Source organism: Nitrosomonas sp. sh817 (assembly GCF_030908545.1).
Lineage (GTDB): Bacteria > Pseudomonadota > Gammaproteobacteria > Burkholderiales > Nitrosomonadaceae > Nitrosomonas.
In genome coordinates this window covers 1,499,457-1,557,127 of the sequence record NZ_CP133083.1, presented here as the reverse complement: position 1 = coordinate 1,557,127, position 57,671 = coordinate 1,499,457, and the positions used below count along the sequence as shown (strand labels likewise).

Here is a 57,671-nt window from a genome sequence, read left to right as displayed (position 1 = left end):
CGCGAATAGCGGATGCAGTGGGCGTGAGCAAGTCGACGATTTCGCGGGAATTCAGGCGGAACAAGGGTCGGCGTGACTGGTATCCCAAGCAGGCGCAGGAATTACGGAACGAGCGCCGAAAACAATGCGCCAACGCCCAGCGTTTATCAATGTCGGACTGGACGGAAGTTGAGCGATTGGTTCGGCTGGACATGAGTCCGGAGCAAGCGGCCCGTCGACTTGCTTTGGAAAGTGTGTTGCAGATCAGTCACGAGACGATCTACTTGCACATATATGCAGACAAGCGTCGAGGTGGCGACCTGTGGCGGCATTTGCGTTGCCAGAAGCCCCGCAGGAAGCGTTATGCGAGCGGTCAAGAGCGCCGGGGCACGATCAAGAACCGGATCGGCATTGATGAGCGTCCGGGGATCGTGGATCAGAAGAACCGCATAGGCGACTGGGAGGGCGACACCGTAATCGGCAAGAACCATCAAGGCACATTGGTTACGCTGGCCGAGAGGAAGTCGCGCTACATTCTGGCAGCCCAAGTGCCCGGCAAACATGCATCGGGCGTAACGGCGGCGGTAACGCGATTGCTGCGCCCCCATAAACGCAAGTGCCACACCATGACATTCGACAACGGGAAAGAATTTGCGGAGCATGAAACCATTGCTGCGAAACTCAATGTGGATATCTACTTCGCTCATCCTTATCATTCATGGGAGCGCGGCTTGAACGAGAACAGCAATGGGCTGCTGCGGCAGTATTTCCCCAAGGGAATGGAATTGATTAAGGTGACCCAGGAACAAGTACAATGGGCGGTGGATAGACTCAACCATCGACCGCGCAAGGTGCTTGGATTCAGAACCCCGTTTGAGGTGTTCTTCGGAAAGACGGTGCGCTATACCAAGCCACCGCTAGGTGTTGCACTTCGAAGTTGAATCCGCGCCTCATAAATTTCCTATTCGTTATGAATTCCGATTTTCACAACTAGTAACCTTTATGATATACCGGTTTATATTTTGTTTTGAGTGCCGCTATAATCCCGAAACTTTGATATTCGGGATTACTATGTCTGATTTCTCAAAACTCATGAACCTTTATTGGTTCATTCGATTTCACCGACGAAATAAATCTACAAAGCGTCGATACTACCGATATGTTGCAGCGGAAAAAAAACGCCTGCTTGAAGCAGGCGTCGATCCAGAAGAATTGCGTTTGTTATGTCGGTCTTTGTCTACCAGGTGGAATATACACGCAGAAAAACGCTTGAAAACTTATCGAGCAAAAATGATAAATAACTTCGAAAAGCCTGATAATTCTTCGCCGACCAATTGCGTATAATTTGTACGAAGTCAATCTAAAAAAAGCGGAAAATTCTGCATAAATTAATCAATTTTTCCCTACTCAAAACCGGACGCTGACAAGCGCGGAAACAATTTCACCCCCCAAAACGTACAAAAAAGATTTTTATTCCCTGCAAAACTGCTTTTTTGTTCTCTAGTTGTCCCAACGTTGTCCCAACGATCCCGCCCTCGATGCTGCCTTACGGTAGCCTCCCGGCTATGCGTTCGGTTTAGCAAAGGGGCGGGGTTGAGACCGTCAGCGGCTCCGCGAAGCGGCCGCGCAGGGAACATACCCGCTTACGCCGACTTGAGAATTCCTACGTTTGACCTTAGGTCAAGCCTCGGAACCTTCTTTCAAGATCGGCTGCTAGTCTTTGTTTTACTTCATTTCTGAACCTTCGTTGAGCGTACACAACGGGGTTAAAGCAAGGTTCCAGCCGGTGGCGTTCTTCCTCGTTCCTCGTCATCACGCCCCGGCTGTTCAATCGCGTACAACCTTCAGTTGTCGCGGTTGAAGCTTCCTGACGGCATAGCCCCGAAGATCAGGCCCACGCTTGCCCGGTTTGATGTTCAAAGGGCAGGTAATGCGCCAGATATTCGAATCGTCCTTAAAGCCAGCTATACGCCCTTGAGCAAGTAAAGTTCTTACCCGGCGCTCAGAGACTTCAAGAAAATCCGCGACATCGGAAATACTAAAAAATTGTGTCAAAAATCCCTCCTTTTTAGCCCTTAAAAACACCCCGCAAACCCATTGACTTGTTGCGGAATAGTATTTTTACCATGAAAATGACCTAAGTCATTGATGAAGCATAAAACAGGGTAGTATTAAAAATTCCCAAAATGGGAATGAACGGACTAGTGTTACTAGCCGATTGATGAATTTTTTTTCCTCCCATTTTTTGGCCGGACAAAGGGCAGCAAATTCGATCTTTCTGGAGGTAATCCGGATTTGCGTTTTTCCTCCCGTTCGAGCCGCCATTGATTAGCCATTGCAAAAGTAAGTGAAAGGTAATTTAAATCGGGTGCAGTGAATTTTTTCCCCTCGGGTGACCATAAGGCATCACCCGAGAACCTCCAGCCCCGCCAAGCGTCGCTAGGAAGCTCGTAACCTGTTAGAATGTGCAGAAGCTTAAAAGCCGCATAGGGCACTTGAATCCGGCCAGATTCCCAATTGTGCAGTGTGCGGTAAGTCACTCGAAGCATTTCAGCCGCTTCCTTCTTACTAAGCCCTGACAAAATGCGGGTTTCACGTAGTTTTTCATGACTGACAGGTCTGTAAGGTTTGCGTCGATTCCTGCATTTTTTCACCTAATCAACAATTTACAGGGTGGATAAACGACCCATTGCCATAGATGCCGGTCAAAGCGAGCGCCGGTAATCTTCCCGGTTCTACAGTAGTGAATGAATTGGCCAACACTTAAGCCATGACTAGCAGCAAAGCTACGAGCAAGAACAGGGCGGCCGGATTGGGTCTCATGCGTTTTTTTCATTTCGCCGGTTCCTTTGCTCGTCGCAGTGTTCAAGATAATTTTCTAAAGACCCATATTTGAATTTCAATTCAAGCAGAGCCAGCTTGACCGGAAGCCAAAGAAAAACATTTATCCAGAAACTATTGAATCCGAGAAATCGAAGCAGATTCATGTAGTGCAAAGAATGCACATTTACAAAATAACAAAACATTTTTAACTCCCAAAAAGAGCAAAACTGTTCCGCCTTTAATCACAAAACTATTCCGCAAAAAGTATAAAGCAATTGCGTATAATTTGTATTATGTAAAATTAATAATATACTGCTTAAAGCATTGCAAAAAATTCATAACCTATTTTGACGGCGGACAATGACTTTGAAACATTGGGACAAACAATCTGAAACATTTATCTATTTCAGAAATTCTTAATGAGCTTACAAGATTTTGGTGAAATCAATTTAACGAAAGGATTTTATAAGGCATTCTTTAATCATTAATTTCTCTTAAAAAGACAAGTTTTGGAATCCTATTGCGGCCACTGTCATAGCCAAATATTACCGTCACATCAGCCATAACTTTTTTCCTACCCATAAGAATCTCAGGTTCAATACCTGGATCAAGCTGCAAACGAACCCTCGCCGGTGGGTTTGAGTTACGGACTGAAAGTCCGGATACGCGTCGACTAAACGACGCGTCTTATTCCGGCTCCATTTTAAAATTGTCGTTTGGATTTGGCTCAAAATGATGCTCCAAGTATTGTTTGATCATCTCTTCTGTCATCTGACCTACTGTCACGCAGAAATACCCTCGCGCCCAAAAATGCCTTCCCCAGTACCGCTTCTTCAAGTGAGGAAATTCTTCAAACAGATAGCTCGATGTTCGTCCTTTTAGCCGCCTCATGATCTCACTCGGAGCCATCTCCGGCGGACAACTCACCAGAATATGCACATGATCCTTACTTACTACACCCTGTACAATTCCGATTTCAAATGCTTCACACGTCTGACGAACCAACTCTCGTACTCGTTCTGCTACTTCTCCCTTCAGAATCTTATATCTATACTTCGTTACCCATACAAAATGATATTCAATCTGATAAACCGTATGACTTCCATATCTATAATCCATGCCACACCTCCTGTGTGGCATATTCTCGCAGCTAAAGCTGACCGGCTGAAGCCGGTGGTTTTAACCTTATGATGGACAATAAATGCTGATTATTCGTTAGATTATCCATACCAACGCGCTCTCGAATATTATTGACTCGGCACAATAATACTTGAAATTTATGAATCGCCCCCCATCTTGTTGAAATGGAAAAAGACGACGCAAGATATTCGACGCTGGAGCAACTGCATGAACGGCGCAAGCAAGTGGTGCGGTTGCATCGCAAGGGCTACGGCATGATGCAAATTGTTGAGCTCAGTGGGCTTTCGTATCCGACAGTTCGGTTTGCGATAGATCGGTATGAAGAAGGCGGATTTTCCGCCCTGAAGCCAGGGATGCGAGGCAAGCGTACTGGTCAAGGGCGGTCACTGACAGAGGAGCAGGAACAAGCCATCCGCAAGATCATTTGTGACAAGCGTCCGGAGCAACTGAAGATGGAATTTGCGCTGTGGAATCGGGCGGCGGTCATGCAACTGATAGAGCGGGAGTACAGCATCAAGCTGTCGGTGCGCGGCGTAGGCAACTATCTGTCACGTTGGGGTTTCACTCCCCAGAAGCCGATCAAGAAGGCCTATGAGCAGCGGCCTGAAGCCGTACAAGCCTGGCGTTAAATTTTCGCGTTATTTGGTACTATGTAATGCATCGTTATGTTATTGGATGAATAATGATGCATGGTATTGATTTGTTGAATATAGCAGAAACCCGAGAATATCCACTCTGTATATGTTGGGCAAGCCCCGGCAATCCTTCTAAACCTCATGCGTTTCATCATTACTCTGACTGGAATCAATTCATTTCTGGATTTCCGCTGAATAAAAAAATCCCGCAAGCAATAAGCGCTAAATATGAAAGAGCACAAGCTTTATACTTAATGGCTTGGTTCGCTATGACGTAATCAAAGCCGGTGAATTAGCGGCTTTCGCGGCGCTGGAATTAGCACTTAGAGATCGGTATTGGTGCGAGTTTAAAGAGAAGAAGGTAGAGCTTAAAGAAAATGCTCCTAACTATATGAAAGGAAATAGAGCTAATGCATTCTTATTACCCGGCCTACGATTTATGGTTGAATATGACGGTCTTCGCGATGAAGTGCTTCCAATTTATAACAAATCGAAAGGTGTGGTAATTGCTAATCTCTTTTCGGATGACAAAGAACAAAACGGTACAAAACGAAGTGATACTCTTGTGAGCTTTAGAAATTCACTAGCCCATGGTGATCCTTTCGATGGTTTGCCAACTGGCAGCTTGTTAGAAATAATACGTGATTTGATTGAATATATGTATCGGGATCACTAACGCATTCACGTCTGCATCATTTTTTTGCGTTTCAAATCATTTGTCCCGATGTTTCAAAGTAATTGTCCGCCGTCAACAGTTTATTTGCTCAACACACAACAGCCGGGGTAATTCAACGCCGCATGAAAAATAAGTTAGAATATGAACCTTTAGAAACTTACCGGGAGTAATTGAATGTCGATGGCTGACCGTGACGGAGTAATCTGGTATGACGGGAAAATGGTTCCCTGGCGGGATGCCAATACGCATGTCTTAACACATACCCTACACTATGGGTTGGGAGTATTTGAAGGATTGCGAGCCTATGAAACCGCGCAAGGTCCGGCGATTTTCCGTTTGCAAGAACATACCGATCGTTTGTTCAATTCAGCGCATATATTCATGATGAAAATGCCCTACGACAAAGCCACGCTGATGCAAGCGCAGTGCGATGTGGTCAAGCAAAACAAGTTGACGTCCGGGTATATCCGCCCAATCGCATTCTATGGCGCCGAAGCAATGGGACTTTCGGCGAGAACATTATCGGTTCACGTAGCGATCGCAGCCTGGCCTTGGGGAACATACCTGGGAGCCGAAGCGCTGGAGAACGGCATCCGTGTTAAAACTTCCTCGTTCACTCGCCATCATGTCAACATTAATATGTGCCGTGCCAAATCGGTGACAACGTATGCCAATTCAATTTTAGCGAATCAAGAGGTCGCGCTTAACGGTTATGACGAAGCGCTGTTATTGGATGCCGAAGGCTACGTGGCCGAAGGATCCGGTGAAAATATCTTCATCGTGAAACAAGGCAAACTGTATACGCCTGATCTAACCTCCTGTTTGGAAGGCATTACCCGGGCATCGATTATGGAACTTGCGACTGAATTGGGAATAACGGTCATCGAGAAGCGCATCACCCGCGACGAAATCTATTGCGCCGAAGAAGCATTTTTTACGGGCACAGCCGCCGAAGTGACACCGATTCGTGAGCTGGACAATCGCATTATTGGCGCGGGTAAGCGCGGACCGGTTACCGCGAAAATACAGACTTTATTTTTCAATTGCGTCAAGGGCAAAGCCAAGGATCATGAAAACTGGCTCACTTTGGTCTAATCATTAAATACGGGAGTAACGAAGATGAATCAACAAACAAAACATAAAACACCGGTCGTTGAAGTAACGGCAGAAGACTTGCCGCTGCACTGTCCCACTCCGGCAATGATGCTATGGAATTCGCATCCGCGGGTTTTTTTACCGATTGAGGCAACCGGTGAAGCATTGTGTCCATATTGCGGTACACAATATATCCTCAAGGGCGGAGCCACCGCTGCGCATCACTAAGACGATCAACACTTTTTGCAAGATTGCGCCTTACAGAAGGTTTTAGATCAACCACAATTGAAGTTTTATTAATTAATCATTCAACCGGATTGCTAACATGATGCCAGTCATTCCCCATGAAATTTTCAAAGCCTATGATATCCGCGGCATCGTTGGTAAGACGGTTACTGTCGAGAATGTCGAAAAGATCGGTCATGCCATCGGTTCCGAAGCGCGCGCCAGAAATCTGACAACCATCGCGATTGGCCGTGATGGACGCTTATCCGGTCCGGAATTATCGCAAGCGTTGGCGCGGGGTATCCAAAAAAGCGGAATCAATGTCATCGATGTCGGCATGGTTGCCACTCCGATGCTGTATTTTGCCGCCCATGAATTATGCCAATATTCCGGCGTGATGGTGACCGGCAGCCATAACCCCCCTGAATACAACGGCTTTAAGATTGTCTTGGGCGGCCAGACCCTGGCCGCTGAAACCATTCAGGGATTGCGAATCCGTATCGAAACGAATGATCTGACGCATGGTTCGGGGGTTTATTCCGGACACAACATCGTTGATGCTTACCTAAAACGTATCACCGGCGACGTGCGATTGGCTCGCCCTTTAAAAATCGTGGTTGATTGCGGTAATGGTGTTGCGGGTGCTTTTGCGCCGGCGCTGTATCGAAGTCTCGGTTGTGAAGTAACTGAATTGTTTTGCGATGTCGACGGTTCTTTTCCCAATCACCATCCGGACCCGTCCGTGCCGGATAATTTGAACGACGTCATCCAAGCATTAAAAACCACGGATGCAGAAATCGGCTTGGCTTTCGACGGCGACGGCGACCGGCTTGGCATCGTCACGAAAACAGGGCATATTATTAATGCAGACCGCCAGTTGATGCTGTTTGCCGCCGATGTGCTATCGCGCAATCCTGGCGCAAAAATTATTTTTGATGTGAAATGCACCCGGAACTTAGCGCCATGGATCACGCAGCATGGCGGCACACCGGTGATGTGGAAAACCGGTCATTCTTTCATCAAATCCAAACTGATCGAAGAAAAGGCGCTATTAGCCGGGGAAATGAGCGGCCATTTGTTCTTCAAAGAACGATGGTATGGCTTTGACGATGGTTTGTATGCCGGAGCGCGGCTGCTCGAACTGCTAAGCCGTGAAACCGATATCAATGCGGCGCTGAATAATTTGCCTGATAGTCTCAATACGCCCGAACTGCAAGTCCGTACCGCCGAAGGAGAAAATCATGCGCTGATCGCGCAGTTACAGAAAAATGCCGTTTTTGACAATCCGCAACAAATCATCACGACCGATGGTTTGCGCGTGGAGTACCGGGATGGTTTCGGCTTAGCGCGCGCTTCCAATACTACGCCGGTGATGGTGTTGCGATTTGAAGCGGATAATCCGGCTGCGCTGCAGCGCATTCAAGAGGATTTTCGCCGCAATATCCTGCAAGCAAAGCCTGATGCGCAATTACCTTTCTAGTTTAAACCGGCAAATCGATACCAATAAAAAAACTCTTAGAAATAAATAAGAGTGAACCGCTGGTTTTCTAACCGGGCGGATTAATCAAGCGCGGCGGCGATAAGCTATGAGCCCTCACACAAATCTTGACTGTGAATGAGCGCTTGATCTGCTGATGCTGAGTTAAATTAAATGAGAATTCTTTGCCTGATCATTGCACTGTCGCTGTTGTTGCCAGGCAAAGTTATTGCCCATGAACTTCCAGACTTGGGCGACGTATCGCAAGTGACCATCACACCATATCAAGAGCGGCAGCTTGGTTTGAAAATCATGCGTCAGATCCGCGCAGATCCAAGCTACATGGATGATTCGGAAATTGCCAGCTATCTCAGCAATCTCGGTCATAAACTGATCAGCAATTCCAATGAAGCCAGTGTCGATCAGCTATTCGAGTTCTTCGCCATTCAGGATCCGGCGATTAACGCGTTTGCACTACCCGGCGGGTTCATGGGCTTTAACAGTGGTCTGATTATCGCGGCTCAAAGCGAATCCGAGTTGGCAGCCGTAATGTCTCACGAAATTGCGCATGTCACACAAAAACACCTCGCGCGCATGATCGCCGCGCAAAAATACGACTGGATTAAATCCATTGCGGCATTAGCGGTTGCGATTATCGCAGCGCGCTCCAATCCTCAAGCGAGCCAGGCGGTCTTGGTAGCTTCCCAGGCCAGCATGATTCAATCCAAACTGGACTTCACCCGCAATCACGAAAAAGAAGCCGATCGCATTGGCTTGAATATTTTGCTCGATGCTGGATTTGATGCGCAAGGAATGACGACATTCTTTGAACGTCTGCAAAAATCCGGGCGCTTTCACGAAACCGGCGCGCCGTCGTACCTGCGAACCCACCCGATCACATACGAACGGATTGCGGATATTCAGAACCGGATCCGCGACATGCCTTATCGCCAGGTTTCCGATAGCATCGATTTCCTGTTGGTCCGATCCAAGTTACGAGCCCTGCAGGGAAAACCGCATGATGCGGTTGCGCAATTCAAGATGCGCTTGGAAGAGCGACGCTATAGCAATGAAATTGCAGAACGTTACGGCTATATCCAAGCATTGATGCGTAATAAAAAATTTAAGCAAGCCAACGCTGAACTAACACACTTGTATCAGCTCTTGCAGCAAGACTCAACAACGCCGGAACTGCGCGGCCACCAATTAGGCGCGACCATCCGGATTGAATCCAAGAATGTCATTGCCGGCGCCATGATCGAAACACTCGCAGCCAGCGTAAAACTTGCCAATAAAGAAATGGACGCGGCGTTCAAGATTTATCAAAGCGCTTTAAAAATATACCCGCAACATCGCGCTTTGACTCATGGTTATGCGCAAGCCCTAATTCAGAAAAAACAAGTTAACACTGCGCTGGAATTTCTGACCCGGCAATTAAACTTGATCCAGAATGATCCAAAGCTATATGAGTTGCAAGCCCAGTGCTACTCTTTGCTGGGCGATAAAATGCTGGAGCATCGCGCGCAGGCCGAAGTGTATTTTCTGAAAGGCCATTACAAAGCAGCGGCTGATCAATTGAAAACCGCACTGCAAAACGACAATGGTGATTTTTATCAACTCTCAAGCCTGGAGGCGCGATTAAAGCAAATCCAGATTCTGATTGATGAAGAAGAAAAAGAAAAATAAATACGCGACCGCTTGCATCGCGGAATACTCCAACTCGCGGAAAGTTTTTTTGCAATAACAAATTAAACTTCAATATTCATATTTGACTTTAAATTGAGATAGCTTTATATAGCTATGACGGCTAGCTAAAACTGGCTGCGCACCGTAGCAATGCGAGTTTACCCTACAACCAAAAGGAGAATAACAGCATGTCAGCAACCTCAATCCCACGCATCCGTTTTTTTCGAACCAGCCGGAAAATCCTTACGGCTTTTCCTCTATCTTTGTTCTTTTTATCGATCTTAATCACAGGTTGCAGCATCGGTGACAAGATTGAAAAAATCACGGATACCGTCAGCGATGTTACCGGAGATACATTAGCCACTCTTGATGACGCCATCGATGCATTAGACCGGAATTCCGCCTCTTGGCAATCGGTTTTACAGGATACCACTTCGAAGTTAACCGGTGACGCACAGTCTACCGTTCGCAATGAAGTTTCGGATTTATTGAATCGCAGTGTCGCCGCAACCGGTGGTGAATTGCGTTGCAATATGGATTTTGTCGGGGCTCGTGTGCGCCAGGCTTTGGCTAGAATTCGCGCGCGCTTGATGCATCAGCCCGTGCCCGCTGTTGAGCCAGCTCTGTGTCAAGTATCGCCCGCCGCTGTCGACATGGCGCTGGATCCGAGCCGACGGACAAAATTGGAATTTTTTGGTTACGATTTCGATACCACGCCGATCAAAGTCACGTTGCACGAAGGCGCGCGCACGCGAGACGTATCATCCGAACTCGATCGTTTAACGCACTATCATATGACCCTCAACCTGGGCGGTAACGGTGTTCCTTTGTCAAAAACCAGCGACCGGCTTACTCTGGAATGGCAAAACCGCCAGATTTCCAGCATTGCCGTTATCCAGCCAGCCACACCGGTGTGTAAAGAAGAGGATCACACCGTGCTGCCTCAAGCTAAGCTAACCTACACGCCGCCGCATACCCGGGGCGATCGGGAATATAGCGGTCATGGGCCGGAAGTATGGGCCAATGCAAAATGGATTAATGAAGGTACGCATATCAATTTCCGGTTATGGATGAAAGCACAGGAAACACGCAAAGATTGGACGACTGCTGAAGGCGAACGCGTTATCCAGTATTACACTGCCCCGCCTGGCAAGCGCATCGATCGCATCATTAGCGGCACAGAAAGCACTGCGCACTATATTGATACCGATCATAACGAGGACCGCCAAGGCGGCGGCCCCAACGGCCCGGTGAAAGAGTTTGTATTTCGCGGTGACCGGAACGGCGACGATGCAGGCAGCTATACCGGTGTCGATGTCACTTTTAATCCCTTGATTGTCCGGTTGGTGGAAGTAACTAACTGCGCACCGGCATCAGCGATTAAATCAATTGAAAGAAAAGACTTGATTTCACCGGCTACGGTTAAACGCCTGCAGCCGATGATGAAAAAACTGCAACCTTAGTCCCGCCAAGCAATCACCAGTTTCTTGCTGGTGATTGCTTTTCCCAAGCCTTCAATAAAACCGGGCGTTCAGGTTTTCTCGAGCCTGATAGCATCATCTGAAAACCAATCCCATACTAGAGCGTCATACCGGGTATCGGCGGGCATATTTCGGTACTGCTCTCACTCAATAAAGTTTAAAATACGCTTCGCCTACAATTTTTCCTGGCTTACGTGAATGTAACCGGTACAAGCGCCAACTCACCATAAAAAGATATTTCCAGATGCTTACTCAGAATGGCAAACAGACAGCTCTGATATTCGTACTGATGATTGCCATTATTGCTTATTGGTACGGTACTGATCAGAAAGAATCCGATACTAACCCTTATAAAACCAGAAGTGCCGAACGCGGTGATATTATTCAAACGATCTCCGCCAATGGCACGTTAACGCCGCTCATTTTAGTCAATGTCGGCACCCAGATATCAGGAACCGTGGCCAGATTATATGCCGACTATAATGACCGTATCGAAACCGGTCAGGTGTTAGCCGAACTCGATCCGGCGCTGTTACGCGCGCAATTACAACAATCCCGGGCTAACCACCTGAACGCGCAAACAGCCTTAAAAATTGCGGAAAACAAATTGAAACGCCATCGTTTGTTACAGCAACAAGGATTCATCTCACCGGAAGCGCTGGAAATCGTTGAGCAAGAAACCGCAGCGGCACGAGCGCAAACGGCAGTCACGAAGGCGCAAGTGGATCGCGACCAAACCAATCTTGACTACAGCATCATCCGCTCTCCAATTTCCGGGGTTGTCATTGCACGTGATGTCGATATCGGGCAAACCGTCGCGGCCAATTTTCAGACACCGACTTTGTTCAAAATCGCCAAAGATTTGCGGCAGATGCAAATCAACATCAGCGTTGCAGAAGCGGATATCGGCTTATTGCATATCGGACAGTCGATCAATTTTTCTGTCGATGCTTTCCAGAATCTCCAATTTACCGGTACTGTTAAGCAGGTCCGGTTGAATCCGACCATCCAGGAAAATGTTGTGACCTATAATGTGGTAGCGATCGTTGATAATGAAGATGAAAAGTTATTACCCGGCATGACCGCCAACATTTACTTTGTCGTGGCGCAAAAAAATGACGTGCTCCGCGTACCCAATGCTGCATTGCGATTTCAACCGAAAGTCAGCCAGTTGAGTGATTCCGGCAAAGCCTCGCTCAAAACCGCGTCCTCCACACTTTATATCCTTAAGGAAAACAAGCCTTCACTGGTAAATGTTGTGACCGGGATTTCCGATGGAAATCATACGGAAATCATCAGTGGTGAAATTAATCCCGGTGATCCCATCATTATCAGCGAAGCGGTTGACAAGAAGGAATCCGAGAGTAAGTTCCGGTTAAGGTTTTTCTAACGATGTTGGCTCAAAACAATAACGCTGACACAGCCATCATACGAATTGAGAATTTGTGCAAAAGCTATAGCTTACAAGGCGCCGACGGCAAAACCATTATTAGTCAGGTTCTGTTTGACATCAACATCACCGTGAATCAAGGCGAGTTTGTTGCCATTATGGGACATTCGGGGTCTGGAAAATCCACATTAATGAATATCCTGGGCTGTCTGGATATTCCAACCAGCGGATCTTACTGGTTGTCCGGCAAAAATATCTCGACATTGTCTGAAAATGAGCTGGCACGCATCCGCAATCAAAGTATTGGTTTCGTATTTCAGGGATTTAATCTTCTAAAACGCATGACAGCTTTGGATAATGTTGCCGTTCCATTGCTGTATGCCGGAATCAGCCGGTCTAAAAGCCGCCAGCAAGCACTTACGCTGTTACGTAGCACCGGTCTGGAAAAATTTGCCATGCATCAACCGAATCAATTATCAGGCGGGCAACAACAACGCGTCGCGATCAGCCGCGCTTTAGTCAATCACCCCCCGCTCATTCTCGCCGATGAACCAACCGGCAATCTGGATACGCAAACCAGCAAGGAGATTATGCAATTGTTTGAGCAGCTCAATCGCGATCAAGGTATAACCATCGTATTGGTAACGCATGAAGATGACATCGCATCATATGCCAGACGTTTAATCCGTCTAAAAGACGGGTGTGTCATTTATGACGACAAAAACACCATCATCAGCGATCGCTAAGTCTGGTTCTGTTTGATTCCATTGGGTTTGGTCATAACATGTCATTGTTACAAATGGAACGGATTCAATGAACTTAATCACAATACTTGGCGAAGCATTCCGCGCCTTGCGGCAAAATCGTTTGCGAACCGGGCTCACGATGCTGGGCATGATTATCGGTGTTGCTGCGGTGGTGCTGATGTTGTCTATCGGACAAGGGGCGCGCGCGAAAATCAATGAAACCATTGCGGCAATGGGCAGCAACTTATTCCTCGTGGTGCCGGGGGCCACGTCATCCGGCGGCTTCAGTTTCGGTAGCGGCAGCGTAAGAACACTGACCATCAATGATGCTTATGCCATCGCGGATTTGGCATCGATTGCGGCAACCTCGCCGGTTACAACCGGAACAGTTCAGCTCAATTATGCTTCCAAAAACTGGAGCACCATCATCACTGGAACCACGCCGGATTATTTCGTGGTCGGAAACTGGAAAATGGAATCCGGTACCGCATTTACCGAATCCGATTTACGCTCTGCCGCACGTGTTGCGGTGTTGGGTTCGATCACCTCGAAGAATCTATTCGGCGATGAAGATCCGGTCGGCAAAACGATCCGGATCACCAACCGGCCCTTTCAAGTTGTCGGTGTGCTGATGGCCAAAGGGCAAAGCCTGACCGGGCGCGATCAAGATGATAACGTCTTTATCCCGATTACCACCAGCGAAAGACAAATCACTGGCAATCAGTTTCCAGGTTCTATCCGTTATATGCTGGTGCAAGGAAAATCCGCCGAGGATATGGATATCGCGGAAATAGAAATCACCCAGTTACTGCGCCAGCGTCACCGGATTCAAGCGGGTAAGGAAAACGATTTTACCGTACGCAACTTGACGGCGATTGCCGATGTTGCGACGGACGCCGCAAAAATTATGTCCATTGTGCTGGGAGCCATTGCTTCGGTCTCTTTAATGGTCGGCGGTATCGGCATCATGAACATCATGCTGGTATCGGTCACTGAACGTACCCGGGAAATCGGCATCCGAATGGCTTTGGGCGCCAATCAACGCGCTATCCTGGCACAGTTTTTACTGGAAGCGATCATGATTTGCGTCCTGGGAGGTAGCATCGGATTGTTGCTAGGAATCGCTGGGGCATGGGTTGTCAGCCGGTTCGCGGATATGTTGATTGTGATCACTCTCGGGATGATCGGCTTGGCTTTCTTATTTTCTTCCGCGGTCGGGATTTTTTTTGGATTCTATCCGGCGAGGAAAGCATCTTCGTTAAAACCGGTGGATGCGCTCCGCTATGAATAATCCATTCTTAACCACTTGTGCAGAAACAAACAGAGGAATTGACGATGACAACTAAAGAGCGCCCTACTTCCGATTTTCTGGCCATTGTTGTCGTTGAAAATAAAAAAGAAGCCATGACCGTCGGAGAGATCAAGAATGCGCTGCATGAACGAGGTTTTGGCATTCTGATGGCGATCGGAGCGTTACCGCTTTGCATACCGATCCCGGTCCCGCCAGGCTACACGACCCTTTTTTCAATTCCATTATTCATTTTCTCGGTACAAATGATTTTAGGTATGCGGGCTCCATGGCTTCCGGCTTGGATGGAGAAAAAAGTTATTAAGAGAGAGAGTCTGGAAAAAATCGTTACCAAAGCAAGCCCTTGGTTGAAAAAAATTGAGCACAGAATGCAGCCTCGGATGACCTACATCAGTGTCCATACGTGGGAACGGATCATCGGAATTTTTGCTTTTGTTTTTACCGTATCCATCGCGCTTCCTATCCCCTTGACAAATTTTCCGCCCGGCTGGGGAATTTTGGTGATGTCTTTGGGGCTTCTTAATCGAGACGGCGTAACGATTTTGATCGGAATGATTATTGGAACTATCGGGATTGGTATTACGATGATTGTTCTCATGATGCTTTGGATGGGAATGTCCATGCCCTCTTTTTATTAATTTGGAGGAAACACGGCAAATAATTACCCCAGCAACCGGAAAGTATCCGAAAACAGCCGGTTAACGATGAAAATTAACCGGGTGATTTATCCATCACTAACCCATCTCCATCCCGCTCCAAATAAGTTCTAACCACAGCCATTTCGGTATTGAACCGCGGCATCAATTCCGCGAGTGCTTTTGCGTCATTATTTTTGCCGGCCTGTTCAATTTCAGCGCATACATTACCCAGTGCTAACGCACCGACCGAACGCGATGAGGATTTGAGTTTATGCGCCAACGATCCGACTGTTGCGAATTGCCCCGCTTGGTAGGCGGCAAGCATTTCTACTGCAATTTTCCCGGCGTCGCTACGAAACTCCAAAAGTAATTCCTTAATCGCCGCCGGATCATCGCCGATCAGTTTTCTTAATACGCCGGAATCCACCACAGCCGTGGTTACTTTAACATCATCGGTGGATTCAGTCAGTCCGCCGCTTATCAACATTTTTGACTCGGGGTTGGAAAGCGGCAAATGTTTTTCCAATAATTCACGCAATTCATCTAGCTGCACCGGCTTACTCAAATAATCATCCATGCCAACACTCAAACAATGTTCCTTCTCCCCTTTCAATGCATTGGCGGTTAATGCAACAATCGGCAAATGTTTTTGACCGGTTTCCGCTGCTCGAATCGTTTTCGTCAAATCGATTCCGTCCATTTCCGGCATATGCAGATCGGTCAGCAGCAATCCGTAATTACATTGTTGCAAGCGCTTCAGCGCTTCCACACCATCGTTTGCAATATCAGCCGCATACCCGAGCAGATTGAGTTGTTGCCGGATAACCTTTTGATTGATTTCATTGTCTTCCGCAACCAATATTAATTTGCCTTGCCGCAGCGCTTCTTCACGTGACATCGCAATTGGCCTATGCTTGAAGGAATCAATGATTGGTGTTTTTTCCTCGCGCGCATCAATCCTGCCAGCAGCAATGGCCATTGCTCTCAGCAACGATTGGCGGTACATCACATCGCCGTCCAACGTAATAATATCGATATCTTCAATCCGCGCTTGCCTGCGGCGGCCGCGTTTGATTACCACGAACCGGGGTTCAATAAACGCTGCCGATTTATCCGCAGTACCTCGCGCCTCTGTTTTAATCCGCTCCGAGCATTCATTGAATGCGGCTCGAAGTTCGCCAATCGATGGTCCCTGCTGCCCTGCATCGATCACAACCAGCCAAAGCCCTGGCGTTAAATGTTGTATTAACTGATGCAATTGCGAAAAGTCAGTCAATTGCACAACTTCCGCGCCCGCGCTTTGCAAATAAACTGCTAAATCATTACTTAATCCTTCGTTATCTCCCAGAATCAGGCAATTCAAACCCGCGAGATCTTCAATGGTCGGTATGGCGCTCGTTTTATCCGGCAAAGGAATAAAAGGCATCTGAATGATAAAAGCGGAACCATGCTGCGGTTCACTTTGCACGGAAATCTCGGCATCCATCAATTCGGCAAGATGATGGGAAATCGCCAAACCGAGACCGGTTCCGCCAAATCGCCGTGTTGTCGATGGATCTCCCTGGGAAAAAGATTTAAACAACTTTTCCTGGGTCACTTTATCCATACCGATCCCGTTATCGGATATTTGAAACGTCACCACAATTTTCTCTGAATCGGATTCGGTCAATAGAACCCGCACTGAAACTTTGCCTTGTTTCTCCTGCTTGCTGGAAAATTTTATTGCATTATTGATAATATTAACCAGTACCTGACGTAACCTCAGGGGATCACCCAGCACATTTTCCGGAATCGCGGGGTCAATGAACAAGGTTAATTCGACTTTCTTATTAAGCGCCAAATGCGCTAGCATGCCGCAAGCATTCTCAACAATACTGGCGATCGACATCGGAATTTTCTCGATTTCCAGTTTGCCGGCTTCAATTTTGGAAAAATCCAGAATATCTTCAATGATAGCCAGTAAAGCGTAAGCGGAATCCCTGATCAAATTGGCCATTTCCATTTGATAACCGCTGAGACTGGTTTGCCGCAGCACGTCAATCATGCCGATTACGCCGTTCATGGGCGTTCTTATTTCATGGCTCATGGCGGCCAAAAATGCCGACTTGGCTTTATTGGCTTGATCGGCATCAATCTGAGCCTGCCTCAAGTCTTGCATGATGCGGACATGCTCGCGAATGTCCCGCATCACACCAGTAAAATGCCTTTTTCCGGAAACGAAGTATTCACTAACCGCCAGATAAAGTTCCAGCCGCTCCCCGTCTTTATTGACGCCTACTACCTCTCGCCCCAATCCGATACCATGAGAACCTGAAAGATACGGACGGCCGACATACTCCTGGCCATGTCCGGTTTTGCAATAATTTTCCATGTAGCTTTCGTGCTGACTCCGTTCAGGCTCAGGCATAATGATCGCAATATTTTGCCCGATCATTTCGTCGTGACTGTAACCGAACAATTTTTCCATCACCGGGTTTGCTGAAAGAATCGTGCCTCGTTCGTCAGTGGTCACTACACAGTCGACCATATGCTCAACCACAGAGCGCATTTCCTCTTCCTTGATCGCCAATGCCGTATTGACGCGCTGCAAATCAGCAGTCCGGGTGGTTACGCGTTGTTCCAATTCCTGATTCAGTTGCAGCAAATTATCTTCCGCTTTGTCACGCTCCAGATTACTGGCGTTTAAACGTTCCACCATGACATTGAAGGTTTCGCCCAATTGCCGCATCTCATCCCAGCCTTCAACAGTCACCCGTTGATGAAAATTGCCTGCTGAAATGTCCAAAGCACTTTGATTCAAATGCTTGAGGGGGTTTACAACCCGGCGGTTAAACAACACCGCTCCAAACAGTGCCGCTAACAATGTAATGGCTAACAGCATCAACCCCATGAAATGAACCGAATAAACGGAAGCAAATGCTTCATCGACATCGATATGAACAACAATTCCCCATTTCATTCTCGGCAAGTAGCGCCATGCCGCAACAACTTCTTTGCCGCGATAATCCACAGTAATTGCACCGCCGGAATCACCGTCCAATGCATGTTGTATGGCTGCTGATGACGGTAAATCATTGAGTGGAACGGTGCGTTTCAATGCTGCAGTTGCATCATATTTCAGCGGAGCCATTATGAGCGCTGTATGTTTGTCTTCCCTACGGGCAACAAGCGTTTCGCCGCTGCTGCTCAACCCCACGTTATTTGCAATGACCGCAAATACCCGCTCGCTGTAGATTTGTAATGCCAGCACGCCCTTTAATTCCCCGGACACAATGATCGGCGTTCCTACAAAAGCGGCTATCGCTCCTCGTGACGGTTCATAGTATTCAAAATCGGAAATGCTGCTGTTTAAATTTTCCAGCGCTTGACGCGCCACTGTTGCGAGACCGGTATTACGATAAGGGCCTGTAAATAAATTCGTTGCAAAATCAGATTCATGCGCATCTGAATAAACAATATCGCCTTTTAATGAAATTAAAAATAAGTCGTAATATTTGGCTTCTTGAACAAAGCGGCGGAAGTTTTGACGATAGCTAGCATCTAATTGCAGGTATTCATCCGAATCGACTCCGCTTTCATGGAATATTCTTGAAAACTTAATCATCGCTTCATAGGTGGTACTCGCATCCCGAAGTAAGCTGGCATCAAGCAATCGCTCTTGCAAGTAACTGTCAATCTGCTCGACCTTTTTATCGGCAATGGCCGAAACATTGCCGATAGCAGTTTTCTTGATTTCAGCCTCGAATGTGTGTAATAAACTGTTGCCGATCAGTAAGATGGGCAATAGAGAAACTAATGTAAACCAGACAGCAAAACGCTGAGTGAGCGAAGTGAATTTCATCGGTTTCTCCTTTCATCAAACCAATTGTTATTTGAAAACGCATTCAGCCTATGATTCAATTATGCAATTGATCAATTCGATATTCAAAAGAATCATTGCTATCGAAAAGCAAACCCATTGCATCAGACAAATACCGCACGATATACCTACCTATTGCAGATTTAGATTTCAATCCTTATGCCGTAACATCTGCTGCACTGATAGATACATTCGAATATAGCATTCCACCCAGCAAATCTATGCTGACAAACCGTGATTATCAAAATACCGTCAAACTGTTGTAAGTAAGACGAAAGGGAAGAATTAGATTTGCAAAAAGTGTTGGTATCAAATAGTTTATAAGAACATATCGTGCAAAAGCGGTATGCTCTGCCAGGAATCACTGATATCCGATGACGGGAAGATCCGAGATCAAGTCAATGAGGTACTCATTCATAGAAGCCAAATCCAACTACATGCAACGGTATTTTAAGCGCAACCCGGTTCGCGTTGCGCGGCTCTTTTTGTGCCTGCTATTTTCATGGATTGTGCTGTTTTCCAGCCCGATGGCGCTTGCTTCGGTGATCGGCCGTGTCGTGAAGCCTTATGGCAACTACACCTTCACTGCTGACGACAACATGTTGCGCATCCGCGACAAAGCCGACCCCCTGCCATTGCTTGGCACAACGAATCTTTTCGATATTTCCCACCGCCTCACCGGCGGTGTAATGCTGGAAAAGCAAATCAGCCGGCAGCGCTTGAGCGCCAATGCGAATTTTACCCATACGCGCTATGAACGATTCAGTCAAATCAACAATGATCTGAAAAGCTTCAACGGCAATTGGAACTGGTTTCTCGGCAACCGGCTGGAAGGCAATATGGGGGCCAGTTATGTGCAATCGTTAGCGCCGTTCTTGTTTCAACCGGGGTTAAAAAATATCCGTACCGAGCAAACCGCGTTTTTCAATGGCGCGTGGCGCTTTCATCCGAGCTGGCGCCTGACCGGCGATTATTTGCGCTATGAGCTGGATACGGGCGGTTCTAACGGCATATTCCGTTTTCTTAACCGGATTGAGGATCGATTCGAAGGCGGGATTGATTACATCACCGCGCACCAGAATACTTTCGGTGTCGACTTTCGTTATATCATCGGCGATTTTCCGGTATTGGTAAGAGCGCCGGATGGTTCCGCCAGAGACAACAGCTACGATCAAAAAGAGGTGATGAGCCGGGCGGTCTGGGCGGTCACGGGAAAGTCCAATTTTAACTGGCGCGGCGGGTGGGTCGAACGAACCAACGCCAGCTTCCCGGAGCGCGATTTCAGCGGGTTTAACGCCCGCTTGGCTTATCAATGGCAGCCGACCGAAAAAATTGGCCTGACTATCAACGGCTGGCGCGAAACTTCAGCGATGCAAGTGCTAACCGCCAGTTTTGGCCTTAATACCGGCGTCAGTGTTTCACCTTCCTGGAATATCTCGCGAAAAGTAAGGCTGGAGGGGGATTTTTCCTATGAAACGCGGAAATTCAATAGCTTCGTGCTGCTTACCGATAGCTTATTGCCCGTAGGTACCGACAATACCATCCGCAATGCAACCATGCGGCTCATCTACGTGCCTTATCGCGGATTGCAACTCACCGCTACGGCTTATCATAATGATCTGAAGACAGACAATGCTTTGGGCGGATTTAACGCCAATGGCGCCACCCTCGGCCTGCAATACACTTACGGAAGACCATGACAGTCAACGATTTACCCATCGTCGCTTTTTTCAAGCATTTGCTCGACCCTTTTATCATTTGGAGCATGCTGATACTGACCACCTGGATATATCACGAAGACTTCACCAGCTACTATCTGGTGCTGGTCATCATCACCTTTTTTGTTTCCACCTACATTTACGAGCGTATTCTGATTTATCGCAATTGGCGCAAGGGACGGCTGCTGGCATATGTACGCGATACCATCATGGGTTGGCTGTTGATTGTCGCCATTCTGATATTTCTCGGTTATGCCACCAAATTTCACAACCAGTTCTCCAATCAGGTGTTATTGACTTGGTTCATTGTCACGCCGTTGATGTTGATCGCAAGTCATATCACCGTGCGCAGCATCGTCACCAATCTCTATGACAAAGGCGAATTACGCTCGGCCGTCGTCATCGGCGCCAACGAAACCAGTCTGCAATTCATCAAGCACATCGCCGATCTGCCCTTCTTGCTGATCAGCTATCAAGGTTTCTTTGATGAACGCAGCAGCTCGCGGATCGCCGGTATTGCAGGATCCCATACCGATGAGCAAGCCGGTTTGCAATTGACTGCAGCGGTTACCCGCTCCGGCAGTTTTGGTTCGCGGTTAGGCGGTTTGACCGATGTCGTGCCGTACGTCCAGAAACATAATATCGAAATGGTTTTTATCAGCCTGCCGATGGCATCGCAACCGCGCATTCAAAAACTGATGGATGAACTGCCGGATACCACCACGTCGATCTATTTCCTGCCGGATATTTATATTTTCGATTTGATGCAGGCGCGCTTCGAATACGTCGGCGATCTTCCGGTGGTCGCCATGAACGAATCACCGTTCACCGGTATCGACGGCGTGGTCAAAAATACCAGCGATTTTGTGCTGGCGCTGCTGATTATCTTGCTGATATCCCCGATCATGCTGTGCATTGCGTTAGCGGTAAAGTTAACTTCTCCCGGTCCGGTTATCTTCAAGCAACGGCGTTATGGTTTAAACGGCGAAGAGATTATCGTCTATAAATTCCGCTCCATGACCGTCACCGAAGACGGCGCCAATATCCAGCAAGCCAAACAAAACGACCAGCGGCTCACCAGAATCGGTGGCTTCCTGCGGCGTACTTCATTGGACGAATTGCCGCAATTCTTCAATGTGCTCGAAGGCAAAATGAGCATCGTCGGCCCCCGCCCCCATGCCGTCGCGCATAACGAGCTCTATCGCAAACTCATCAAAGGCTACATGCTACGCCACAAAGCCAAACCCGGTATCACCGGATGGGCGCAAGTCAACGGCTGGCGCGGCGAAACCGAAACCCTCGAAAAAATGAAAGCACGCATCGAACACGACCTCTACTACCTCAAAAACTGGTCCATCTGGCTCGACCTCTGGATCATCTTCAAAACCGTCCTCGTCGTCTTCAAAAAAGATAATGCTTATTAAGGAAACGCTGATTAATTCGGCGAACGAGATGAAGCACGAGGCGCACGGAACACAGCAACCGAGACATATCAACAAGATAGGCAAGGGAGCGAGTACCGCGCAACGAAGTGATTTGCTCGTGTAGTCAATTAATCAGCGTTTCCTTAAATTCTAGGCAGTTTATCCACTGCAATCCCCTTTTACTTAATCTGCGGATCCAATTTGCGCCGCAACCAGCGGCTGATATCGGTAATTTGTTCGGTACATACCGAGTGGGCCATCGGATATTCATACCATTGCAGTGGGTATTTTGCGGATAACAATTTCTCCCTGGAAGAAATGGCGAGCGCTAGCGGCACGACAGAGTCATGGGTGCCATGCATCATCAATATCGGAATTGAAGCGTTAGCAACGCTTGCTTCTGAATCAAGCATTTCAGCGAGGGGCAGATAACAAGATAAGGCAATAATGCCGGCCAATGGAAGAGTCTGCCGCAATCCGGCTTGCAAAGCCATTGCCCCTCCTTGGGAGAATCCGGCCAGAAAAATATTTTTCGAAGATATCCCACGGTCCACTTCCCGTTGAATCAGTTGATCAATAGCTTTCTGTGAAGCACGAATTCCCGCTTCATCTTGCTGCCGGTCAATTGCAGCTTGATAGATATCATACCAAGCCCGCATGACATAGCCGTTATTGATACTGACAGGCCGCTCCGGCGCATGCGGAAAAACAAAGCGAATCGACACTTCTGGCGGTAGCTCCAATTCTCTGACAACCGGCACAAAATCATTGCCGTCGGCACCCAAGCCGTGCAGCCAAATAACCGCATGATCCGGTTGTGTGAGGCCAGTTTCAATTTCAATAGCGGGTAAAAAATGGACGGAATTACGAGTCATAAGAGGTAAGAATTTGTATTACATTGACATTAAAAATTGATCGGATAGAATCAACGGCATTTTAAAACTCCATTACATTTGAAGGAAGTCATGAAACGCAGGGATTTTATTAAACTCATTGGATCAAGCGCACTGTATCTCCCGGTTTCAACTTCAATGGCTTCACAGCTTCTTTCTTCGGATTACAGTAATTGGACCAGCTATCGGCTAACCTATCAGGTTGATCTGCCTGCCAAGGGAAAATCCGCGCACTTATGGCTACCGCTGCCCGATACCAATGAATCCGTTTTCCAATTTACACAAGGCAGCAATTGGCATGGTAATGCCACCAAAGCAACCTTTACAACACTGGGCACAGGCCGTTTTCCTGTTTTTAAAGCCGAATGGCATGGCAAACCAAAGAGTGATCAACGCCATATCACCGTCAGTTGCATCGTAAAAACATCGCATCACGCCATTGATCCGGCTTATTATCATGCCAGTAAACATACCGCTTTGCCTGCCAGTATCAGGAATTATATCAATCCGACGCATTTGAAACCGACCAATGGCATTGTGCGAGAAACTGTTCATGCCATCATCCGGGATAAAAAAGCCGATACCCCCTTGGAGCAAGCAAGAGCTATTTACGATTGGGTAATCAATAATGCGCAATATGATGAAAACACGCGTGGCCGCGGCCAAGGCAATGTCAAATCCATGCTGGAAAAAAATGAATTGAGCGGGAAATGCGTGGATATCAATTCGTTATTCGTCGCACTGGCAAAAGCTGCCAATATTCCTGCTCGCAACCAGTACGGGATCCGCATCAGCGAATCCAAATTACATCCCAGTATCGGTGAATATGGCGACATCAGTAACTCGCAGCATTGCCGCGCTGAGTTTTTCTTAGCAGGCCGAGGCTGGGTGCCGGTTAATCCAGCCGATATTTTACAAGTTTCAAAATTGGAAGCTATCGCGTTGGATGATCCGAGGATCGCACGATTAAAAGAGCAATTCTTTGGTAGTTGGGAAATGAACTGGCTAACGTATAACCATGCCGACGATTTGACTTTAAGTCCTCCGAATGCCGGAAAAATACCTTTTTTTATGTACCCCCATGCCGAGATCGACGGTCATTCTTTAGATAGCCTGGATCCCGAAAGTTTTTCATACAAAATTACCTCAGGCGAATTGATTGGAACAGGCGCGAAATTCTAACTGACAATCGCAACCGCGTTTCACTACTGCGGAAGCCTGCCAGCATTCGTACCGATTATTTTTCTTACAATTCCGGTGGTTTTTATAATATTGGCGAAAGTACGTATTCAAGAAGATCAATATGTCCCGGCGGAGCGGAAATTCACAGCGCACTGGCAATTTCTATTTCAGGCTGCCTCTGATGCGCGAGCGGCAATCACCATCGGTTCTCATTTTCAATCAACCCAATAACCACAATCGATCATGAATTTTTCCCATAAATGGCGTTTCTTCCGCTCCGGCGGTTTTGATCAAGTACGGCTGGACACCGCCGCCGATTTGAAAGCGCTTGGCGAATTGGATCCCAAACTTTGGGCGGCATTGAGTTGTCCGGTCGACAATCTCGAATTTGATGCCAGAACATTGCAACTCATTGATACTGATGGTGATGGCCATATCCGCGTACCGGAGATTATCGCGGCCACGAACTGGGCGGTTGCCTTGCTGAAAAATCCGGAAGATTTACTTTATGGTCACGCGGTCTTGCCGCTGGATGCAATCAATGACGGTACAAACGAAGGTGCCATCGTATTGGCATCAGCCCGGCACATTTTGCAAAACATCGGAAAAAGCGGCGAATTGGTTATTTCTATTGAAGACACCGCCGATCTCAGCAAAATTTACGCCAGTACGCAATTTAACGGCGACGGTATCATTCCTGCAAACTCCGCCGATAAAGCTGATGTTCAACAAGTCATTGGAGAAATCATGCAATGCACCGGTTCGGAGTTGGATCGCTCCGGCCAGCCAGGCATCTCCGAGCAAAAGATCGAACAATTTTTTACCGAAGCGCGCGCTTATTCCGGCTGGTGGCAAATTGCGGAAAAGAATGCGCAAGCCATCCTGCCATTAGGTGAATCCACCGAAGCCGCCAAAAAACTATTGGATCGCTTGCACGCAAAAATCGACGATTATTTTACCCGCTGCCAAATCGCTCAATATGATCAGCGTGCCGCTGAATCGCTTAATCCGGCATTGACCGAATATCAGACGTTGACAAAAGTCGACTTATCGGCTCATTCCGGACACATTGCAGCATTGCCGCTGGCCACCATCGCCGCGAACAAACCGCTGCCGCTTGAGAGCGGCATTAACCCGGCCTGGTTCGATGCCATCACGGAATTCAAGACAATTATTGTTGAACCGGTGCTTGGAAACCAAACCACGCTCAGCCACAAGCAATGGCGGCAATTATGTGAGCTATTTTCCGCGCACCAATCCTGGCTGGAAACGAAACAAGGTGTGCTGGTCGAATCACTCGGCATCAAACGCGTACGTGAAATCCTCGGGGGCGGTTACCAGCAGAAACTCTTACAATTGATCGAGCAGGACAAATCGCTAACCAGCACACTCGATGCGATTTACTCGGTCGAGAAATTGATCCGTTTACATCGCGATTTATTCCGGCTGCTGAATAATTTCGTATCGTTCCGGGACTTCTATACCGCCCAATATAAAGCCATCTTCCAGGCTGGATCATTGTATCTCGACGGTCGTACCTGCGACTTTTGCCTGCGCGTCAGCGACATCAACAAGCACAGCAGCATGGCGAATCTTAGCGGTATCTATCTGGCTTATTGCGAATGCCAGCGTAAAGGTGGTAACGAGAAAATCAATATCGTCGCGGCCTTCACCGATGGCGACGCGGATAACCTGATGATCGGGCGCAACGGTATTTTTTATGATCGCAACAACCAGGATTGGGATGCCACCATCGTTAAAATCATTGAACACCCGATCAGTGTACGGCAATCATTTTGGTATCCATTCAAGCGCATCGGTAAAATGATCGGGGAACAACTGGAGAAATTCGCCAGCGCTCGTGAAAAGGCAGTGCAAGACCAAGCTGCTGTCGGTATCAGCGGTACCGCACAAGCTGCCGATCCCAGTAAACCACCATCAGCGGCACCGTTCGATGTCGGCAAGTTTGCCGGGATTTTCGCCGCCATCGGATTGGCCATCGGCGCAATCGGTACTGCCATAGCATCAATTGTCACAGGTTTCATCAGCCTGACTTGGTGGCAAATGCCGCTGGCTATCCTGGGAATCATTCTGGCGATCTCCGGTCCGTCGATGCTGTTGGCGTATCTGAAATTGCGCAAACGCAACCTGGCGCCACTGCTCGACGGTAGCGGTTGGGCGGTCAACACTCGTGCCATTATCAATATTCCGTTCGGCGCCTCATTAACCAAACTTGCTACTTTGCCGCCCGGCGCACAACGCTCCTTGTCTGATCCTTATGCAGAAAAACAGCGTCCCTGGAAGCTGTATCTCTTCGTTTTGGCGTTGCTGACAGTTATTGTGCTGCTGTGGCATCACGGCGCTTTTGATCAATTGGCACAAATCTTCACGAAAAATACTGTTTCTGCCACCGGGCAGCCAGTCGAAGCGAATCCCAGTACAACCGCAACAATCATTCAGCCGGAGGCTGCCAAAGCAAATGGCACACCAGTTGCTCCTGCTGCTGAAATAATCCCGCCACCATCCGAAGTTCTGCCCAAGCATTCCACGCCCACGCCGGCTAACAAACCGGTAACTCGTTGATAATAGTAAGATCCGATCAAACATGACCGGACCTTCCTTGCAATGACTGCGCGCCGTTGCGCGATTGCGCAGCAATTGGCGCGCACCGAATTTCTCAGAATTTTCTAAAAAAAAAGAAAGTGATGTCGCTATAACACTCCGCTTTGCTATTGACATTTATACCCCTCATTCAGGAAAAAGGAGCGTTAGAATATGGAAGGATTGATTGTTGAGCCTTCAAGGACCTATCAGAAACTTCTATCTTCGGCGATCGAATCAGGGGGACTCGGAACCAAACAGGTTTCAACCGGCAACGAAGCACTGACACTGCTTAAGCAACAACCGTTTGATTTGGTTTTTATTGCGACTCATTTGCAAGATATGGATGGCGCTATGTTCTCGTCACAAATGCGCGCTGATTCCAGAACCCGGCAAATACCACTGGTCATGATTACCGCCAATGAAGACAAAAAACTTCTGGATGAGGCATATTCAGCCGGTGTCACAGAAATATTCGCCAAGCATGAATTGGATAAAATTACCAGCTACACCGCCGAATTCTCACGAAAGAAATACAAAAAAACCATGAGTGGCCGCATTCTGTATCTTGAAGACAATTTCTCGGCGGCAAACTCAACAACCCAATTTCTGACCGACTGCGGCTATGTTGTGGATCACTTCACCAGCGGCGAAGAGGGATTGCAAGCTTTCCAGGACAACGCTTACGATCTGGTGCTGACCGATATATTGCTCAAAGGCAAGCTGAACGGGCACAGCATTATCAAAGCGATTCGCAACCTGGATAACGACAAAAAATATGTGCCGCTGCTGGTATTTTCTGTGCTCAATGATGCGGCCAGCAAAGTTGAATTACTGCGGTGCGGCGTTAACGATTATGTCAGCAAGCCTGTTATCCATGAAGAATTGTTAACACGCGCCAACAATCTGATTACCAGCAAGAAGCTGGTTGATAAAACAACCGCGCAGCAACAGCAAATGCAGGAATTGGCGTTAAAAGACCAGCTGACCGGTCTGTATAACCGTACTTATCTGCTTGAAACTGCGCCATCCAGGCTTAGCGAAGCCACTCGGCATGGCATCGCGTTCAGTCTGATCGTGGTCGATATCGATAAATTCGGATCGATCAACGAGTTTCACGGTCATGCACACGGCGATAGCGTGCTCAAGGCAATGGCCACGACAATCCTGCAATCGATTCGCAAGGAAGACATTGCGGCACGCTATGGCGAAGACGAATTCGTTCTGATCCTGTCGTATTGTGATATCGCGAATGCCTTGATTATCGCGGAGAAAATACGCAGCTTTATTGAGAAACAACAACCGGCGGGGCTCAATGTTTCCGCCAGTTTCGGCGTTGCCGAACTACGCCAGAATCTTAAAGCGGGATTTTCAGAGTTATTGAATGCTGCTGCCGAAGCCGCTCGTCAGGCGAAACTGCGAGGCGGTAATCTCGTAATCACGCATTATCTATAGAGTCCACTGATCCTAGCTTATCTGCGACATGGTTAGTCCCCTTTTCCGGCAACCGCACCGCCTTCGTCAAGTGCTTCATCATGCGCAGCCAGTACTACCAGCAAACGAATGAATTCCTGGACTTCATCCCGCCAAATATCACCGTGATCCGCAATCAGCTCCGGACTGACACGAATATTCAAATAGGGATTTCTCGGCTCGGTGCGATTCAAATGCTTCAATGCGGTACGGCCATAGGCAGTCGTTGCACCAGGAGCTTGCAACCCCCAGATATTATCAATGTTGTCGTATGCTTCGATTGAAAGCGATTCCGCTACTAATACCGGCGTCAGTTCATGACTGATCAATGGATCGAAATGCCCTACCGTGGTTCGATCGGCATCGCCTTCATTCAAAACAAGTTCACGCTTGTGTTTTCCGCTGCAAAAAGTGCGTTCTATGGTGCCATACGCTTCAAACATGGTCGACATAAAACGTCCGGCTGGGAAAGCCAGCTTAGTGGCATAGTCGGTCTCCGAAGTCAATATCGCCAATCTTGGACGCTGGCTCTCAAAGTAACTGCAACGGCTATTGGAAAGATCGTGCAATGGTAAATAACGCAATGCCTCAAAAGCCGGGTTTAATAAAACAACCAAATCGCCAAAGCCTTTGGCATCATCTTGAACGGTTTTGTGTTCACGGCTATCGATAAACCGGCTGGCAAGGATTTGCGCAGTGGCTCCGTAAACGGCCTGACCGCCGAAACTATGTCCCATGATGATAAGCCGGCTTTTAATCGGCGGACTCCAGCTATTTCTGACATTACTGATTTCTTCCAGCTTCAGAAACAATTCGGTAATCCCCAAGTAACCGACATCCAGAGCAGCGCTTTTACGTTCCCAGAAAGTAATCAAATTAAGACCGGGAATTTCAACCGATTGACCGCGCCATCCGACATAAACGCCGGCGATCTTGCGCGGCGGGCGATTTTGGCGTTTAGCCAGATCCGCTTCTACCAAACTGAGTTTTTGTAAGTATCCGGAAAAACTTGCGACATTGGAATCATCCGGCGATGCATTATGCTGCCAGCCATGCACATAAACAGTGATGAGCAAACTATCCTGTGCCGCAACCGTGTAGTAATGATCCAGTATCGCCGCCATCTGAGCGCGATCGCGCATTTGACCTTGATCGTTAATTTCGACAAATCCAAGCATGTATTCGTCGTCCTTACCTTTGTTATGCCATTGCATGTTATGTTTGCTGCAATCATTGCTGGCATCAGCGATGCATAAAGAATATTCACTGCGGTAAATTTCATCAGGCGCATGGCTAATCATCAGCAGGATTGACAGCATCACGGCGGTGATCAATAACAATTTGCGTTTGACTGTTCCCATATTTTCCTTTGTAAACAGGTAACTTGATAGATTTCTATGTGAAAAGACTATAATAAAACCATTTAACTAATTGATCAAAGCAGATATCATCTGCTGCGAACACATTTTAACTACAAGGTAATCACATCGTAAGCGTACAATCCCAATACCTTCATCAGTCATCGACCCGCACTAAATAACTGATCCTATGATAATTCTTGAATAATATCATGCCGCCTAAACGCTACCTGCAGAAAATTTGCTTCTTAGGCATTACCGTATTAATCATAGCTAGCCTGGCGCGAGCGGAAACTATCGAACTTGGAATGAGCACCGCGCTTAGCGGCCCCAATCAATTACTGGGACAAGCAATGTATCAAGGTATGAAGGCTTGTTTCGACGAAACCAACCGGCGTGGCGGCATCCGGGGGCGCAAGATCAATTTAACGGTGCTTGACGACGGTTATGAGCCCGATAACGTCCTTACCAATACCCTGCAACTCATCGATCAGCAGAAAGTCATCGCAATCGTCGGTAACGCCGGCACTCCGACTGCTGCAATCTCGGCGCCTCTGGCGAATTCACGCGGCGTGGTTTTCTATGGCGCATTTACCGGCGCCGATCTATTGCGCAAAACACCGTCCGATCCCTATGTTTTTAATTTTCGCGCAAGCTACCGGCAGGAAATGGAGGTCATTGTGCGCGATATTATTAATCAAGGCATTTCCCCCAAGCAGATTGCGCTTTTCTTACAAGACGATTCTCTCGGACAAACGGGATTTGAAATTACCAAAGCCGCATTGGAAAAAACCGGCTTTCACCAAAACGATCAGTTACTGGTAACACATTATCCCCGGAATACCTTAGCTATCCAGAGTGCGATAGAAACCCTCGTCAGGGCTCAGCCGGAACCGGAAGCCATCATCATCGTCGGCGCTTACCAGCCGATTGCCCAATTCATCCGCTTTGCACACCGGATTTTTCCCAATACCCGTTTTTATAATTTATCGTTCGCGGGTGCCTCGCTGCTGTCCGATGCGCTTGAAGGCATTCAAGGACGGATTTATATGACTCAAGTTGTACCGCCTGTTGCAACTGCTTCTACAGAAAACACCGGTTCAACAAATTTTATTTGGCGCGAGGGATATTTTGCTGCACAAGTTTTAGTGAAAGCTTTGGAAAAAATCGATGAGGAGATAACCAGTGATCAATTGAAAACAGCATTGAACTCTTTAGGCACCTTCCACCTGGAAGACTTCGGCGTGTTGTCCCTTGGTTCCAATGATCATCAGGCTAGTGATCTCGTTTGGTTAACCCGCTTCGACCATTCGCTCAAATGGCAAGAAGTTCGATCCGATCGGGTGGGCAAATGAGCGAATTAAAGCAATCGCCTCATGCTTCCCCTTTCAGCCGGGATACAAGCGCGTGGCTGAGAAACTTGCTGGGTGTTGGGACATTGATTGTTTTTTGCTTTTTTATCTGGTCCAGCTTTGATCTGATGCATAAATCCCGCAATACTTTGTATTTATCCGAGCAACAAGCCATTTTGACGACCGAAAAGATGGCGCACTCGATTCATGATCATCTGAAAGAATTGATCCTTGCGGCAGATGAGCTAGCGGAAAATCTGGCCGGAATGCCCCTGGATCAAGAAGCAGTTGAATTCACACTGAAAAAATCCGCCCTTAACCATGCCGGCTACTACGCACTGGGTGTCGCATTTGACTTGTACCAAATCAGTCCGCAATTACGCTTGTTCGCACCGTTTCTCCGCAAAAACGCAACAACTTATCAACTGGATCGCCTCGATCAGCACTATGACTATACGGGTAATGCCGTATACGGCGATCGCAACTCCAACGCGCGCAACTGGTATCAACACGCATCCACCGGAAGAAGCGGATGGCTTGAGCCCTATTACGACTTAGCTTATCAACAAGTCACTATAAAATATGTGACACCATTACGTGCACATGCACAATCGGAGGATTTAAAGAAAGGCGTCGTTTTCCTGGATATCGGGATTGAATGGTTCAGGCACCACATTGAGAATCATGACGTCGGTGATAACGGCTACGCCATAATAGTCAACAACAACGGGCAGATCATTTATCATGGCTTAAAAGGACCCAAAAAAATAATCAGCGAGTTACACCAGTCCATTTCACCGTCATACTTGGCTGATTTTTCCACTGGTTCCCCCGGAATCAATGAACTGACCGGACGTTCCGCATGGCTGCACAAATTTCCGATCGGTGAAACCGGCTGGTACGTGCTTACCGTCATGAATACCGAACTCAGCAACAAAAATTTGTTTTACAATCAGCCGGATCATCCGGTTATCCATAAGTCCGATATTCATTACTGGATCCTCACGACGGTGATATTACTGCTAATGATTTACAGTTGGATAGCGCTGATAAAACATCAACACTCGATTACACATTTATTGCGTCACGCGTTTATTTTCTCCCTATTGCTGACGCTGGGCATTATCACTATCTGGATCAATGAATACTTCGCCGCATCCCCGGTACAAAACAATTCATTGACTTTATCCAACCGGGCGATCGTTGAGCAGTTTCAGGATGATTATACGATCAGCGCGCTCAATGAATCCAAGCATCCGCCTTTCTATGTGCCTACCGGCCTGTTCATTCAGTCGATCGAGTTTCTAAATGCCAGCAATACCGCTGTGTCGGGTTATGTCTGGCAACGCTATCCTAAGAGCTATGAAGAATCCATCGAGCCTGGCGTCATTTTTCCTGAAGCTATCCAAACCGCCCTTACCGAGGCGTATACCCATGAGGAAAATAACGAAATCGTCAAAGGCTGGTATTTCGAAGTGACTTTAAGAGAAACGTTTGATTATCGGGGTTATCCTTTTGACAGGCAATTCCTTTGGATCCGGTTATGGCATAAGGAATTTACCAAAAATATCATTCTCGTACCCGACTTTAAAGCATTTGACAGCCTCAACCCAAGCACTTTACCGGGGGTCGAGAAAGATTTCGTTTTATCGGAATGGAGTTTATCACGCGCATATTTCGACATCCGCATCAACAAATACAACAGCAATTTCGGCAATACCCGTTTCACCAGTCACGACAAGATGCCGGAACTCTATTTCAACATTGAAATTTCCCGCAATATCTTAAACCCGTTCATTGCGCATCTATTTCCCTTAGCGGTTGTATTGCTGATGCTCTATGGAATCGTACTGACCATATCGAAACAAGAAACCAATTTAACCATCACCGGTTTTAACGTATCCGCCGTGATTGCAGCCTGCTCAGCGCTTTTCTTCATTTTATTGATCATGCATGTGCAACTGAGGGATGAACTGGCTGTAAACACCATCGTGTACCTTGAATATTTTTATCTGATTTCCTATGTTACGATCTTAATGGTCACCGTCAACACGGTATTATTCTCTTATGATCCGCCATTGCCAATACTGGCATTCAAGGATAATTTTATCCCCAAATTGATTTATTGGCCGGTATTATTGCTGTGGATTTTCCTGATTACCGCCATTCTCTTTTCTTAATCCCGCAAAACGCTAGGAGCGTGCATGGAAGATTCGAAATCGTTTGATCCTTATAAACAAACAAACATCCGCTATCAATTGTACCGGGAAGCTCGCGCAATGGCGGAGTATGCATTGGCTAACGGCAAAACGGTCCCGGAAACAGTCATACGGACCATTGATGCATTCGCGATTCAGGATGATCAAGTGTTAAACGATCGAATCAACGTCCGTTCCGACCTGGATATTGGCGAATTGCTGGTAGCGCATTGCACCTTGGCCAAAATTGTCGAGCCTGCGAAACCCAAAACGATTCTATTACTGGATATTGAACAAGGCGTCACCGGCTTTATGAAATTCCTTGGCCCGGTATCGCTGATCCGCCAGATGATGATCGCGGCGGTCGTCTCATTAATTTTGTTCATTGGTCTTTCGTTGACCGAAGAGGTCAGCCACGACAGCGGCAACATCATGGTGCAGGATGGATATGAGTTATTGCTGAATTTAATGTTTTATCTTTCAGCAGCCGGCTTGGGAGCTTCGTTTGCCGCGCTTTATAAAGCCAATACCTATATCGCGAATGGAACCTTCGATCCGACCTACCATGCTTCTTACTGGATACAATTCTTTTTGGGATTGATCGCCGGTCTCATCCTCGCCATTATGGTTTCCGAAGCATATTTCAGCAAGCATTTAAGCGAAACCCCTTTTTTGGAGAAAGGTATCATCAGGCCATTGCTTGCAATGCTGGGCGGTTTCTCTGCGGATCTGACGCATACGGTGCTGAGCCGTTTGGTCGAAACCATCCGTTCGCTTTTTACCGGCAGCCCGCGAGACCAAATGGCCAATAAGAAAAAAGCATTACAGAATGATTTTGCAGCTCAGCACAATCAGGAAAAAATGCATATGGCATCCAATCTGGTTACACTTCAACAAATTATCAACAGCGGAGCAACGGCGGAAGAGCTCAATCAAAAAATTGACCTGATTTTGAAAGATACGCTGCCCGCTACTGAAATTCAGAGAAAGCCGATCGGTGAAGAATAAAATCGGGGTTGATTGTTAATCATTCTGTCAGATTAGCGGATGCGCGATGTTGTTGCGCGTTAGTTGTGATTGCCTGTTTTAGTTTGAGGATTTCGGGTTGATTGAGCGTTTCGGTTTTCAATAATTCCCCGGCAGTCTGCTCAAGCAAACCCCGATTATTCTGCAGAATGACGATTGCCCGCTCTAACGCTTGATCAACCAGCACTCGTATCGCGATATCGATTTTATTGGCGGTTTCCTCGCTATAATTCCGGGCTTGGGGCAACGGAAAACTCGGCTGCAGGAAAGCGGATTGTTCCCGGTCGTAGGCTACGTTACCCAGCGCTTCGCTCATTCCATAGCGTAATACCATTGCACGAGCGATATCGGTTGCTCGCACCAAATCATCGGCCGCACCGGTCGAAACTTCCTGACACACAACCTGCTCGGCTGCGCGGCCCCCCAGCAGCACTGCCATTTTGTTCAACAATTCCGCGCGTGTCATTAAATAGCGGTCTTCTGTCGGGCGTTGTATGGTGTAACCCAAGGCCCCCACTCCGCGCGGAATGATCGACACTTTATGGACTTCATCGCTACCGGGCAAAGCCAAAGCAACCATGGCGTGCCCTAATTCGTGAAAAGCGACGACCCGCCGTTCATCGGGATTTAATAACCGGTTGCGCTTTTCAAGGCCGGCGACAATCCGCTCAATCGCGTTATTAAAATCCGCCATCGTGACCGCTGGCGCGGCGCGGCGTGTCGCGAGCAGCGCCGCCTCGTTGACCAGATTCGCCAGATCCGCACCGGTAAATCCTGGAGTCAGTGCGGCAATCTGTTCGATTTTCACATCGTTATACAATTTCACTTTCTTGATATGCACAGCAAGAATTTGCTCACGACCGGTTTTATCCGGACGATCCACCAAGACCTGCCGGTCAAACCGCCCCGCCCGCAGTAATGCCGGATCCAGAATTTCCGGACGATTGGTCGCTGCCAGCAAAACAATACCGCTACTCGAATCAAAACCATCCAATTCCGCTAATAACTGATTCAACGTTTGTTCTTTTTCATCATGTCCGCCGCCTAATCCTCCGTAAGCGCCACGGGCGCGGCCCAAGGCATCAAGCTCGTCGATAAATATGATCGCTGGAGCCATTTGCCGGGCTTGCTCAAACAAATCACGCACCCTGGCGGCACCGACACCGACAAACATTTCCACAAATTCCGAACCGGAAATGGAAAAGAACGGCACGCCTGCCTCGCCGGCGACAGCGCGCGCCAATAATGTTTTACCCGTACCCGGCGGCCCCACCAATAAAATACCCTTCGGCACCCGTCCGCCCAAGCGTCCATAATCTGCGGGATTCTTAAGGAAGTTGATGATTTCCATCAATTCGTCTTTTGCTTCATCGACACCGGCAACATCGTCGAATGTCACTTTGGTTTCTTTCTCGACAAAAACCTTGGCGCGGCTCTTACCGATCGACATCAAACCGCTGCCCATGCCGCTACCCATCCGGCGAATGAGGAATAACCAAATGCCGATAAAGATTGCAGTCGGCACAATCCAGGAAAGCAGATCACGCAACCAGGTGCTTTGCACCACGCCGGTATAAACCACATGATACTTGTCCAGCATCTCGGCAAATTCAGGATCAACCCGGGTGGTCACAAATTCTTTGAAGCCATCGGCATGCTTTTCTTTGAGCGTGCCGATGATTTGATTTTCGGTAATGGCAATTTCAGCAATTTGCCCTTGCTCTAACAAATGCTGGAAGCGGCTATAAGGTATCGATTCAATCTGAGTATAGCGTTGATAAAAACTCTGAATCATCATTAAACTGAGTAACGCCACGATGACGAACCAGAAATTAAGATGCGTTTTTTTATCCATGAATCTACCTCCAATAATGAACAGTGAACACTCTGCAAACCCGGTTGATCGATACTCCCTATCTCCGCAGACTGTAAACGATATCGCAAAGTTGCTTTAGTTGCATGGTCGATTAGCGCTGAATTCCGCGTTAAAGATAGTTTTACTTAAAAAGGATATTAAGTATAATTTTCCGCAAACGGATAAGAATTTTCTGACATCAAATATAAAGCTGATTTTCATTCAACTTAAGAGAATAACAAGCCAGGTCAAAAGCAGGCAGTATACTCGTTCCTGTAGCTTCAATGACTCAATATGCATAGTCAATTAATGAAATACTCAGCCAGCAAGAACTCTTTCCGTGTCGATTTGTTTAAACCTAAACAACTTGTATTTTCTTCCGTATTAAGCAAATCACAAGCCCTTTAATCTAAATAACAATAATGTGAATTACCAACCGCCTCCAACGAATCAATCTCTCGCACTGTTAACCGAACAAGTTAAACTGCTTTATCAGCAGACTCCCAAAGCGTTAATTGTTACCTTAATCGTCGCAACGGCATTGGTGTATGTCTACTGGGATTATGTTGTTAGAGAGTGGCTGGTCGGTTGGCTTGCAGCTATCTATTTGCTGACTTCGGTCAGATTCCTGTTAGTCCGATCATACTTCCGTATTAAACCACTCATGACTGATTCAGTCCGCTGGGGGCGATGGTTTATGATCGGAGTGGCGTTATCGGGCTTACTTTGGGGCGCTGCAGGCGGTATTTTTTTTGTGAGTGATAGCGAAACGCACCAGTTCTTCCTGGCATATTTGCTTGGAGGCATGATTGCGGGCGCCATGGCGACCTTATCGTATTACAAAGGAGCCTTCCTGATTTTTTCCGTACCTGTTGTGCTGCCGTTCTCCTATCAAGTCCTGATTCATGAGACCGAAACGCAGATGGTTATCGTGCTGACGTTTCTGCTATTCGCCGGAGCGATGTCGAGTATCTCTTACCGGCTGTATTGCACAATGGTGGATTCACTGAAACTTCGCTTTGATAATTTTGATCTCCTGAAACGCTTAATCCAAACAAAAAATGAACTGGAACAGCGTGTTACAGAACGTACCGAAGCGCTTACAACCGCCAATAATATCCTGCATCAGGAAAAAGAATTATTTCAGGTCACTTTGGCAAGCATCGGAGATGCAGTCATTACAACAGATGCCGCCGGGAAAATCACTTTTTTGAACCCTATTGCCGAAATTTTTACCGGCTGGAGTAATCAGGAGGCACAAAACGCATTATTACCACAAGTATTGAACATTCTGAATCCAACCACACGGGAACCGATAATCAATCCATTGGCCGGGCATTTTAATGGTGCAGAAAATGGGAATATTCATCACGAATGTCTTCTGATCCGCCGAGATCAAAAGGAATGGATTATCGATTACGCAGTAGCGCCAATCCGGAATAAAGACAAGGAAATCATTGGTACGGTATTAACTTTCCGCGACGTAACGGAGCAACGTAAGCTGACTCAGAAGCTTGCTTATCAAGCAGCGCACGATTCTCTGACCGGTTTGCTCAACCGCAAGGAATTCGAGAACCGGCTTAGCAAAATTTTAAAATCGACCCGCAAAACTGATACGCACGCATTACTATATCTCGACTTGGATCAGTTCAAAATTATCAACGACACATGCGGACACAGCGCAGGTGATGAATTATTACGTCAAATCACGGCATTACTGCACGCCAAGCTGCGAACCCGGGATACCCTCGCTCGCCTGGGCGGTGATGAGTTCGGCATCATTCTGGAGCATTGTCCGCAAAATGAAGCCATACAAGTGGCGAACATTCTACGGGAGCTGGTTCAGAATTTCCGCTTCCAGTGGCAAGGACAAACATTCACAATCGGTGTGAGCATCGGGTTATTTCCAATCACGCATTCAAACCAAGGATTGACGCAGGCATTGAATGCTGCGGACAGTGCTTGTTATGCGGCCAAAGAACAAGGACGTAACCGCGTGCATGTTTATCAAGCTACCAGTCAGCAGCAAGAACCCAATGAAACGCAATGGGTGCCGCGTATTCAGCAGGCTCTGGCGGAACAGCGTTTTTGCCTTTTTTATCAACCGATCCGGCTAATTTCAACCAATGGCAATCACGAACAGCATGGCGAAATATTACTGCGGCTAAAAGATGAACAAGGCCAATTCATTATACCCGGCGCATTCCTTCCTGCCGCTGACCGTCACGATCAAATGTTGCTGATTGATCGCTGGGTAGTACAACAATCGCTGCAATTGATTAAAGTTCACGCTGCCACGAAGTCGCAAACGGTCTATACCATCAATATTTCAGGACGCGCACTTGAAGATGCGGAGTTCCTGGATTTCACGATCAGCACGATTAAGTCGAGCCAAGTCAATCCAACATTCATTTGTTTTGAAATTAGTGAACATGTTGCATTAACCGATATCAATCATGTGGTGCGATTTGTCACCGCCTTGAAGGACATCGGATGCCGATTCTCCATCGACGATTTTGGTGGCAACCTGTCAACATTTAATTTCCTAAAGAATATTCCATTAGATTACCTGAAAATTGACGGTCGATTGATCCGGAACATCGCTACAGACCCGGTTAACCAAGCCATGGTGGAGTCAATCCATCATATTGGTCATGTGATGCGCCTCAAGACGATCGCTGTCTGGGTAGAAAACGGCCAGACGTTGCAAGCTTTAGAGAATATCGGCGTTGATTACGCACAGGGCTATTGGGTTGCAGAACCGAGTGCATTTAATACAAATACATCAATATCGAATGATTGGCGACAGACCTGATCAGCTCGCCCAATCCCGCTTCAATTGATTGTATCGGCAAGATGAGCAAAGCTACCTGGTGGAGATTTACTATCAAAACATGCGCCGGCCACGCTTGCGCTAACATCAGCTAAGCGTGGATTGGCCAGGGCGCTTAAATCATTTGGTTGAAGAAACGACTCGACCATTCAGATTCTGGGGCTCCCTTGCATTACCGGTATAGAATCCTTTCAATTGTTCAAGTTGTGCCGCAGAAATCGATATTGGATCCAGCATAAGATACCATTGTACCCCTTCGCTACAAGGCGGTGTTGTCAAAGAACCTGCTAAAGACAAGTAATCAAATGACTGGTGATGTATCGAAGGCAACAATGCTGCAGGATCTATCTGAATGCCGCCGGTGTTAGGATTCTGTTCCCCTCCGGTTGCCGGCATATTGTTCAAGATCGTTTGCATAGTTGGATTTTCTTCACCAACGTTTATCGCCACCCCCAGAACGATTAGTCTGCCATCTTGCCCGACATGAACAAAATGCAATTCGGCCGGAAACTTTACCCCTCCCACCGCATGCTCACTGGGTTCATGAAAATGAAGCTGAACCAAAGGAAAAGATTCTTCACCGATTTTCAATTCGCCTTTATAGTTAGACGAGGTATTTACCTGTATCGCATGACCGGTATTATAGAAAACCGGTTTATCAACATCATACCAAACCTCAAGATCATTTAACTTTCTTGTGTTATCAACTCTCGCTTCAGCAAAATCAACAGGGGATTGATGTGTACCGATACTGCATTCCGCATAGGGATAATTTAGAGGAACAACTGCTTGCGAAGGATCTTCAATCGCTCCCCACTGTTCCTGTTCTTCATGACTCCAATGAGGTGCGGCAACAATTACGGATGCGTAACATGTCACCATCATGGCGATCAAACGGCCGAATGTTTTATTTGTCATCGATTAGCTCCTGGTTAGATTAACCGTGATTCAACACGTATGTTTCTTGCAATAATCAACCATTGAAGGTTTTTTATCCGAACTTACCGCCGGTGAAGACCCGGAATTTTCCTTGGGAGTTGACGCGTCCGGCGAGGATGTCGTTACTGTTGATTTTTCACTGGTGGATGATTTCGTTTTATCGTCGCCTGTTTCAGCGAAACAGGACACACTGATACTTATAATTGCGGCTAATAAAATTTTCAAAAGCATGGCTTCCTCATCGAAGAATTGATCATTTATTGAACATTGGAGCAACAAAAAAAACTGCTCAGGAGGATTTTAGATAAAAATCGGAAGAATACTATACGTGTGAATACGTATACAGATCATACAATAATCTTGATAATCTAAACAACTTTCTCAAGATACTCAATTGTTAAATCTGAAACTTTGGGAATACCGAGATACGATGGATAAGCTTCGATCCGGCCGATACTGCGATAACCGCGGCGGTGATAAAATGCAATCAACTCGGGCCGCTGCGAAATTACAAACATCACAAACTTTTGCACGCCCAACGAGTGGTAAGCCAATGCTTCTGCTTGTGCGAGCATGAATTTTCCGAGTCCCTGCTGTTGAAGACTGGGGTGAACTGAAAAAAAACCGATGAAGGCATGTTCTTTTTCACGCGCGACATAAATGCACGAGGCCAGTTGCTGGGATAACTGCGCGATGAGAAAGCATGCATGCGGATTATTCAATGCTTTCTCAATTTCCTGACGGTTGGTACGATCGCCTTGAATAATGGCCGCCTCGGTTGTCCATCCGCCGGTACCGCGATACGTTAAATTGATCAGGTCACTGATAGCTTGCACTTGATGTAAAGCGGCTTTTTCCACTTGCAGGGTGGTTAAATCGATATCGATTTTCAAGTCGCTGTTAACCGATTCCTAATGCCGGGCTCTTAGTCAGTGCCACCAATACGATATAGACAAATACACATTGCGCGCTTGCCCAAGCGATAATTCTGATTCTCCGGGTTTTACCAAAACGCATCGCCACCATTCCCAACCCGATATACAACAACAATCCCGACACCTTGGCAGTCAGCCAGCCATGCTCAAGCGGGTTTTGCTGAATGGTCATAGCCAAAAAGATCGCACTGGCGAGTAACGCAGTATCGATGACATGCGGCAGGATTTTTACCCAACGCTGACGTAGATTCGCTGAATCCTGAATCAACCAAATACCGCGCAGGAAAAACAGCGAGAAGCTCAGAATCACGCTACTGACATGAACCATTTTCAGGAGTTCGTAACCCATGTTCAAAATCCGATCAACCAACCATGACTGCCCGCCACAGCACCGGCAATCGTCAACAAGCTCAAAATCAATAAGAACAGATGCTTCCGCTGAATTCGGATAAATGTTTCCGGCGTTATCATGGGTTGTTCCGGCAATTGTGTGGATGCAGCCATCTGACGGCGGTTGCGCGGTTCCAGAATAAACAGCATCACACTAAAAAACAGCCAGACCAGTACCATCGCATGCATCCACCAGTACTGCCATTGGACAAATCTCTGCCACACATCCAGAGCGTGTACCATGTAGAAACCGCTCACGCCGACGAGCAACGTCGAAATCCGCGCTTGCGCAGCAAACCGCTGACGGAATCTGGAAAAAAACTTCATCGCTTCAGCAGCGGATTGCATGCCTGTCAGTGCCGGCAACAGTACTGTCGTTACCATTGCTACCCCGCCAATCCAAAAAACGACACCGAGCACATGTAATGCTCTGGCAATAACCAATTCATCCATAAAAATTATTTACTGCCTTCTAAATCTCGAAAATTTTCAAAGCAAACGATTCGGAAAAACATAAACCATGATGCAATTTTGCTGTGCTATCCGGCAACACAGACTCAAAACGCTATTCGCCTGCAGAAGCCCATGTTTCAGCCTCATCATAGTCATGAAATGCCGCCACATTGGCATTACTAAATAAATTAAACACCCACGCTCCCCAAGTTTGCCACTCATCATCCGTTACGATTGCTACCTTGTTGAATTCACTGCCGTGGTCGCGCATGAATTTAAGCTCCTCCCAAGCGACATCGACCGTGTAACTGAGCATGTCGCGCCAGTCGAATAATAAGTTTGCCTTACCATCAAAGTGCGATTGATATAACACTTGTTGCTCGAATTCGTGATAGTCAGTCAGCGTAAATTCACCGATGATCGCAACAATGACGAGATTGTCCTTCTTCTGAATCGTAATCATGACTCCCCCTTTCGTGATAACAGTTTCATCATAGGCAATTTGACAGCACGGTGCAAATTTCGCAGTGCGAAAGCGGTATCAAAGTTACTTCTGCGCAACAACCGACAGTTGTTTGAAACCCAAGATCCCACTAAGCAATCCACCTAGAATGATCAACCCCATTCCAAACCATGCAATGGGCGGTAGGATTTCATTCCAGAGTAAAATTCCCCAGACACACGCAAATAACACGGTGCTGTATCCCAGCGAGGACACCACCAGTGTAGCACCACGATGATACGCGCGTGTCATGGCCAGTTGCGCCAGAGTAGCGGTAACACCGGTACCGAGTAACAACAAAAATCCATCCCAGGATACAGGATTGAACTTGGTGAACAACAACCATACTCCCGTAATCAGAGTACTAATCAAGGTAAAGTAAAACACCACGTGCCATTCGGATTCTCCCAGCCGCCCCAGCTGTTTCACGTGCATATAGGCCAATGCGCCAAAAAAACCGGATGCAATGCCCATCAAACCGGCAAACCATTGATCTTCTGGCAAACTTGGCCGCAACAACAAAATGACACCGATAAAACCCAGCAAGATTGCCCAAACCAGCGGCCAATGAAAATGCTCTTTCAGAACAACTGTCGACAAGAATGCTGCAAAAAGAGGCCAAGTGTAATTGAGCGAAATTGCCGTTGCCAGCGGCAGTTGCGTCAAACAATAAAAAAACATCAACAGGCTGGCCAAGCCTGTAATACTGCGGCGAAAATGCATCTGCCAATGCGGTGTGCGCACCGATAATCGATAATACCGGATGATCCAGTAAGTTATCCAAACACCGAACATCGAGCGATAAAAAACCAATTCAATGCTGGAAAAATAAGAAGCGCTTAATTTAACAAGCACGCCCATACCGGCGAACATGAATGCAGCCACCAGCATCCACATTGAAGCATACTGAGTTTGTTTTAAATGCAAAATTTATAATCGATATCAAATATGCGATCCGATTTCACGCCGCAAAAATTGATGAAAATGTTCCATGCCCGTTTCCATCGGAATTTGATAAGGCCCCGTCTCATTAAGATGCTGATGGTATAAAGCACGCCTGCCGGCAGTCATCAGCTGGCAAATTTCATTGTCCTCGCGTGCTGTTTCTTTATAAGCCGCTTGCTCTGCTTCCACAAATTCACGTTCGAACAGTACGATGTCTTCCGGGTAGTAAAATTCAACGATATTGGTACAGCTTTCAACACCCGTTGGCAATATCGTACTGATTACCAGCGTTTGTGGATACCACTCCAACATGATATTGGGATAATACAGTAACCAGATTGCGCCATGCGGCGGCATTTCGCCTTCCGTTTGCTGCAATACTTGCTGATGCCATGCCGCATAAACCGGGCTGCCAGGCTTTTGCAATCGCGCGTCATCGATAGCAACGGTCTGCACACTATACCAATCGCCGAATTCCCATTCGAGTTCCTTGGTATTCACGAAATGTCCTAATCCAGGGTGGAATGGATCCACGTGATAATCTTCCAAGTACACTTCAATAAATGTTTTCCAGTTGCATTGATAATGATCGACTTTTACGCGATCCAGTACATAACCGGAAAAATCTAAATCTTTGCACACTTGCGCGCTAATTCTCGCTAAATCTTTAGCGACATTACGCTTACCGTTAAACAGCATTCCATTCCAGCTTTGCAGTGATGTTTTATCCAGATTCAGGCAAGGATTACGTTCAAAATGCGGCGCTCCGAGCAATTTTCCATCAAGCGCGTAAGTCCAACGGTGAATCGGGCATACAATGCTCTTGGTATTGCTTCTGCCTTTCAGCAATAACGCCTGACGGTGCCGGCAAACATTGGATAGCAATTCTATTCCTTGCTCATTACGCACCAGTACCTTTGCGTTATTCATCCATTCCGGGACATAATAATCCCCAACATTGGGTACCATCACTTCGTGCCCCACGTAACCCGGCCCCTGGTCAAATAACAATCGTTTTTCGACTTCCAGAATTTTCGGATCCAAGTACCACTCAATGGGAAGCTGCGCTGACATTTCTGTCAGTTGTGAGATCTCAGCCATGCTAGACATAAAAAATACCTTATATCCCTCCAATAAAATTTAGCGGCGAAAATACACGAAAAGACAAAAATTTAAAACCTATATTTATAAGATAAGAACAGAACGAAAAACGGATTGCTTGGCTATAATAGCAATCTTGATAGTAGAATATAAATATTCAAGGATACACTATACCCATTTATCAATTTCAAGAAATGTCAATTTCAAGGAATTGAATAATCAACAAAAGAGAGTCGCTTAATGAAATCTACAAAACAATTAAGAAAGAAATCAGGGATAACTTTATTATCTGCAGTATTCATTATTGGTCTAGCAGCTTGTGACAGCGATGGAGAAAAATCAGTCGAGACATCGTCGTCAGCTTCCAATTCCTCAACAAACGCCAGAAGAGTCATGCCCACTGGCCCTGCAACCGGTATCCTGGTCGATTCTCCGGTGGCCGGCGTAAGCTTTAATGCTTCATCTGGCAAATCGGGTACCACTGACGAAAAAGGATCTTTTAATTTCAATCATGGCGACAAAATCGAATTCAAACTGGGCGGTTTGACACTCGGTAACATTCCAGGTTCTCAAATCGTAACACCGATCGAACTTGCCGGCGATAGCAGCAACAAATTGCATAATTTGTTGATCTTGCTACAGTCTCTGGATTCCGACAGTGATCTTTCGAACGGTATTTCCATTTCACCCGAAACCGCTGCCGCCGTCAAAGGCTCTATCAATCTCGATACCAATCCGGAATCGTTTGCCGAATCCGCCAAATTGCAAGATCTCATGGAAGCAAGCGGCATCAGCGGCGATGTCAAGACTAAGGAAGAAGCCCGTAATCACTTTATGTCGCAAGGCGTTGCACTGCTCAGCGCCCAAATCTGGGTTAGCTATAGTAACCAAACGGCCAGTGTATTGAGAGTTGCTTCAGACAACTCCGGAGAATACTTGAATGGCGAAGCCAGACCGGATGATTCTTGTGACGAGAACCGGGTTTGCGGCGGCAGAACAGTCTTCCAAGCAGGCGTTGAATACGGTGTCGCGAAAGCGGTTGATTTTGATAACCGCGGATTTAAGTTGATTGGAACGCCTTCTGTGGACACGAATATCAAAGCAGGTTTGTCGAATCCAGGACCGACCCGGCGTTTGCGCACCGATGGTTTTGAATTGATTCATTCCGATATCGTGACGGTGCAAAGAGCCCGTGAACAAAGCAGCGTATTCGGAGAACTGTTTCATATCGCCAAACCAATTCAATTGAGCGATGAAAATGAGGTTGCCGAAAAAGAAATCAAAGAAACCCGGTATGCAAAAATCGATAACGAAGCCAACGGCATTGTCGGGGCTTGGGCTTACGATAGCGAAGCGATCAACACCCCAACCTTGGTATTTTTTCCGAATGGCAAATTCCTGATGATCGATCCTACTGGCGAAACCCAGCGTGAAGATCAGGCAAAATGCAGCAAACCGGGTGTTGAGTTTTCATCCTACACGTTTAACAAAGGCGCCAATAATTTGAAACTCTCGAGTTTCACTTATAACACCAACGGCTGTGCCGGTTTCTCTGATGTCGATGGCAATATCGGTTTCTTGATCAACTCGGATGGCAGTACTGCAAAACTTGATAAACCTGGCGAAACTTCGGTTACGCTATACCGTGTTTCCAAGTAACACACTGCTTGTTTCTTGATCCATGACTCACCGGTATTTAAGCGGATCCCGGTGAGTAACTTCCTAGCCCGCTCATCTTAACCGCTGATGCCCATCGTTCGTGTCGCAATCAATATCCCGGTCGACACGCTGTTCGATTATCAAACCGTTGATGCCACTCCCGATGATATCGGCTTGCGCGTAAGCGTACCTTTCGGCAAGAAAAAAGTGGTCGGCATCATCATCGCGATCAGTGATACAACGCGGATCAATACCGGGAAACTCAAACCGGTTTGCAGTATTTATCGAGAAACAAAGCCGCTGCCTGCAAGCTTGCTGGAATTATTTCGATTTTGCAGCGAGTATTATCATCATCCGCTCGGTATGGTAATCCTGAATAGCCTGCCCGCCGCAATGCGTTGCAATAAAGCCATTCAAATAAAAAAAACGGCCAGCAATCTAAGCTTCGAACTCACTCCGGCCGGGAAACAAATCGATCGATCGGTCATTCCGGCGCGGAATCGCGTTGCCCGGCGCTTGTTCAGCGCTTTTTTGGAATCCGCGGCACTGACTGAAACACAAATCAAACAAATTTCACCGCGCGCCAATCAATGGCTGCCGGAATGGTTACACCGCGGATGGATCGCGGCAAAACAAGCTCCAGCGGACACGTCCGCCACCGTCACCGGGTCAATTCCAATCCTGACAGCGGAGCAAGCGGCGGCCGTCAATGCGATCACTGCCGGTCTCCAGCAATTCAATATCTGGCTCCTGTATGGGATAACCGGCAGCGGCAAGACCGAAGTTTATCTCCGCACGATCGAATCCGTGCTGGCGCAAGGCAAGCAAACCCTGGTACTTATTCCGGAAATTAATTTAACGCCGCAACTCGAAAAAATTTTCCGCTCACGCTTTGCTGCGACGCCGATCGTCAGCCTGCACAGTGGATTAAATGATTCCGAACGGTTATCAGGGTGGATGCAAGCGCAAAGCGGCGCCGCCAAAATTATCCTCGGCACTCGATTGGCCGTATTCACCCCGCTCCCCGATCTTGGATTAATTATTGTCGATGAAGAACAAGACAGTTCTTTCAAGCAACAAGATGGCTTACGTTATTCCGCTCGCGATATGGCCATTTTTCGCGCCCGGCAACATGCAGTTACCGTGATACTGGGGTCCGCAACACCATCGCTGGAAAGCTATTACAATGCGCTCAACGGACGTTATCACACGCTCCGCTTGCAATCCCGGGCTGTCCGCAATGCCGGATTGCCGAGCATTCATTTGATCGATACGCGCATTCACAAAATGCAGGATGGCTTAACCGAGCCGCTGATTAACGCTATCGGTCGATGTCTGATCGAAAAAAACCAAAGCCTGATTTTTATCAACCGGCGCGGATATGCACCAGTACTGTTATGTAAATCCTGCGGCTGGTCAGCCGCTTGCCAGCGCTGCTCCAGCCGGCTGGTTGTTCATCTACGCGACAAGCAACTCAGCTGCCATCACTGCGGCCATCAGGAATCGTTTCCGCGCGCTTGCCCGCACTGCGGCAACCAAGATTTGGCGCCGTTCGGACAAGGCACGCAACGCGTTGAGGATGCCTTGACAAGCAATTTCCCAGCCGCGCGAATTCTACGCATCGATCGCGACAGCACACGCCGGAAAAACGCCTGGCACGACATGCTGCAGGCCATCCACGGGCATCAGATCGATATTCTGATCGGCACGCAATTGCTCTCCAAAGGACATGATTTTCCCAATCTGGCCCTGGTCGGAATCGTGAGCGCCGATAACTCGCTGTATAGCACCGATTTCCGGGCAAGTGAGCGCTTGTTCACGCAACTGATGCAAGTAGCCGGACGTGCCGGACGCGCCCAAATCGCCGGTACTGTGCTGATTCAAACGGAATTTCCTAATCATCCGCTATATCAGGCATTGCAGCACCACGATTACGATGGTTTAGCGCAAATCTTGCTATCCGAGCGAAAGGCTGCGGGATTCCCGCCCTACGTTTTTCAAGCCTTGCTGCGAGGCGAAGCGCATGATCTCAATCCGGTATTGAATTTTCTCCATCAAGCAATCAAACTGGCGAAACCACCGGAGGCGGTTGAATTATTCGATCCGGTGCCAGCGCAAATGCATCGCTTGAAAGGTTTGGAACGTGCGCAGTTATTGATACAATCAACCTCTCGCAAACAATTGCAAGCATTTTTGACGGAATGGTGTGCGCAAATTCATGCTTTAACGAATCACAAAGTACGATGGACACTGGACGTCGATCCATTGGAATTTTAGCAATCGTTGAATAACAGAGCATTCAACGCTTTTACAAAATTGAGAACGACTGGAGGCAATCATGAAAGCCGTATTTTTTCATCAAGGCGGCGCAACCGACGTGCTGCAATACGACAATACAGCTTCGCCAGGTGATTGTAAGGACGATCAAGTACTGGTTCGCATCAAGGCCATCGGCATCAATCCGATCGATTGTAAAATCCGCGCAGCGCCGGAGCGATTTCCGGTCACGTTTCCGGTCATACCCGGTTGCGATGGCGCCGGCATCGTGGAAAAAACCGGCGTCAAGGTTGACAATTTTAAACCGGGCGATGAAGTTTATTTTTCGCAACCCGGTTTTAATAACCGTCAAGGCACCTACGCCGAGTATGCGCTGGCGGATGCCAGCTTGCTGGCATTAAAACCGCAGTCTTTGACATTCGAGCAAGCAGCCGCAGCGCCATTAGTCTTTATTACAGCCTGGGAAGCACTGTATGACCGGGCGCGTATCGCCCGGGATCAAGTGGTATTAATCCACGCCGGCGCCGGCGGTGTCGGCCATGCCGCCATTCAGTTAGCCAAACTTGCCGACGCCAAAGTCATTACCACCGTCAGCAGCGAGGAAAAAGCAAAGTTCGTCAAAAACCTGGGGGCCGATTGCATTGTCAATTACGGTACCCAGGATATCGTCACGGAAGTGCTGCGCTGGACTGGCGGAAAAGGCGTGGACATCGCACTTGACACGGTCGGTCCAGCCGTCTTGCAAAGCTGTTTCCGCTGCGTTAAGCCGTACGGCGATGTAGTCACCATACTGCAAGCCACGGCGGAGACCGACTGGAGCGAAGCGCGCAAACGCAATGTGCGCTTCAGTCACGAGCTGATGCTGTCGCCGGTATTGCTCGAATTGGAAGAAGCCAAACGCCATCAAGCCGGCATATTGCGGCAATGCGCTGCGTTATTCGATAGCCAGCAGTTGAACGTGACAATCGCGCGGAGTTTTCCACTGGCGGAAGCTGCTGCTGCACAGCGTTATCTGGAACAACACCATCCGCTGGGAAAACTGGTAATGGTAACTTAGGGAAATGCTGATTGATTCAACGAATGAGATGAAGCACAGCGCAAGGAACGCAGCAACCGGGACATATCAATCTGAGAGGCAAGGAAGCGAGTGCCGCGCAACGAAGTAATTCGCTCGTGCAGTCAATTAATTAACGTTTCCTTAGCTTGCAGAAACGGCTCGCTCATCAATACGCCGTAAATGGATCAGTCAAAATACAGCGTGACCGGCATGCCGTTAATCAAGCGCGTATCGACGGTATCGACAAACTCCATTTGTGCCAGAATCGCGGATCTCACCACTTCCAGCGGATTAATTTCGGCGGCTGAAGTTTTTTGCATGACACCGGGTACCGCAATAATTCTCGCCTTCGCGGTATCGCCGTTAGGAAATTTAACCCGCACCATTTGCCCTACTTCGGCGTAATCCTGATACTTAGGCGGAATGAAGGCATCGATCATGACTTGATTGGGAAAAATCATCTCCAGCAATGCCTGCCCTCGTGACAGATATTCTCCCGGTTGTACAAATAACTCGTTGATCATCCCCTCGGCTGTAGTAAACAAATTTAATTGCTTCAACTGATCTTCAATTTTCTCGAACTCTAGCGACAGTTGACCAATTTGATTAGTAAGCTGACGCATCTCCGGTGCAGTTCCCAGCTCCATATTGCGTACTCTCTCGTATTCCAGGCGTTCGGTTTTCTCCAGCACCGCCAAATTTTCAAGCGCCGACCGGTATTGACTGCGAACGGTTGCGATTTCCGCTTGTGTCGCCGCTCCCTGTTCAAACAGTTTTTCATACTGCCGCAAGCGCTGATGCGCAAAATCTTTTTGTTCCTGAGCGTATTTTAATAATTGCAAAGAACTGGCGCGAGATTGTGCAGCCAGCGTCATCAACTTTTGTTTCTCAGCTTTCAGCAACTCAATTTCAATGCCGATCCGGTCGTGGTTGTCTTGTAGCGCCACGTTCACCATTCGCGCCAACGGCGCGCCTTCAGGAATCATTTCCAGCGGTTTGAAAAATATCTGCTGCACGTAGCCTTCCACCGGAGCGCGAACGATAAAATTGGTGACCTTGATCCGTCCATGGGCTTCAATGCCAAAACTTTCCCACACAATCTTGCCAATCAAATACACCAACGGCAGGCTGGCAATCGCCAGAATAAAATACCAGCGCCACGGCCTGCCTGGACGTTTGGCATCGCTATATTGAATCCGTAACCCTCGATCATCATTCGGGATTTTATTTTCGGGCTGATTAAAGCGAATTTTCATAGAGATAATTTTCCCAATCTTGCCATGATTGAATGATAAGACCACCAAAATTGGACCGTTGCAGTTGATCCTGCAGTTGCTGCATCGCGTCACTGAAAATTCTTCGCGGTTTATGCGCGTAACTGTTTTCCGGCCCTAGTTCTTGTTCCAGACTCTGCGCAAGACTGAATACGAGTGCTGGATATCGCTGCATCACTGACTGTAAAGTCGATACTATTGCCTGAATATTCATTGAATAATACATGACAGCAATTTCTTTGACGCCGATCTCCTGCAGTTTGCAGGGAATGCATAACCCATAAGATGATTCCGGCTGCAGATAGCGGGGATGGATGCTGACACCCACCGGCCACGGCGATATCGCCGTCACCTGCCGGATGGTTTCGAGCATTTCAGTCAGGCGTTTTTCACCCGCTAATTCCGACTCAAGCTGATCGGGTTCGATATCCAGGTGCAAACCGTCGAAATCGAACTGCTTAAGCGCGCCAATGTGATTGAGCAAGTTCGCGCGAAACTGCGGCAGAATCCAATCCGGATCACCTAACAACAATTCCACTTTTTTCTTGCGCTGGCGCGAATCCCGGATAAAGTTTGTCAATCTTGCGGGACTTGCGGATGCCGCCGAAATTTCCTGTGCATTCAGGGAAATCAGCAACCGGTTTATCGCGTTCGATTGTTTTCTTCCCCAAAAATCGGCGCGATTGATTAATGCCTCAAAATTCCACACATAAACCGCGAACTGGCTGGAAACAATCGCCGGATATGCCGGCTCAGGCAGCTTTACTTGTTTTACCGGAATCGGTTTTGCATCCTTATTTCCAAGGAAATTACCGGCCGAATGCAGCGGCTCAAGCAGCATTGCGGTTTCAACCGCCGGGTAGTAATCCTTTCCCTGGGTCTCCGCTACTGTTAAAAATTGCCGCAAACGGATATGCAGTTTCCAGTGTTCCGATTCCGCTTCGACATTCTCGATAGCGACACGGTAATAGGCATTAATCGCCTTAAAGTATTTCTCGATGACATCGCCATCCATCACCCGCAACCGAAGCCCGCTTTCACGGATCAATTCATGCGCTGCCTCCAGCCTGGTGCGTTGAAACTTGATCTGTTGCACCAGTTGCTGATAGCTGTTCAATAACGCGTGAAATTCATGTTGCAGCTCCTGATCCCGTCTCGTATAGTCCGCGCGCAAGCTGATCAATTGACTGTTTAGGCGCGATTGCTCATTTTTCCGGTAGCTGACGATTTCCAGCGGCATTCTGAAATTCAAACCAACCGCTCCGCCGTATCCCCACTGCATCCCATCACCGGGCGGACTCGGATGCGGAATCGCCGGGCCGCCGAAAGCCGTCATCGAGATATCCGAATCGATACCTTGCCAACTTTCAATTTCCCGGATGTTTTGAAGATTATCAATCTGAGCTTGCAATATCCGCAGATCTGGCTGTTCGATATCGTGCGCGGCTGTGCTCGGAATTTCCGCCAATGGCGGTTTAACCGCTTCAAAAGGCAAGACCACTGTATTCGTCAAGTGCGCCAATCGCATCAATGCTTGATTCTTATTATTGCTAAATTCAATGTGGGTGCGATCGGCCCGGTCGAAAGCTGAGAGGAATTCAAAATAATCCGATTTAAAGAGTAAACCGGCTTCTTGCCTGTTAAGCAATAACCGGTCGACTCCGTCATTTCGCAAGCGTGTATAGGCATCGGTCAACGCCAGCATTTTTTGGGCGCTCCAATAAGCCGCATAGTTTTCTTCGATGAACAATGCCGCCAGACGTTTACTCCAGTCCAGCCGGATACCTTCGATCCGTACCTGCGTCGCAGCATCTTCCACGGCACGTTGTCTTCTTTCGGCACTGCCAAGCAGCGGATAACGCACCCCAATTCGCGCCATGGGATCGAAGAAATGTCCGAACGGCTCTCTTGCAAAGGGACTTCTTTGATAGCCTCCTGACACGCTACCGAACACCTCCCAGCCTTTAAGTGATTCTTGCGCAAGCAAATTGGAACGCTCCGCTTCCAAATCCGCTTGTGCTTTCAATACCGATGCCGCTTGATCCAGATGCGGATAGAATTCTGAAAGCAACCTGACTCCGGCAGCGGCGCTTTTTGATAATGGCAGTAACAGCAGCAACAAAAATAGCAATATTTTCACTGTTTGCCTTTTTTTAGCACCCACAAAGGCGCCATTGCCGAATCCAAGTGCCCTTTATTGAATATCTGGTTGGCAATGGCGAATGCGCTCCATACGCGAGCGATAAACTGAAAAAAAGGATAGAGCGGAAGAATCAGAAAAGCACTGCAATCGCGCCACTTTCTGTCGGAAATGACCACCAGATACAGAAGGTATTGGATTAGCACTAAGCAAACATAAAATGCATAAACCAGACCCATACTTAAGATAAAGATATGCAGCGGCAGCACGATCGCCATATAGACCGTATAAATCACGATGGCAAAAGGCATGATGATTTGAAACAAAATTCCGTACCACAGCAAGAAGATAAAATTCTTCCAGCCCATCGTGGCGGGGGAAATGCCGTATTTATGCTTATTTGAATAGATATACCAAAGGTCGCCGTCCCATCGCAGCCGTTGCTTGAGAAAATCTTTGAAGGTCTCGGGCACATCGGTATGCGATACCGCAAGCGGTTCAAAATCAATCCGCAAGTGCGGATAGCGCGTGTGGTATTTTTTGATGCGCAATGTCAAATCCAGATCTTCGGCAGTGCCGGTATTCCAGCCGCCGATTTTTTGCAGAAAAGTTCGCCTGAAAATCCCGAAAGCGCCCGGGACATTATTGATCACATTCAGCTTGGCAAACCCCAACTTGCCTATCTGCATGGTGAGCATATATTCGAGGTCTTGCATTCTGGTTATGAGCGACTTCTTGGCATTGCGCACGCGCATCGGACCGGTCACCGCCACCACATCGGGATTCTGGAAGTGCAATACAGCCGAATGGATCATCCGGTTATCAAAAGAGGTATCACCGTCCAACGCCAGGAAAATCTCGCCCCGCGCCCGGCTTAGTCCGGCATTCAGTGAAGAAACCCTGCCGCCCCGTTGAATTTTCGGAAGAATAGTCAAGGTCCGGTTGCTGTATCTTGGCATGATTGCATACAGTTCCTTCAACGCCCGGTATGTTGCGATATTTTTCTGAACGCCGTCGACCATCGCGATCACTTCAATATGCCCCGGGTAGATCTGCTCCAGCAACGAAATCACGGTATTTTGCACCGCTTTCCCTTCGGCATAACAGGTAATTGCGCATGTCACTTGAGGATAGTAGGGAGGAGTGTGCGGCGCTTCCACGGCTTCTTTGATGGCAAAACGGAAAACGCCCATCCAATTGACGAAATAAAGCGGCAATTCAAAAAACAATACAAAAGGAATGAGCATGAGCACATACTGCACATCCGGATAATGTGCGAACGTGACGCGAAAAACATACCAAGCCTGGATTAGCGATTCCATCGGTTATAGCAATTCACCAAAAAGACGAGCCAGCAACAGTTCAGCATTCTCCTTATTGGATAATTTCTGCGAATTAACGGTGATAAAGCGGAAATCCAGTTTGTATTCACTTTCTTCCAACAGCATATCCATACTCTTCTCGATACGCTTTTGAAAGCCCATGAGCCCTTGTTCGTCGGTGTTCGGCAACAATAGCCACAGCATATTCTCCGCAGTGCGCGTGGAAAGATCCGGCGTTCTCAACAAATTTCTCAATCGCTGCGCAAAGGATTCCAGCATTTGCAGCAACCGGGCGTGATTGAACAGTTCCACCAAATCCGGCAGATTCGCGAAATAAATTCCGAATAAACTGAAATTGATATTCGGATAACGGCGAGCCATGACCATCATCCAATCCAGATCATGAATGAACAGTTCTCTGGAAATGAAATCGAGTTGATTGAATCCTGACGACAGGTCGAACACTTCGCCGCGGAATGCAATCGTTCTGCCCTTGTCGCTCAAGCGCCAGGAATGGATTTCATTCAAAATGAGCTCATTCGGATTCATGTCTTTTTCGCAAATCGCGCAACGCACCTGCACATCCCCTTCAACAAATGCATGATGGCATGCGTGACAGGAATAATTCTCCAAGGGACGGTCGTAGTCGCTGCCGATGTGCCGCAAATGCGTATGGCACTTAGGGCAAACCAGAGTACCGCTGTGCATGAATTTGTCTTGCGCATCGACACACCCGCAAGTGAAACAATGCAACGACGGTTGCAACTTAATATCAATGGAAGAACAATTAGGGCAGATATCGACAAAACTCAAATGCGAAGACCGGCAATACATGCATTCCCGTTGCCGGTCAAGCAGCGAAACCGGTTCCAGAATTTTGGAATTGGCAAGGTTTCTGAGCCATTCAAAAGAATCCGATTGATCCAAACTCATGGCTTCCAGAAGTGGATACCGGTAAAAGCGCGGATTCTTCCATTCATGCCACGGCTGCACAATATAATTGGGACGTAACCATAAATAGTTGATTAATCGCCCCTGATGCGTCAAATAATTGTCTTTCCCTTTCAGGGATCTTGATAAATCCTGTGCAGCTTCAATTTGTTTCTGCAACTCCAAAGGCGGCGGCAGGATGCCATCGAACAGACTGTTGTCCGAGGAAGGCAGCAGCACTGTCGAGAAACACAGCGATGCAAAAACTTCACTATCTCTACGGATTTTCCCAAGGATGGAAGAAACGTATGGATGATCGTTTCCTTCAATGACAAAGGCTGATGGAACGATTCTATTTTTTTCCCATTCGGCAAAATCGCTCAATTGCTGAACATCGAAAGGGATCTTATATAGTTCTGGGATATTGCTGGTTTCTTGCGAAAAAAATATAAGCATACGGTTATTGTTACTTAGCTTTTCCCAAATAATTGGCTGCGGACTGTATCAATTCGTTTTATTTTTCAACAATAAATTATATCTATTTAGCTAGTTATGTATGTAAATTAATTTTTTTATTTAAATAAGAATGGGAACTATACTACAAAATTGATTAAAGTTATCTGACAACACGATCCGCAGCTATTCAGCAATTCTTACAGAAAGTTGGATCAAGATAATTTTTAACGCCAACCGGATCGAATGGCCCATTTTTTAGCTTGGGCAATGGCAATGCGTATCGCCCGGCCCTCGTCCATTCCTTTTTCGAGCAGCGCATTGGCGATCGCAACCGCTTTCAGGCGCACCGCTGGCATCAAATTTTGCATAGCAGCCGGAAAATGTGTTGCCGTCCAAGGCATACAACACTCCACCGAGCTTTTGAGAATTTAGAACCGGTCGATGGGGCGGAAACCGGATCGTATCGGTTACCTTCCATCCCGGTGTTACTAGGAAAACGCTGATTAATTAACTGCATGAGCGAATCACTTCGTTGAATTACTCAGCGTTTCCCTAGGTATCGGTTAGCGCGCGGTCAATGCAGTTTGCAGCAAATTGGCCGTCATTTGCCCGCTGGTCTGACTGACATAATTGGTAACGATCGGAATGAATTGACCGACCAAATCCGGGGACAGGTTTAATTGTTGAAACGAAGCGGCAAGCACAGCCATATTGCCTAATGTGTTATTGCCACCCCCCATCAGCGATGACAATCCGCCGGCAATCGGCGAAGCCGGTGCGGCGCCCAGCATGGTATTCATACCGGGAATGGATTGCGACAAGGTAGCAAATGCTTGTGGATTCATGCTTCCCTGAGCTACTTGAAAAATAGCACCGGCGCCGCCCAGTGCTTGTTGTTGCGATACGCCGAGCTGGCGCATCAGAATGTCGACCAATCCGATTTGGTTCGTTGCTGCGGTATTGGCTGCCGCCGTGCCGGCATCAATCATTTGCCTGCCGCTTTGCGCAGCACTTTCGATCGTTGACAAACCTTGACCAACCGTATCAAGCGGGTTTTGCTGTGGTGTTGTACCGGCGCAACCGGCAATCATTGCTGCCACGACGATGCCAGTCAATTTTAAACATAAGGTCTTATCCATTGTTTTCTCCTTCAATAAAAGTATTTTTGCCAAGCTATCGTCTTCAATCATACACGTATTGCGCAAAAAAACGTATCACGCAAAATTCATGCAACTGCTGTCATAAAATCTTCATATTGCATCGGTATGCTTTGCATGAAAATTACAAAGGAGAAAATTATGCAATGCTTGATTAAAGAATGGCCGAACAAAATGGCAACCTTGATGACCGAAGACGGCGTAGTCCTCTGGACTTTCAGTAACGTCGAAGAAGCCCGTAAGGTTTGGCAGGATTGGTGTTCGCTGCACGGCAAACACTCCCCGATACCCATGCGCGACCTTAACGAATCGGTTTAACCGCGGCAAGAAACGATTCCAATAACGCTCGCCGCGCAATCAATCCGCCTTAGCCTTAGTTTAGCGCACTGCAATAGTGCGACATCCAATTTCCCTTCTCGCTTATCTCCCCAAAGCGTCAGTAAAGCTTCTAAAATAAACACCTTCTGTCACGCCAGGAAGCTTTTATGAATCCATCCGCAACCAAGCCGCCCCACCAAAGCCAGCCACTTACCGATAAAGCGGAATATACCAGTCCTGCGGACAAATCCGGACTTCCGGCCGGAACGTTGGTGCATATCGGTGAAAAACTCGAGTCGCGTTGCCGGATCACAGTCACGCAATACAATGCCGGTACTTTGATACGCCGGGAAATCAGCTCAATTGCGGAACTGCAGCAACTCAAGAATGCCGGGCTGATTACCTGGATCAATGTGGATGGGCTCAGCGACACAAAAATTATTGAAAACATCGGTCAGGAACTCGATATCCACCCGCTGGTGCTGGAAGATATTTTAAGCACTCACCAGCGCCCTAAGCTGGAAGAATACGATAACTTTCTTTATATGGTGATCAAAGGCATCAGTCTTGATTACGAAAAAAACTTCTGCTTGCAGTACGAACAAATCAGCATCCTGTTATTGGCCAATTATGTGATAACGTTCAAGGAAAAAGCCGATGACACTTTCAATCCGATTTATGCTCATTTGCAGAACCATAATGGCCGCATGCGGCAATTCGACAGTGATTATCTGGCATACGTCA

Annotated in this window: 48 protein-coding genes and 1 pseudogene (2 of these 49 cut by a window edge); 27 read left to right on the top strand and 22 right to left on the bottom strand. The window is 47.5% G+C overall.

The features are described from left to right. A protein-coding gene (locus tag RBH92_RS07295; RefSeq protein ID WP_307931472.1) for an IS30 family transposase crosses the window boundary here: on the top strand, positions 1-920 show its 3' portion. The gene continues 76 nt to the left of window position 1, outside the view; 920 of the gene's 996 nt are visible here — the last part of the coding sequence; its start codon lies off the left edge, out of view; it ends in the stop codon at positions 918-920. A gap of 886 nt (positions 921-1,806) precedes the next feature. Here RBH92_RS07295 and RBH92_RS07290 read toward each other — a convergent pair. From RBH92_RS07290 to tnpA, 4 genes are all read right to left on the bottom strand, one after another. Then, complete coding sequence (locus RBH92_RS07290; RefSeq protein WP_307931471.1) at positions 1,807-2,034, bottom strand: MerR family transcriptional regulator; 228 nt, start codon at positions 2,032-2,034, stop codon at positions 1,807-1,809. A 155-nt stretch (positions 2,035-2,189) separates the two neighbouring features. Then, complete coding sequence (locus RBH92_RS14970) at positions 2,190-2,528, bottom strand: VC1465 family Xer recombination activation factor (protein WP_374049967.1); 339 nt, start codon at positions 2,526-2,528, stop codon at positions 2,190-2,192. Positions 2,529-3,279: 751 nt separating this feature from the next. Then, positions 3,280-3,420, bottom strand: a complete 141-nt coding sequence (locus RBH92_RS07285) for a hypothetical protein (RefSeq protein ID WP_307931470.1) — start codon at positions 3,418-3,420, stop codon at positions 3,280-3,282. Positions 3,421-3,489: 69 nt separating this feature from the next. After that, complete coding sequence (gene tnpA / locus RBH92_RS07280) at positions 3,490-3,921, bottom strand: IS200/IS605 family transposase (protein WP_307931469.1); 432 nt, start codon at positions 3,919-3,921, stop codon at positions 3,490-3,492. Positions 3,922-4,106: 185 nt separating this feature from the next. Here tnpA and RBH92_RS07275 point away from each other — a divergent pair. The 12 genes and pseudogenes from RBH92_RS07275 to RBH92_RS07220 form a co-directional block, all read left to right on the top strand. Then, a pseudogene (locus RBH92_RS07275) lies at positions 4,107-4,565 on the top strand (winged helix-turn-helix domain-containing protein); the annotation flags it as partial. A 59-nt stretch (positions 4,566-4,624) separates the two neighbouring features. Further along, positions 4,625-4,855, top strand: a complete 231-nt coding sequence (locus tag RBH92_RS07270; protein WP_307931468.1) for a hypothetical protein — start codon at positions 4,625-4,627, stop codon at positions 4,853-4,855. Beyond that, entirely contained in the window at positions 4,837-5,253 is a 417-nt protein-coding gene (locus RBH92_RS07265; RefSeq protein ID WP_307931467.1) for a hypothetical protein, read from the top strand. The genes RBH92_RS07270 and RBH92_RS07265 overlap by 19 nt, the downstream gene beginning before the upstream one ends. 174 nt (positions 5,254-5,427) lie before the next feature. Next, positions 5,428-6,348: a branched-chain amino acid transaminase gene (locus RBH92_RS07260; RefSeq protein ID WP_307931466.1), complete on the top strand. Its 921-nt coding sequence runs from the start codon at positions 5,428-5,430 to the stop codon at positions 6,346-6,348. A gap of 24 nt (positions 6,349-6,372) precedes the next feature. Further along, positions 6,373-6,576, top strand: coding sequence for a zinc-finger domain-containing protein (locus tag RBH92_RS07255; protein WP_292924434.1), 204 nt, complete (start codon positions 6,373-6,375; stop codon positions 6,574-6,576). Positions 6,577-6,676: 100 nt separating this feature from the next. Continuing rightward, positions 6,677-8,053 (top strand): phosphomannomutase/phosphoglucomutase, encoded by a 1,377-nt coding sequence (locus RBH92_RS07250; RefSeq protein WP_307933938.1) that lies wholly within the window; start codon positions 6,677-6,679, stop codon positions 8,051-8,053. A 171-nt stretch (positions 8,054-8,224) separates the two neighbouring features. Beyond that, positions 8,225-9,736 carry a M48 family metalloprotease gene (locus RBH92_RS07245; protein ID WP_307931465.1) on the top strand — a complete coding sequence of 504 codons (1,512 nt, stop codon included), beginning with the start codon at positions 8,225-8,227 and terminating at the stop codon, positions 9,734-9,736. Positions 9,737-9,924: 188 nt separating this feature from the next. Further along, entirely contained in the window at positions 9,925-11,199 is a 1,275-nt protein-coding gene (locus RBH92_RS07240; protein WP_307931464.1) for a hypothetical protein, read from the top strand. Positions 11,200-11,461: 262 nt separating this feature from the next. Then, positions 11,462-12,607 carry an efflux RND transporter periplasmic adaptor subunit gene (locus tag RBH92_RS07235; RefSeq protein WP_307931463.1) on the top strand — a complete coding sequence of 382 codons (1,146 nt, stop codon included), beginning with the start codon at positions 11,462-11,464 and terminating at the stop codon, positions 12,605-12,607. A 2-nt stretch (positions 12,608-12,609) separates the two neighbouring features. Continuing rightward, complete coding sequence (locus tag RBH92_RS07230; RefSeq protein ID WP_307931462.1) at positions 12,610-13,353, top strand: ABC transporter ATP-binding protein; 744 nt, start codon at positions 12,610-12,612, stop codon at positions 13,351-13,353. A 67-nt stretch (positions 13,354-13,420) separates the two neighbouring features. Then, on the top strand, positions 13,421-14,644 hold the full coding sequence (locus RBH92_RS07225; RefSeq protein WP_307931461.1) for an ABC transporter permease: 1,224 nt from the start codon (positions 13,421-13,423) through the stop codon (positions 14,642-14,644). A gap of 44 nt (positions 14,645-14,688) precedes the next feature. Beyond that, positions 14,689-15,300 carry an exopolysaccharide biosynthesis protein gene (locus RBH92_RS07220; protein ID WP_292924446.1) on the top strand — a complete coding sequence of 204 codons (612 nt, stop codon included), beginning with the start codon at positions 14,689-14,691 and terminating at the stop codon, positions 15,298-15,300. 73 nt (positions 15,301-15,373) lie between these two features. Here RBH92_RS07220 and RBH92_RS07215 read toward each other — a convergent pair whose 3' ends face one another. Then, complete coding sequence (locus RBH92_RS07215) at positions 15,374-19,141, bottom strand: response regulator (protein WP_307931460.1); 3,768 nt, start codon at positions 19,139-19,141, stop codon at positions 15,374-15,376. Positions 19,142-19,560: 419 nt separating this feature from the next. Here RBH92_RS07215 and epsL point away from each other — a divergent pair, with 419 nt between their 5' ends. Next, positions 19,561-20,859, top strand: coding sequence for an XrtB/PEP-CTERM-associated polysaccharide biosynthesis outer membrane protein EpsL (epsL, locus tag RBH92_RS07210; RefSeq protein WP_307933850.1), 1,299 nt, complete (start codon positions 19,561-19,563; stop codon positions 20,857-20,859). After that, positions 20,856-22,301 carry an undecaprenyl-phosphate glucose phosphotransferase gene (locus RBH92_RS07205; protein WP_307933849.1) on the top strand — a complete coding sequence of 482 codons (1,446 nt, stop codon included), beginning with the start codon at positions 20,856-20,858 and terminating at the stop codon, positions 22,299-22,301. The genes epsL and RBH92_RS07205 overlap by 4 nt, the downstream gene beginning before the upstream one ends. Before the next feature lie 179 nt (positions 22,302-22,480). On the opposite strand, the gene RBH92_RS07200 is transcribed toward RBH92_RS07205, so the two are convergent. Then, positions 22,481-23,176: an alpha/beta hydrolase gene (locus tag RBH92_RS07200; protein ID WP_307933903.1), complete on the bottom strand. Its 696-nt coding sequence runs from the start codon at positions 23,174-23,176 to the stop codon at positions 22,481-22,483. Between the two features lie 156 nt (positions 23,177-23,332). Here RBH92_RS07200 and RBH92_RS07195 point away from each other — a divergent pair, with 156 nt between their 5' ends. From RBH92_RS07195 to RBH92_RS07185, 3 genes are all read left to right on the top strand, one after another. Beyond that, positions 23,333-24,376 carry a transglutaminase-like domain-containing protein gene (locus RBH92_RS07195; RefSeq protein ID WP_307933902.1) on the top strand — a complete coding sequence of 348 codons (1,044 nt, stop codon included), beginning with the start codon at positions 23,333-23,335 and terminating at the stop codon, positions 24,374-24,376. Positions 24,377-24,619: 243 nt separating this feature from the next. Then, entirely contained in the window at positions 24,620-26,959 is a 2,340-nt protein-coding gene (locus RBH92_RS07190) for a hypothetical protein (protein WP_307933901.1), read from the top strand. Between the two features lie 192 nt (positions 26,960-27,151). Next, the gene (locus RBH92_RS07185; protein WP_307933900.1) at positions 27,152-28,432 is read left to right on the top strand and encodes a diguanylate cyclase; all 1,281 of its coding nucleotides are present in this window, start codon (positions 27,152-27,154) and stop codon (positions 28,430-28,432) included. 32 nt (positions 28,433-28,464) lie between these two features. Here RBH92_RS07185 and RBH92_RS07180 read toward each other — a convergent pair whose 3' ends face one another. Then, positions 28,465-29,811 carry an esterase gene (locus RBH92_RS07180; RefSeq protein WP_307933899.1) on the bottom strand — a complete coding sequence of 449 codons (1,347 nt, stop codon included), beginning with the start codon at positions 29,809-29,811 and terminating at the stop codon, positions 28,465-28,467. A 197-nt stretch (positions 29,812-30,008) separates the two neighbouring features. Here RBH92_RS07180 and RBH92_RS07175 point away from each other — a divergent pair, with 197 nt between their 5' ends. Genes RBH92_RS07175 through RBH92_RS07165 form a run of 3 tightly spaced genes read left to right on the top strand, consistent with a single transcriptional unit; the run spans position 30,009 to position 34,366 of the window. Beyond that, a complete protein-coding gene (locus tag RBH92_RS07175) occupies positions 30,009-31,163 on the top strand; it encodes an ABC transporter substrate-binding protein (RefSeq protein ID WP_307933898.1) in 1,155 nt (384 codons plus the stop codon). After that, positions 31,160-33,340 (top strand): cache domain-containing protein, encoded by a 2,181-nt coding sequence (locus RBH92_RS07170; RefSeq protein ID WP_307933897.1) that lies wholly within the window; start codon positions 31,160-31,162, stop codon positions 33,338-33,340. Before RBH92_RS07175 ends, RBH92_RS07170 begins: the two co-directional genes overlap by 4 nt. 24 nt (positions 33,341-33,364) lie before the next feature. After that, positions 33,365-34,366 (top strand): hypothetical protein, encoded by a 1,002-nt coding sequence (locus RBH92_RS07165; RefSeq protein WP_307933896.1) that lies wholly within the window; start codon positions 33,365-33,367, stop codon positions 34,364-34,366. Positions 34,367-34,385: 19 nt separating this feature from the next. On the opposite strand, the gene ftsH is transcribed toward RBH92_RS07165, so the two are convergent. Beyond that, positions 34,386-36,239, bottom strand: coding sequence for an ATP-dependent zinc metalloprotease FtsH (ftsH, locus tag RBH92_RS07160; protein WP_307933895.1), 1,854 nt, complete (start codon positions 36,237-36,239; stop codon positions 34,386-34,388). Between the two features lie 424 nt (positions 36,240-36,663). On the opposite strand from ftsH, the gene RBH92_RS07155 reads away from it, so the two are divergent. Next, positions 36,664-39,054 carry an EAL domain-containing protein gene (locus tag RBH92_RS07155; RefSeq protein WP_307933894.1) on the top strand — a complete coding sequence of 797 codons (2,391 nt, stop codon included), beginning with the start codon at positions 36,664-36,666 and terminating at the stop codon, positions 39,052-39,054. Between the two features lie 138 nt (positions 39,055-39,192). On the opposite strand, the gene RBH92_RS07150 is transcribed toward RBH92_RS07155, so the two are convergent. From RBH92_RS07150 to RBH92_RS07115, 8 genes are all read right to left on the bottom strand, one after another. Next, the gene (locus tag RBH92_RS07150) at positions 39,193-39,990 is read right to left on the bottom strand and encodes a carbonic anhydrase (RefSeq protein ID WP_307933893.1); all 798 of its coding nucleotides are present in this window, start codon (positions 39,988-39,990) and stop codon (positions 39,193-39,195) included. A gap of 389 nt (positions 39,991-40,379) precedes the next feature. Then, on the bottom strand, positions 40,380-40,904 hold the full coding sequence (locus tag RBH92_RS07145; RefSeq protein WP_307933892.1) for a GNAT family N-acetyltransferase: 525 nt from the start codon (positions 40,902-40,904) through the stop codon (positions 40,380-40,382). A 7-nt stretch (positions 40,905-40,911) separates the two neighbouring features. Further along, positions 40,912-41,295, bottom strand: a complete 384-nt coding sequence (locus RBH92_RS07140; protein WP_307933891.1) for a SirB2 family protein — start codon at positions 41,293-41,295, stop codon at positions 40,912-40,914. A gap of 2 nt (positions 41,296-41,297) precedes the next feature. Then, on the bottom strand, positions 41,298-41,789 hold the full coding sequence (locus tag RBH92_RS07135; protein WP_307933890.1) for a hypothetical protein: 492 nt from the start codon (positions 41,787-41,789) through the stop codon (positions 41,298-41,300). 112 nt (positions 41,790-41,901) lie between these two features. Beyond that, positions 41,902-42,252 (bottom strand): SpoIIAA family protein, encoded by a 351-nt coding sequence (locus tag RBH92_RS07130; protein ID WP_292924466.1) that lies wholly within the window; start codon positions 42,250-42,252, stop codon positions 41,902-41,904. An 84-nt stretch (positions 42,253-42,336) separates the two neighbouring features. Next, positions 42,337-43,182, bottom strand: a complete 846-nt coding sequence (locus RBH92_RS07125; protein ID WP_307933937.1) for a DMT family transporter — start codon at positions 43,180-43,182, stop codon at positions 42,337-42,339. A gap of 51 nt (positions 43,183-43,233) precedes the next feature. Next, entirely contained in the window at positions 43,234-44,346 is a 1,113-nt protein-coding gene (locus RBH92_RS07120; RefSeq protein WP_307933889.1) for an aromatic ring-hydroxylating oxygenase subunit alpha, read from the bottom strand. A gap of 194 nt (positions 44,347-44,540) precedes the next feature. Continuing rightward, entirely contained in the window at positions 44,541-44,738 is a 198-nt protein-coding gene (locus RBH92_RS07115; RefSeq protein ID WP_307933888.1) for a hypothetical protein, read from the bottom strand. Between RBH92_RS07115 and RBH92_RS07110 the strand changes: the two genes are divergently transcribed. The 3 genes from RBH92_RS07110 (at position 44,731) to RBH92_RS07100 (ending at position 49,330) form a co-directional block, all read left to right on the top strand. Continuing rightward, entirely contained in the window at positions 44,731-45,996 is a 1,266-nt protein-coding gene (locus RBH92_RS07110) for an adhesin (protein ID WP_307933887.1), read from the top strand. The two genes, RBH92_RS07115 and RBH92_RS07110, sit on opposite strands and share 8 nt — an antisense overlap. An 87-nt stretch (positions 45,997-46,083) precedes the next feature. Beyond that, positions 46,084-48,273, top strand: a complete 2,190-nt coding sequence (locus tag RBH92_RS07105) for a primosomal protein N' (protein WP_307933886.1) — start codon at positions 46,084-46,086, stop codon at positions 48,271-48,273. Between the two features lie 61 nt (positions 48,274-48,334). Then, positions 48,335-49,330 carry a zinc-binding dehydrogenase gene (locus tag RBH92_RS07100; RefSeq protein ID WP_307933885.1) on the top strand — a complete coding sequence of 332 codons (996 nt, stop codon included), beginning with the start codon at positions 48,335-48,337 and terminating at the stop codon, positions 49,328-49,330. 185 nt (positions 49,331-49,515) lie between these two features. On the opposite strand, the gene RBH92_RS07095 is transcribed toward RBH92_RS07100, so the two are convergent. The 6 genes from RBH92_RS07095 to RBH92_RS07070 all read right to left on the bottom strand — a co-directional run bounded on the left by RBH92_RS07095 (position 49,516) and on the right by RBH92_RS07070 (position 56,591). Further along, positions 49,516-50,586 (bottom strand): HlyD family secretion protein, encoded by a 1,071-nt coding sequence (locus RBH92_RS07095; RefSeq protein ID WP_307933884.1) that lies wholly within the window; start codon positions 50,584-50,586, stop codon positions 49,516-49,518. Further along, a complete protein-coding gene (locus RBH92_RS07090) occupies positions 50,570-52,744 on the bottom strand; it encodes a TolC family protein (protein ID WP_307933883.1) in 2,175 nt (724 codons plus the stop codon). The genes RBH92_RS07095 and RBH92_RS07090 overlap by 17 nt, the downstream gene beginning before the upstream one ends. After that, entirely contained in the window at positions 52,741-54,066 is a 1,326-nt protein-coding gene (locus RBH92_RS07085; protein ID WP_307933882.1) for a glycosyltransferase family 2 protein, read from the bottom strand. The genes RBH92_RS07090 and RBH92_RS07085 overlap by 4 nt, the downstream gene beginning before the upstream one ends. Positions 54,067-54,069: 3 nt before the next feature. Next, complete coding sequence (locus RBH92_RS07080) at positions 54,070-55,452, bottom strand: TackOD1 domain-containing metal-binding protein (RefSeq protein ID WP_307933881.1); 1,383 nt, start codon at positions 55,450-55,452, stop codon at positions 54,070-54,072. 224 nt (positions 55,453-55,676) lie between these two features. Further along, complete coding sequence (locus tag RBH92_RS07075) at positions 55,677-55,853, bottom strand: DUF2188 domain-containing protein (RefSeq protein ID WP_307933880.1); 177 nt, start codon at positions 55,851-55,853, stop codon at positions 55,677-55,679. A gap of 162 nt (positions 55,854-56,015) precedes the next feature. Beyond that, positions 56,016-56,591, bottom strand: coding sequence for a DUF2780 domain-containing protein (locus tag RBH92_RS07070; protein WP_307933879.1), 576 nt, complete (start codon positions 56,589-56,591; stop codon positions 56,016-56,018). A gap of 159 nt (positions 56,592-56,750) precedes the next feature. Between RBH92_RS07070 and RBH92_RS07065 the strand changes: the two genes are divergently transcribed. Both RBH92_RS07065 and corA read left to right on the top strand, forming a co-directional pair. After that, complete coding sequence (locus tag RBH92_RS07065; protein WP_307933878.1) at positions 56,751-56,927, top strand: hypothetical protein; 177 nt, start codon at positions 56,751-56,753, stop codon at positions 56,925-56,927. A 167-nt stretch (positions 56,928-57,094) separates the two neighbouring features. Next, positions 57,095-57,671, top strand: partial view of a magnesium/cobalt transporter CorA gene (gene corA / locus RBH92_RS07060; protein WP_307933877.1) — the 5' portion only. It continues 539 nt past the right edge of the window; the window shows 577 of its 1,116 coding nt (coding positions 1-577); it begins with the start codon at positions 57,095-57,097; its stop codon lies beyond the right edge, outside the window.

Excerpts from the sequence above, each read along its gene's own strand:
- RBH92_RS14970 (WP_374049967.1), bottom strand. The coding sequence starts at position 2,528 with ATGCTTCGAGTGACTTACCGCACACTGCACAATTGGGAATCTGGCCGG.
- tnpA (WP_307931469.1), bottom strand. The coding sequence starts at position 3,921 with ATGGATTATAGATATGGAAGTCATACGGTTTATCAGATTGAATATCAT.
- RBH92_RS07270 (WP_307931468.1), top strand. The coding sequence starts at position 4,625 with ATGATGCATGGTATTGATTTGTTGAATATAGCAGAAACCCGAGAATAT.
- RBH92_RS07260 (WP_307931466.1), top strand. The coding sequence starts at position 5,428 with ATGTCGATGGCTGACCGTGACGGAGTAATCTGGTATGACGGGAAAATG.
- RBH92_RS07255 (WP_292924434.1), top strand. The coding sequence starts at position 6,373 with ATGAATCAACAAACAAAACATAAAACACCGGTCGTTGAAGTAACGGCA.
- RBH92_RS07250 (WP_307933938.1), top strand. The coding sequence starts at position 6,677 with ATGCCAGTCATTCCCCATGAAATTTTCAAAGCCTATGATATCCGCGGC.
- RBH92_RS07245 (WP_307931465.1), top strand. The coding sequence starts at position 8,225 with ATGAGAATTCTTTGCCTGATCATTGCACTGTCGCTGTTGTTGCCAGGC.
- RBH92_RS07240 (WP_307931464.1), top strand. The coding sequence starts at position 9,925 with ATGTCAGCAACCTCAATCCCACGCATCCGTTTTTTTCGAACCAGCCGG.
- RBH92_RS07235 (WP_307931463.1), top strand. The coding sequence starts at position 11,462 with ATGCTTACTCAGAATGGCAAACAGACAGCTCTGATATTCGTACTGATG.
- RBH92_RS07230 (WP_307931462.1), top strand. The coding sequence starts at position 12,610 with ATGTTGGCTCAAAACAATAACGCTGACACAGCCATCATACGAATTGAG.
- RBH92_RS07225 (WP_307931461.1), top strand. The coding sequence starts at position 13,421 with ATGAACTTAATCACAATACTTGGCGAAGCATTCCGCGCCTTGCGGCAA.
- RBH92_RS07220 (WP_292924446.1), top strand. The coding sequence starts at position 14,689 with ATGACAACTAAAGAGCGCCCTACTTCCGATTTTCTGGCCATTGTTGTC.
- RBH92_RS07215 (WP_307931460.1), bottom strand. The coding sequence starts at position 19,141 with ATGAAATTCACTTCGCTCACTCAGCGTTTTGCTGTCTGGTTTACATTA.
- epsL (WP_307933850.1), top strand. The coding sequence starts at position 19,561 with ATGAGGTACTCATTCATAGAAGCCAAATCCAACTACATGCAACGGTAT.
- RBH92_RS07205 (WP_307933849.1), top strand. The coding sequence starts at position 20,856 with ATGACAGTCAACGATTTACCCATCGTCGCTTTTTTCAAGCATTTGCTC.
- RBH92_RS07200 (WP_307933903.1), bottom strand. The coding sequence starts at position 23,176 with ATGACTCGTAATTCCGTCCATTTTTTACCCGCTATTGAAATTGAAACT.
- RBH92_RS07195 (WP_307933902.1), top strand. The coding sequence starts at position 23,333 with ATGGCTTCACAGCTTCTTTCTTCGGATTACAGTAATTGGACCAGCTAT.
- RBH92_RS07190 (WP_307933901.1), top strand. The coding sequence starts at position 24,620 with ATGAATTTTTCCCATAAATGGCGTTTCTTCCGCTCCGGCGGTTTTGAT.
- RBH92_RS07185 (WP_307933900.1), top strand. The coding sequence starts at position 27,152 with ATGGAAGGATTGATTGTTGAGCCTTCAAGGACCTATCAGAAACTTCTA.
- RBH92_RS07180 (WP_307933899.1), bottom strand. The coding sequence starts at position 29,811 with ATGGGAACAGTCAAACGCAAATTGTTATTGATCACCGCCGTGATGCTG.
- RBH92_RS07170 (WP_307933897.1), top strand. The coding sequence starts at position 31,160 with ATGAGCGAATTAAAGCAATCGCCTCATGCTTCCCCTTTCAGCCGGGAT.
- RBH92_RS07165 (WP_307933896.1), top strand. The coding sequence starts at position 33,365 with ATGGAAGATTCGAAATCGTTTGATCCTTATAAACAAACAAACATCCGC.
- ftsH (WP_307933895.1), bottom strand. The coding sequence starts at position 36,239 with ATGGATAAAAAAACGCATCTTAATTTCTGGTTCGTCATCGTGGCGTTA.
- RBH92_RS07150 (WP_307933893.1), bottom strand. The coding sequence starts at position 39,990 with ATGACAAATAAAACATTCGGCCGTTTGATCGCCATGATGGTGACATGT.
- RBH92_RS07140 (WP_307933891.1), bottom strand. The coding sequence starts at position 41,295 with ATGGGTTACGAACTCCTGAAAATGGTTCATGTCAGTAGCGTGATTCTG.
- RBH92_RS07135 (WP_307933890.1), bottom strand. The coding sequence starts at position 41,789 with ATGGATGAATTGGTTATTGCCAGAGCATTACATGTGCTCGGTGTCGTT.
- RBH92_RS07130 (WP_292924466.1), bottom strand. The coding sequence starts at position 42,252 with ATGATTACGATTCAGAAGAAGGACAATCTCGTCATTGTTGCGATCATC.
- RBH92_RS07125 (WP_307933937.1), bottom strand. The coding sequence starts at position 43,182 with ATGCTGGTGGCTGCATTCATGTTCGCCGGTATGGGCGTGCTTGTTAAA.
- RBH92_RS07120 (WP_307933889.1), bottom strand. The coding sequence starts at position 44,346 with ATGTCTAGCATGGCTGAGATCTCACAACTGACAGAAATGTCAGCGCAG.
- RBH92_RS07110 (WP_307933887.1), top strand. The coding sequence starts at position 44,731 with ATGCCCACTGGCCCTGCAACCGGTATCCTGGTCGATTCTCCGGTGGCC.
- RBH92_RS07105 (WP_307933886.1), top strand. The coding sequence starts at position 46,084 with ATGCCCATCGTTCGTGTCGCAATCAATATCCCGGTCGACACGCTGTTC.
- RBH92_RS07100 (WP_307933885.1), top strand. The coding sequence starts at position 48,335 with ATGAAAGCCGTATTTTTTCATCAAGGCGGCGCAACCGACGTGCTGCAA.
- RBH92_RS07095 (WP_307933884.1), bottom strand. The coding sequence starts at position 50,586 with ATGAAAATTCGCTTTAATCAGCCCGAAAATAAAATCCCGAATGATGAT.
- RBH92_RS07085 (WP_307933882.1), bottom strand. The coding sequence starts at position 54,066 with ATGGAATCGCTAATCCAGGCTTGGTATGTTTTTCGCGTCACGTTCGCA.
- RBH92_RS07080 (WP_307933881.1), bottom strand. The coding sequence starts at position 55,452 with ATGCTTATATTTTTTTCGCAAGAAACCAGCAATATCCCAGAACTATAT.
- RBH92_RS07075 (WP_307933880.1), bottom strand. The coding sequence starts at position 55,853 with ATGCCTTGGACGGCAACACATTTTCCGGCTGCTATGCAAAATTTGATG.
- RBH92_RS07070 (WP_307933879.1), bottom strand. The coding sequence starts at position 56,591 with ATGGATAAGACCTTATGTTTAAAATTGACTGGCATCGTCGTGGCAGCA.
- RBH92_RS07065 (WP_307933878.1), top strand. The coding sequence starts at position 56,751 with ATGCAATGCTTGATTAAAGAATGGCCGAACAAAATGGCAACCTTGATG.